This window comes from Pseudomonas sp. RIT-PI-o, assembly GCF_001297215.1.
GTDB lineage: Bacteria > Pseudomonadota > Gammaproteobacteria > Pseudomonadales > Pseudomonadaceae > Aquipseudomonas > Aquipseudomonas moraviensis_A.
In genome coordinates, this window is the sequence record NZ_LHPA01000020.1 from 1 (window position 1) to 57066 (window position 57066).

49 protein-coding genes and 1 pseudogene (1 of these 50 only partly in view) are annotated in these 57066 nt (G+C 61.8%); 32 read left to right on the forward strand and 18 right to left on the reverse strand.

Annotated elements, in window-relative coordinates; all coding sequences use genetic code 11:
* Nucleotides 1-437: 437 nt before the first annotated feature.
* Both AEQ63_RS08855 and AEQ63_RS08860 read right to left on the reverse strand, forming a co-directional pair.
* The gene (locus AEQ63_RS08855) at nucleotides 438-1931 is read right to left on the reverse strand and encodes a CoA-acylating methylmalonate-semialdehyde dehydrogenase (protein WP_064362889.1); all 1494 of its coding nucleotides are present in this window, start codon (nucleotides 1929-1931) and stop codon (nucleotides 438-440) included.
* 75 nt (nucleotides 1932-2006) lie between these two features.
* A complete protein-coding gene (locus AEQ63_RS08860) occupies nucleotides 2007-3356 on the reverse strand; it encodes an aspartate aminotransferase family protein (protein ID WP_064362892.1) in 1350 nt (449 codons plus the stop codon).
* Nucleotides 3357-3493: 137 nt separating this feature from the next.
* Between AEQ63_RS08860 and AEQ63_RS08865 the strand changes: the two genes are divergently transcribed.
* The 7 genes from AEQ63_RS08865 to AEQ63_RS08895 all read left to right on the forward strand — a co-directional run bounded on the left by AEQ63_RS08865 (nucleotide 3494) and on the right by AEQ63_RS08895 (nucleotide 11464).
* Nucleotides 3494-4414: a LysR family transcriptional regulator gene (locus AEQ63_RS08865; protein WP_042609778.1), complete on the forward strand. Its 921-nt coding sequence runs from the start codon at nucleotides 3494-3496 to the stop codon at nucleotides 4412-4414.
* Nucleotides 4415-4554: 140 nt separating this feature from the next.
* Nucleotides 4555-5943 (forward strand): uracil-xanthine permease family protein, encoded by a 1389-nt coding sequence (locus AEQ63_RS08870; protein ID WP_064362894.1) that lies wholly within the window; start codon nucleotides 4555-4557, stop codon nucleotides 5941-5943.
* Nucleotides 5944-6031: 88 nt separating this feature from the next.
* Nucleotides 6032-6682, forward strand: a complete 651-nt coding sequence (locus AEQ63_RS08875; RefSeq protein WP_064362896.1) for a TetR/AcrR family transcriptional regulator — start codon at nucleotides 6032-6034, stop codon at nucleotides 6680-6682.
* A 7-nt stretch (nucleotides 6683-6689) separates the two neighbouring features.
* Nucleotides 6690-7271 (forward strand): IMPACT family protein, encoded by a 582-nt coding sequence (locus AEQ63_RS08880; RefSeq protein WP_064362898.1) that lies wholly within the window; start codon nucleotides 6690-6692, stop codon nucleotides 7269-7271.
* A gap of 599 nt (nucleotides 7272-7870) precedes the next feature.
* Nucleotides 7871-9418, forward strand: coding sequence for an ABC transporter ATP-binding protein (locus tag AEQ63_RS08885; RefSeq protein WP_064362900.1), 1548 nt, complete (start codon nucleotides 7871-7873; stop codon nucleotides 9416-9418).
* Nucleotides 9419-9431: 13 nt separating this feature from the next.
* A complete protein-coding gene (locus tag AEQ63_RS08890; protein WP_064362902.1) occupies nucleotides 9432-10538 on the forward strand; it encodes an ABC transporter permease in 1107 nt (368 codons plus the stop codon).
* Nucleotides 10538-11464: an ABC transporter permease gene (locus tag AEQ63_RS08895; protein WP_064362906.1), complete on the forward strand. Its 927-nt coding sequence runs from the start codon at nucleotides 10538-10540 to the stop codon at nucleotides 11462-11464. The genes AEQ63_RS08890 and AEQ63_RS08895 overlap by 1 nt, the downstream gene beginning before the upstream one ends.
* Nucleotides 11465-11555: 91 nt before the next feature.
* Here AEQ63_RS08895 and AEQ63_RS08900 read toward each other — a convergent pair whose 3' ends face one another.
* The gene (locus AEQ63_RS08900) at nucleotides 11556-11975 is read right to left on the reverse strand and encodes a hypothetical protein (protein WP_064362908.1); all 420 of its coding nucleotides are present in this window, start codon (nucleotides 11973-11975) and stop codon (nucleotides 11556-11558) included.
* A gap of 83 nt (nucleotides 11976-12058) precedes the next feature.
* Between AEQ63_RS08900 and AEQ63_RS08905 the strand changes: the two genes are divergently transcribed.
* The 3 genes from AEQ63_RS08905 (at nucleotide 12059) to AEQ63_RS08915 (ending at nucleotide 14649) form a co-directional block, all read left to right on the forward strand.
* Nucleotides 12059-12415, forward strand: a complete 357-nt coding sequence (locus AEQ63_RS08905; protein ID WP_064362910.1) for a MerR family transcriptional regulator — start codon at nucleotides 12059-12061, stop codon at nucleotides 12413-12415.
* 19 nt (nucleotides 12416-12434) lie between these two features.
* Entirely contained in the window at nucleotides 12435-13121 is a 687-nt protein-coding gene (locus AEQ63_RS08910) for an SDR family oxidoreductase (RefSeq protein WP_016771812.1), read from the forward strand.
* 169 nt (nucleotides 13122-13290) lie between these two features.
* Nucleotides 13291-14649: an 8-oxoguanine deaminase gene (locus AEQ63_RS08915; RefSeq protein ID WP_064362912.1), complete on the forward strand. Its 1359-nt coding sequence runs from the start codon at nucleotides 13291-13293 to the stop codon at nucleotides 14647-14649.
* Between the two features lie 124 nt (nucleotides 14650-14773).
* Here AEQ63_RS08915 and AEQ63_RS08920 read toward each other — a convergent pair whose 3' ends face one another.
* Nucleotides 14774-15865, reverse strand: coding sequence for a calcium:proton antiporter (locus AEQ63_RS08920; RefSeq protein WP_042609771.1), 1092 nt, complete (start codon nucleotides 15863-15865; stop codon nucleotides 14774-14776).
* Between the two features lie 287 nt (nucleotides 15866-16152).
* Here AEQ63_RS08920 and AEQ63_RS08925 point away from each other — a divergent pair, with 287 nt between their 5' ends.
* From AEQ63_RS08925 to AEQ63_RS08935, 3 genes and pseudogenes are all read left to right on the forward strand, one after another.
* Nucleotides 16153-17226: a BMP family ABC transporter substrate-binding protein gene (locus tag AEQ63_RS08925; RefSeq protein ID WP_064362915.1), complete on the forward strand. Its 1074-nt coding sequence runs from the start codon at nucleotides 16153-16155 to the stop codon at nucleotides 17224-17226.
* Between the two features lie 142 nt (nucleotides 17227-17368).
* Nucleotides 17369-18333: pseudogene (locus AEQ63_RS08930) on the forward strand (2-oxoglutarate and iron-dependent oxygenase domain-containing protein).
* Nucleotides 18334-18413: 80 nt separating this feature from the next.
* Nucleotides 18414-19367 carry an adenosine deaminase gene (locus AEQ63_RS08935; protein WP_064362916.1) on the forward strand — a complete coding sequence of 318 codons (954 nt, stop codon included), beginning with the start codon at nucleotides 18414-18416 and terminating at the stop codon, nucleotides 19365-19367.
* Between the two features lie 119 nt (nucleotides 19368-19486).
* Here the strand turns inward: AEQ63_RS08935 and AEQ63_RS08940 are convergent, their stop codons facing one another.
* The 3 genes from AEQ63_RS08940 to AEQ63_RS08950 all read right to left on the reverse strand — a co-directional run bounded on the left by AEQ63_RS08940 (nucleotide 19487) and on the right by AEQ63_RS08950 (nucleotide 22978).
* Nucleotides 19487-20869, reverse strand: a complete 1383-nt coding sequence (locus tag AEQ63_RS08940) for an MFS transporter (protein WP_064362919.1) — start codon at nucleotides 20867-20869, stop codon at nucleotides 19487-19489.
* 127 nt (nucleotides 20870-20996) lie between these two features.
* A complete protein-coding gene (locus AEQ63_RS08945; RefSeq protein ID WP_064362921.1) occupies nucleotides 20997-21731 on the reverse strand; it encodes an ArsR/SmtB family transcription factor in 735 nt (244 codons plus the stop codon).
* A gap of 317 nt (nucleotides 21732-22048) precedes the next feature.
* On the reverse strand, nucleotides 22049-22978 hold the full coding sequence (locus AEQ63_RS08950; RefSeq protein WP_064362923.1) for a LysR family transcriptional regulator: 930 nt from the start codon (nucleotides 22976-22978) through the stop codon (nucleotides 22049-22051).
* A 137-nt stretch (nucleotides 22979-23115) separates the two neighbouring features.
* On the opposite strand from AEQ63_RS08950, the gene AEQ63_RS08955 reads away from it, so the two are divergent.
* On the forward strand, nucleotides 23116-24129 hold the full coding sequence (locus AEQ63_RS08955) for a zinc-binding alcohol dehydrogenase family protein (protein WP_064362924.1): 1014 nt from the start codon (nucleotides 23116-23118) through the stop codon (nucleotides 24127-24129).
* A 152-nt stretch (nucleotides 24130-24281) separates the two neighbouring features.
* Nucleotides 24282-24455 (forward strand): hypothetical protein, encoded by a 174-nt coding sequence (locus AEQ63_RS28755; protein ID WP_016771823.1) that lies wholly within the window; start codon nucleotides 24282-24284, stop codon nucleotides 24453-24455.
* 12 nt (nucleotides 24456-24467) lie between these two features.
* Here the strand turns inward: AEQ63_RS28755 and AEQ63_RS08960 are convergent, their stop codons facing one another.
* Nucleotides 24468-25664 (reverse strand): multidrug effflux MFS transporter, encoded by a 1197-nt coding sequence (locus AEQ63_RS08960; RefSeq protein WP_064362926.1) that lies wholly within the window; start codon nucleotides 25662-25664, stop codon nucleotides 24468-24470.
* Nucleotides 25665-25751: 87 nt separating this feature from the next.
* A complete protein-coding gene (locus AEQ63_RS08965) occupies nucleotides 25752-25949 on the reverse strand; it encodes a heavy-metal-associated domain-containing protein (protein WP_042609764.1) in 198 nt (65 codons plus the stop codon).
* A gap of 148 nt (nucleotides 25950-26097) precedes the next feature.
* Here AEQ63_RS08965 and AEQ63_RS08970 point away from each other — a divergent pair, with 148 nt between their 5' ends.
* The 3 genes from AEQ63_RS08970 (at nucleotide 26098) to cueR (ending at nucleotide 29459) form a co-directional block, all read left to right on the forward strand.
* Nucleotides 26098-26481, forward strand: coding sequence for a hypothetical protein (locus tag AEQ63_RS08970; RefSeq protein WP_064362928.1), 384 nt, complete (start codon nucleotides 26098-26100; stop codon nucleotides 26479-26481).
* A gap of 174 nt (nucleotides 26482-26655) precedes the next feature.
* Nucleotides 26656-29049, forward strand: coding sequence for a copper resistance metal-translocating P1-type ATPase CueA (gene cueA, locus AEQ63_RS08975; protein ID WP_064362930.1), 2394 nt, complete (start codon nucleotides 26656-26658; stop codon nucleotides 29047-29049).
* The gene (gene cueR, locus AEQ63_RS08980; protein ID WP_016771827.1) at nucleotides 29046-29459 is read left to right on the forward strand and encodes a Cu(I)-responsive transcriptional regulator; all 414 of its coding nucleotides are present in this window, start codon (nucleotides 29046-29048) and stop codon (nucleotides 29457-29459) included. The genes cueA and cueR overlap by 4 nt, the downstream gene beginning before the upstream one ends.
* On the opposite strand, the gene AEQ63_RS08985 is transcribed toward cueR, so the two are convergent.
* From AEQ63_RS08985 to AEQ63_RS08995, 3 genes are all read right to left on the reverse strand, one after another.
* Nucleotides 29413-30621, reverse strand: coding sequence for an MFS transporter (locus tag AEQ63_RS08985; RefSeq protein ID WP_064362932.1), 1209 nt, complete (start codon nucleotides 30619-30621; stop codon nucleotides 29413-29415). The genes cueR and AEQ63_RS08985 overlap by 47 nt on opposite strands.
* A 166-nt stretch (nucleotides 30622-30787) precedes the next feature.
* Nucleotides 30788-31684, reverse strand: coding sequence for a PA4780 family RIO1-like protein kinase (locus AEQ63_RS08990; RefSeq protein WP_016771829.1), 897 nt, complete (start codon nucleotides 31682-31684; stop codon nucleotides 30788-30790).
* 430 nt (nucleotides 31685-32114) lie between these two features.
* Complete coding sequence (locus AEQ63_RS08995; protein WP_064362934.1) at nucleotides 32115-33392, reverse strand: acetyl-CoA C-acetyltransferase; 1278 nt, start codon at nucleotides 33390-33392, stop codon at nucleotides 32115-32117.
* A 281-nt stretch (nucleotides 33393-33673) separates the two neighbouring features.
* Here AEQ63_RS08995 and AEQ63_RS09000 point away from each other — a divergent pair, with 281 nt between their 5' ends.
* The 4 genes from AEQ63_RS09000 (at nucleotide 33674) to AEQ63_RS09015 (ending at nucleotide 39576) form a co-directional block, all read left to right on the forward strand.
* The gene (locus AEQ63_RS09000) at nucleotides 33674-35026 is read left to right on the forward strand and encodes a 3-oxoacyl-ACP reductase (RefSeq protein ID WP_064362935.1); all 1353 of its coding nucleotides are present in this window, start codon (nucleotides 33674-33676) and stop codon (nucleotides 35024-35026) included.
* 2 nt (nucleotides 35027-35028) lie between these two features.
* Entirely contained in the window at nucleotides 35029-35883 is an 855-nt protein-coding gene (locus tag AEQ63_RS09005) for a MaoC family dehydratase (protein WP_064362938.1), read from the forward strand.
* A 304-nt stretch (nucleotides 35884-36187) separates the two neighbouring features.
* The gene (locus AEQ63_RS09010) at nucleotides 36188-37771 is read left to right on the forward strand and encodes a collagen-like triple helix repeat-containing protein (protein WP_064362939.1); all 1584 of its coding nucleotides are present in this window, start codon (nucleotides 36188-36190) and stop codon (nucleotides 37769-37771) included.
* A gap of 134 nt (nucleotides 37772-37905) precedes the next feature.
* The gene (locus AEQ63_RS09015; RefSeq protein ID WP_064362941.1) at nucleotides 37906-39576 is read left to right on the forward strand and encodes a ShlB/FhaC/HecB family hemolysin secretion/activation protein; all 1671 of its coding nucleotides are present in this window, start codon (nucleotides 37906-37908) and stop codon (nucleotides 39574-39576) included.
* Between the two features lie 961 nt (nucleotides 39577-40537).
* On the opposite strand, the gene AEQ63_RS09020 is transcribed toward AEQ63_RS09015, so the two are convergent.
* Both AEQ63_RS09020 and AEQ63_RS09025 read right to left on the reverse strand, forming a co-directional pair.
* Nucleotides 40538-40945, reverse strand: a complete 408-nt coding sequence (locus tag AEQ63_RS09020) for a response regulator (RefSeq protein ID WP_064362944.1) — start codon at nucleotides 40943-40945, stop codon at nucleotides 40538-40540.
* Between the two features lie 71 nt (nucleotides 40946-41016).
* Entirely contained in the window at nucleotides 41017-41223 is a 207-nt protein-coding gene (locus tag AEQ63_RS09025; RefSeq protein ID WP_042609780.1) for a Flp family type IVb pilin, read from the reverse strand.
* A 338-nt stretch (nucleotides 41224-41561) separates the two neighbouring features.
* Between AEQ63_RS09025 and cpaB the strand changes: the two genes are divergently transcribed.
* Genes cpaB through AEQ63_RS09065 form a run of 8 tightly spaced genes read left to right on the forward strand, consistent with a single transcriptional unit; the run spans nucleotide 41562 to nucleotide 49010 of the window.
* Nucleotides 41562-42503: a Flp pilus assembly protein CpaB gene (gene cpaB, locus AEQ63_RS09030; protein WP_064362945.1), complete on the forward strand. Its 942-nt coding sequence runs from the start codon at nucleotides 41562-41564 to the stop codon at nucleotides 42501-42503.
* Nucleotides 42504-42523: 20 nt separating this feature from the next.
* A complete protein-coding gene (locus AEQ63_RS09035; RefSeq protein ID WP_064362948.1) occupies nucleotides 42524-43741 on the forward strand; it encodes a type II and III secretion system protein family protein in 1218 nt (405 codons plus the stop codon).
* A complete protein-coding gene (locus tag AEQ63_RS09040; RefSeq protein ID WP_064362951.1) occupies nucleotides 43738-44928 on the forward strand; it encodes a pilus assembly protein in 1191 nt (396 codons plus the stop codon). The genes AEQ63_RS09035 and AEQ63_RS09040 overlap by 4 nt, the downstream gene beginning before the upstream one ends.
* A complete protein-coding gene (locus tag AEQ63_RS09045; RefSeq protein WP_064362952.1) occupies nucleotides 44925-46193 on the forward strand; it encodes a CpaF family protein in 1269 nt (422 codons plus the stop codon). Before AEQ63_RS09040 ends, AEQ63_RS09045 begins: the two co-directional genes overlap by 4 nt.
* A gap of 17 nt (nucleotides 46194-46210) precedes the next feature.
* Entirely contained in the window at nucleotides 46211-47095 is an 885-nt protein-coding gene (locus AEQ63_RS09050; protein ID WP_064362954.1) for a type II secretion system F family protein, read from the forward strand.
* 1 nt (nucleotide 47096) lies between these two features.
* Nucleotides 47097-47981 (forward strand): type II secretion system F family protein, encoded by an 885-nt coding sequence (locus AEQ63_RS09055; protein ID WP_064362956.1) that lies wholly within the window; start codon nucleotides 47097-47099, stop codon nucleotides 47979-47981.
* A gap of 23 nt (nucleotides 47982-48004) precedes the next feature.
* Nucleotides 48005-48727 (forward strand): tetratricopeptide repeat protein, encoded by a 723-nt coding sequence (locus AEQ63_RS09060; RefSeq protein WP_064362957.1) that lies wholly within the window; start codon nucleotides 48005-48007, stop codon nucleotides 48725-48727.
* Between the two features lie 10 nt (nucleotides 48728-48737).
* A complete protein-coding gene (locus tag AEQ63_RS09065; protein ID WP_064362959.1) occupies nucleotides 48738-49010 on the forward strand; it encodes a DUF3613 domain-containing protein in 273 nt (90 codons plus the stop codon).
* Between the two features lie 105 nt (nucleotides 49011-49115).
* Here the strand turns inward: AEQ63_RS09065 and AEQ63_RS09070 are convergent, their stop codons facing one another.
* The 3 genes from AEQ63_RS09070 to AEQ63_RS09080 all read right to left on the reverse strand — a co-directional run bounded on the left by AEQ63_RS09070 (nucleotide 49116) and on the right by AEQ63_RS09080 (nucleotide 51829).
* A complete protein-coding gene (locus AEQ63_RS09070; RefSeq protein ID WP_064362961.1) occupies nucleotides 49116-49478 on the reverse strand; it encodes a DUF6124 family protein in 363 nt (120 codons plus the stop codon).
* Nucleotides 49479-50472: 994 nt separating this feature from the next.
* Nucleotides 50473-51240 carry a response regulator transcription factor gene (locus tag AEQ63_RS09075; protein ID WP_064363405.1) on the reverse strand — a complete coding sequence of 256 codons (768 nt, stop codon included), beginning with the start codon at nucleotides 51238-51240 and terminating at the stop codon, nucleotides 50473-50475.
* Between the two features lie 118 nt (nucleotides 51241-51358).
* A complete protein-coding gene (locus tag AEQ63_RS09080; RefSeq protein ID WP_064362963.1) occupies nucleotides 51359-51829 on the reverse strand; it encodes an A24 family peptidase in 471 nt (156 codons plus the stop codon).
* A 75-nt stretch (nucleotides 51830-51904) separates the two neighbouring features.
* On the opposite strand from AEQ63_RS09080, the gene AEQ63_RS09085 reads away from it, so the two are divergent.
* On the forward strand, nucleotides 51905-52351 hold the full coding sequence (locus tag AEQ63_RS09085) for a TadE/TadG family type IV pilus assembly protein (RefSeq protein ID WP_042608889.1): 447 nt from the start codon (nucleotides 51905-51907) through the stop codon (nucleotides 52349-52351).
* Entirely contained in the window at nucleotides 52348-55110 is a 2763-nt protein-coding gene (locus AEQ63_RS09090; RefSeq protein WP_064362964.1) for a PAS domain-containing sensor histidine kinase, read from the forward strand. Before AEQ63_RS09085 ends, AEQ63_RS09090 begins: the two co-directional genes overlap by 4 nt.
* Here the strand turns inward: AEQ63_RS09090 and AEQ63_RS09095 are convergent.
* Nucleotides 55095-57066, reverse strand: the 3' portion of a protein-coding gene (locus tag AEQ63_RS09095; RefSeq protein WP_064362967.1) for a pilus assembly protein TadG-related protein. The gene runs 26 nt beyond the window's last position; only the last 1972 of its 1998 coding nucleotides appear in the window; its start codon lies beyond the right edge, outside the window; it ends in the stop codon at nucleotides 55095-55097. The genes AEQ63_RS09090 and AEQ63_RS09095 overlap by 16 nt on opposite strands.

A 57066-nucleotide genomic window follows, 5' to 3' on the forward strand; every position in this document is an offset into this window, starting at 1 on the left:
GCGCATTCTACAGCAGCCTCATTTGCTGTCAAGTGATTATTTTCAGAAGTTTTCGAAGAATTCTTCAACAACTTCAACCACTTGCGCTTCCGATCTCTCGTTAGCGGGAGGCGAATTCTACAGCGTTAATCGCTGCTGTCAACACCTCTTTTTCTCCGCTTTCGACCGAGAAGATCGAACCGTTAAAAGAGCCAAACATCACCACTCTCTCAACTCCTTCCAGGCTTCGATGATCTGAAGCGAGCTGCTGTCGAAAACTGCGTAACTCTTTGAATCTCAAGGAGTTTTCCGTTTCGACTGCGCCGGAAGTGGGGCGAATTATAGACTTCTGGAATCTGCCGTCAACACCTATTTTCATATTTCTGTCATATCAGTCAAAAAAGCACCGAAAACGCGAAGGCCGACCTGCGAGGTCGGCCTTCTGCACTTCCAGCTACTTATAAGCTAGGGAATGCAAACTGCGACGCCTCATGGCTCGCACGCTGTGGCCAGCGCTGGGTGATCGCCTTGCGACGGGTATAGAAGCGTACGCCATCCGGACCATACGCATGCAGGTCGCCAAACAGCGAACGCTTCCAGCCGCCGAAGCTGTGATACGCCACCGGCACCGGCAGCGGTACGTTGACGCCGACCATGCCGACTTCGATCTCGTCGCAGAACAGCCGCGCCGCTTCGCCGTCGCGGGTGAAGATGCAGGTGCCGTTGCCGTATTCGTGATCGTTGATCAGTTGCATCGCCTCTTCCAGGCTGTTCACCCGAACGACGCACAACACCGGTCCGAAGATTTCTTCTTTATAGATGCGCATCTCAGGGGTGACGTTATCGAACAGGCAGCCGCCGAGGAAGAAGCCTTCTTCATGACCGGCCACGCTCAGACCACGACCATCGACCACCAGGGTCGCGCCCGCCGCCACACCGTCGTCCACGTACCCGCTGACCTTGTCACGCGCCTGACCGGTAACCAACGGCCCCATGTCCAGGCCGCACGACGTACCGGCACCGATTTTCAGCGCCTTGATCTGTGGGACCAGTTTCGCCACCAGCGCGTCCGCGACCTGGTCGCCAACACACACGGCTACCGAAATCGCCATGCAGCGTTCGCCGCAGGAGCCGTAAGCCGCGCCCATCAGTGCGCTCACCGCGTTGTCCAGATCGGCGTCCGGCATCAGCACCGCATGGTTCTTCGCACCGCCCAGTGCCTGCACGCGCTTGCCGCGCTTGGTGCCTTCGGCGTAGATGTATTCGGCAATCGGTGTCGAACCGACGAAACTCAGCGCTTTGACTTCCGGCGCTTCGATCAGCGCGTCCACCGCAGTCTTGTCGCCATGGACCACGCTCATCACGCCTTTCGGCAATCCGGCTTCCAGCAGCAGCTGAGCAATCAGCAGCGTCGAGCTTGGATCGCGCTCGGATGGCTTGAGGATGAAGCAGTTGCCGCAGACGATCGCCAGCGGATACATCCACAGCGGCACCATGGCCGGGAAGTTGAACGGAGTGATGCCGGCAACAATCCCCAACGGCTGGAAGTCCGACCAGGCGTCGATGTTCGGGCCGACGTTGCGGCTGTACTCGCCCTTGAGGATTTCCGGGGCGGCGCAGGCGAACTCGACGTTCTCGATACCGCGCTTCAATTCACCGGCCGCATCTTCCAGGGTCTTGCCATGCTCTTCGCTGATCAGTTGCGAGATGCGTGCTTCGTTCTGCTCCAGCAGTTGCTTGAAACGGAATATCACTTGGGCGCGTTTGGCCGGTGGCGTGTTGCGCCAGGCGGGGAACGCAGCTTTGGCGGCATCGATGGCTTTCTGGATGGTGGCCTGGCTGGCCAATGGCAGTTTGTGGATCGCCTGGCCGGTCGACGGGTTGAAGACATCCACCGCGCGACCGGTTTCGGTCACCAGTTCGCCATTGATCAAATGCGGGATAACGCTCATCGAACACTCCTGAATTCTGGTCCACGGGCACCCGTAAAGGAGCGCCCGGTTGCGTAGGTATATATAGAAGGAAAATCAGTCGAGCTTGTTCAGCACTTCGCCGACCGCGTCGAACAGACGATCGAGGTCTTGCGGCTTGCTGTTGAAGGTTGGGCCGAACTGCAGGGTGTCGCCGCCGAAGCGTACGTAGAACCCGGCTTTCCACAAGGCCATGCCCGCTTCGAACGGACGCACGATGGCGTCACCGTCGCGCCCGGCAATCTGGATCGCGCCGGCCAGACCGTAGTTACGGATGTCGATGACGTTCTTCGAGCCTTTCAGGCCATGCAGCGCGTTTTCGAAATGCGGCGCGACTTCGGCGACGCTCTGCACGAGGTTTTCCTTCTGCAGCAGGTCGAGTGCCGCCAGGCCAGCGGCACACGCCACCGGGTGCGCCGAGTAGGTATAGCCGTGAGGGAATTCCACGGCGTATTCCGGCGTCGGCTGGTTCATGAAGGTCTGGTAGATCTCGGAGCTGGCAATCACCGCGCCCATCGGAATCGCGCCGTTGGTGACTTGCTTGGCGATGCACATCAGGTCTGGAGTCACGCCGAAGCTCTCGGCGCCGAACATCGAACCGGTGCGGCCGAAACCGGTGATCACTTCGTCGAACACCAGCAGGATGTTGTGCTGATCGCAGATCTCGCGCAGACGCTTGAGGTAACCCTGCGGCGGAACCAATACCCCGGCAGAGCCGGCCATCGGTTCAACGAACACCGCAGCGATGTTGGAAGCGTCGTGCAGTTCGATCAACTTGAGCAGCTCATCGGCCAAAGCAATACCGCCCTGCTCCGGCATGCCACGGGAAAACGCGTTGCTCGCCAGCAGTGTGTGCGGCAGGTGATCGACATCCATCATCGCCTGACCAAACAGTTTGCGGTTGCCGTTGACGCCACCGAGGCTGGTGCCGGCGATGTTCACGCCGTGGTAACCACGGGCGCGGCCGATCATTTTGGTCTTGGTCGCCTGGCCTTTCAGGCGCCAATAGGCACGGACCATTTTCACCGCAGTATCGGCGCACTCGGAACCAGAGTCGGTGAAGAACACGTGGTTCAGATTGCCCGGGGTCAGTTCGGTGATTTTTTCTGCCAGCTGGAACGACAATGGATGGCCGTACTGGAAGCCCGGCGAGTAGTCGAGGGTGCCCAGTTGTTTCGAAACGGCTTCCTGAATTTCCTTGCGGGTGTGCCCGGCGCCGCAGGTCCACAGACCGGACAAGGAGTCGTAGATCTTGCGGCCCTTGTCGTCGAACAGCCAGCTGCCTTCAGCGCCGACGATCAGACGCGGGTCGCGCTGAAAGTTGCGGTTGGCGGTGTACGGCATCCAGTGCGCGTCCAGCTTCAGTTGGCTGGCCAGTGGCGACGGCGCGTTTTCAGGCATGTTCATCGGGCAAAACCTCGCAGGGCATAAGCGTCAGGGAGAGGGAAAGCGTTGTTGCAGCTAAATTGCCACGGCGATAAAGTCGGTGAAATTCAACTCTTCTAACCTTCAGTTAGATCTTTGCTAAACAAAGAGAACAATAAATGAGCAGCCGCCGCCCCGATCCGCTGGCCCAGGTCAGTGATTTTGATATTCGCCTGCTGCGGATTTTTCGCAGCGTCGTGGAATGTGGCGGCTTCTCAGCAGCGGAAACCGTGCTCGGCATAGGACGCTCGGCGATCAGCCAGCAGATGAGCGATCTGGAACAGCGCCTTGGCCTGCGCCTGTGCCAGCGCGGGCGGGCCGGGTTTTCCCTCACCGAGGAAGGCCGCGAGGTGTATCAGTCGGCACTGCAGCTTTTAAGTGCGCTGGAAAGTTTCCGCACCGAGGTCAACGGCCTGCACCAACACCTGCGGGGTGAATTGATCATTGGCCTGACCGACAACCTCGTCACCCTGCCGCACATGCGCATCACCCACGCCCTCGCGCAACTGAAGGAGCGTGGGCCGGATGTGCAGATCCAGATTCGCATGATTGCGCCAAACGAAGTCGAACAAGGTGTGCTCGACGGACGTTTGCACGTCGGCGTGGTGCCGCAGGCCAGTGCGCTGTCGGGACTGGAATATCAGCCGTTGTACAGCGAGCGTTCGCTGCTGTATTGCGCGGTGGGGCATCCGCTGTTTTATGTCGACGATAAACAGCTCGAGGATCAACGTCTCGACAGCCAGGACGCGATTGCGCCGACCTTCCGGTTGCCAGCAGAAATTCAGGCGCATTATCAGGCGCTCAATTGCACCGCCAGTGCGTCGGATCGAGAGGGCATGGCGTTTCTGATTCTGACCGGGCGCTATATCGGTTATCTGCCGGATCACTACGCAAGCCTTTGGGTGCAGCAAGGGCGGTTGCGTGCGCTCAAGGCTGACACGCGTTTTTACGATTTGAGTCTGGCATCGGTCACGCGCAAGGGGCGGCGCCCTCATTTGGTGCTGGAAAGCTTTTTGGAGAGTCTGGCGGCTACGCGTTGATAGGGACCGCAACATTGGTGAAGTACAGCAAGATCAAGGGATCGCAGCCTTCGGCAGCTCCTACAGAGAGAATAAGTTGAGCAAGTGGACAGCTTTTTGCAGAGCAGGATCAAATCCGATCCTTGAAGAAGCCCACCGCCATGCAGCCAGATTCCGATTCGTCCAGTGAACTGATCTACGGCCTCAACGACCGTCCCAAACCACTCGCCGCGATCCTCGCCGCGTTGCAGCACGTGCTGGCCAGTTTCGTCGGCATCATCACCCCGCCGCTGGTCATCGGCTCGGCGCTCGGGCTGACGGCGCATCTGCCGTATCTGATCAGCATGGCGCTGATGGTTTCGGGTGTCGGCACCTTTATCCAGGCGCGGCGGCCATTCGGCATTGGCGCGGGGATGATCTGCCTGCAAGGCACCAGTTTCGCTTTTCTCGGCGCGGTGCTGTCCGCCGGGTTTCTGGTCAAGCAACGCGGCGGCAGCCCGGAAGATATTCTGGCGATGATTTTCGGCGTGTGCTTTTTCGGCGCGATCGTACAAATCGTGCTCAGCCGTTTCATCGGCCAGTTGCGCCGAGTGGTGACCCCCCTGGTGACCGGTATTGTGATCACGCTGATCGGCATCAGCCTGATCAAGGTCGGCATTACCGATCTGGGTGGCGGCTTCAATGCGCCGGACTTCGGCGCGCCGGGCAATCTCGCCCTGGGCGTATTTGTGCTGCTGACGATCATTCTGCTCAACCGCTCGAATACGCCGTGGGTAAGGCTGTCGGCGATCATCATCGGACTGGTGCTCGGCAGTCTAGCGGCTTGGTTGAGTGGGAAATTGCTGCCGCAGCCATTGCCTGACTTGCCGCTGGTGAGTTTTCCTACGCCGTTCAAGTTCGGATTCAACTTCGACTGGACAGCTTTCCTGCCGGTCGCGCTGATTTATCTGATCAGCACCCTCGAAACCGTCGGTGACCTCACCGCCAATTGCATGCTCGCCCGCCAGCCCATCAGCGGCCCTTCATATATAAGTCGCCTGCGTGGCGGCGTGCTCGGTGACGGTGTGAGCTGCATGATCGCTGCGACCTTCAGCGCGTTCCCCAACACGACCTTCGCCCAGAACAACGGTGTGATTCAGCTGACCGGCGTCGCCAGCCGCTACGTCGGCCTGTACATCGGCGCGATCCTGTTCTGCCTCGGCCTGTTCCCGATGATCGGCGCGGTGCTGCAACAGATACCGAAACCGGTGCTGGGCGGTGCGACGCTGGTGATGTTCGGCGCGGTGGCGGCGGCGGGCGTGCGCATTCTCGCGCAGTCACCGCTGGATCGGCGCAGCATGCTGATCATCGCCACTTCGTTCGGCGTTGGCCTCGGCATCGCTGCGCAACCGAACCTGCTGCACCTGCTGCCGAAACTGGTGCAGAACCTGTTCGACTCTGCGATCACCAGCGGCGGGCTGACGGCAATCTTCCTGTGTCTGCTGTTGCCGGAAGGCAAAACTGCGGCGGCCAAAAGCCCCGCGCCATTGAACAAGATCGAACAGGCGTAACTGTTTTTCCGCGCAAGGACTTGTCGGATGCCTGTGGGTGCGCTATCAACGCAACTGATTGCACCCACAGACAATCCCGGAAGTGCCTATGACCTTTGAAGTCCCAGCCCACGGCGGCAAACCCGCCAGCCGCATTCGTCAGAAGAACGAAGAGACCATTCTCAAAGCCGCCGAGGACGAGTTCGCCCGTCACGGGTTCAAAGGCACCAGCATGAACACCATCGCGCAGAATGCCGGATTGCCCAAGGCCAACCTGCATTACTACTTCACCAACAAACTCGGTTTGTATGTGGCGGTGCTGAGCAACATCATCGAGTTGTGGGACAGCACCTTCAACACCCTTACCGCCGAGGATGATCCGGCCGAAGCGCTGACCCGCTACATCCGCGCGAAGATGGAGTTCTCCCGGCGCCAGCCCCAGGCCTCGCGGATATTCGCCATGGAAGTGATCAGTGGCGGCGAATGCCTGAGTGAATATTTCAATCAGGATTACCGCGCCTGGTTTACCGGGCGCGCGGCGGTGTTTCAGGCGTGGATCGATGCAGGCAAAATGGACCCGGTCGATCCGGTGCACCTGATCTTCCTGCTGTGGGGCAGCACTCAGCACTATGCCGACTTCGCCACGCAGATTTGCCGCGTCACCGGGCGCCGCAAGTTGACCAAGCAGGACATGGAAGACGCCGGCAACAACCTGATCCGCATCATTCTCAAAGGCTGCGGCCTCACTCCTTCTCTATAAGACGTTTATGCCTTTCACCCTCAGCGGTCTTTGCGAGTACCGCGAAGAGATTCGCAAAAGCCGCTTCATCACCCTGGCGACGCCGATCGGCAGCCCCGCCGACGCGCAGGCATTTTTCGATCAGTACAGCGATTTGAACGCCACGCACAATTGCTGGGCGTGGAAACTCGGCGCGCAATACCGCAGCAATGACGACGGCGAACCGAGCGGCACGGCTGGGCGCCCTATCCTGGCGGCGATCGAAGCCCAGGACTGCGATCAGGTCGCAGTCCTGGTGATCCGCTGGTACGGCGGCATCCAATTGGGCACTGGCGGCCTGGCCCGAGCCTATGGCGGCGGCGCCAACAAGTGCCTGCAAGCGGCGGAAAAAGTCGAATTGATCAGCCGCGTGCCTCTGAGCTGCGCCTGCGGATTTGCCGAACTGGCACTGGTGAAGTTGCGCGTGGCGGATCTGGGTGGGTTGGTGGTGGAGGAAAACTTTACCGCCAATGGCGTTGAGTTGAAGTTGGCGGTGGGTGAGGCGCAGATTGAATTGCTGCAGAGCCAGTTGGCTGATCTGAGTCGTGGGCGGATTCTGTTGCAGCGCTAGATCCAGGATCAAAAGATCGCAGCCTTCGGCAGCTCCTACAGGGGTATCGCATTCCAACTGTAGGAGCTTCTGAAGGCTGCGATCTTTTAGGGCATTCCCCAATGAGCAAGTTGCCCACACCTGCTGTGCACCCGACTGTGGATAACCTGAGCACATACCGCTGTAACCCTTCTGTCATGCGGCTTTGCACGATTTGTTCACTTTTCGTTCAATTGATCCGACGAAACGGAAATCCAGCGTAAAAACAAACAGTTATCGTCGTTTATCACCATTAGAAGAAAGCAGTGCAGTGCTTATGCCCGGCCTCAACGCTTGCGCACAATTACTGTGGAGCACCCTGTGGATAAGCCGTTCATGACCGCCGCAGGCGCTGGATTTGCCTAGCCCCGGGGCAATTGCTCGTTTTTTAACCAACCTGACGCGAGCAAAACTGGAGCCTGATCAACGGCTTTGCGCTGAATTGGTGCCTCGGAGCATGTCAAAAAGAGCGCCGATGCGCTGTCATCGGTGACTGGGGGCGGATGCGCAAAGCGTTCCTGACTCAATGGCCAGGAAATTGCTTTATCCACAGGCACAACTCCAAGTCAGTCGAGCCTGCCATGTCCATCGCCCCTTCCCCACCGCGCCTGCAGCTGCGCCAGATCAGCAAACGCTATCCCGGTTGCCTGGCCAACGATGCCATCGACCTGAGCATCGCGCCGGGTGAAATCCATGCCCTGCTCGGGGAAAACGGCGCGGGCAAAAGTACGTTGATGAAGATCATTTACGGTGTCACCCAGTGTGATAGCGGTGAAATGCTCTGGCAGGGGCAGCGCGTGCAGATCCGCAATCCGGCGCAGGCGCGGCAGTTAGGCATCGGCATGGTGTTCCAGCATTTCTCGCTGTTCGAAACCCTCAGCGTCGCTCAGAACATTGCCTTGGCGATGGGCGCGGCGGCGGGCACGCCCAGGCAACTGGAACCGAAGATTCGCGAAGTATCACGGCGTTATGGCATGGCGCTGGAACCGGAGCGACTTGTCCACAGCCTGTCGATTGGCGAGCGGCAGCGGGTAGAAATCATTCGTTGCCTGATGCAGGACATCCGCCTGTTGATTCTCGATGAGCCGACCTCGGTGCTGACGCCGCAAGAGGCTGACGAATTGTTCATCACCCTGCGTCGCCTGGCTGCCGAGGGCTGCAGCATTCTGTTTATCAGCCACAAGCTCGGTGAAGTGCGCGCCTTGTGCCACAACGCCACGGTGCTGCGCGGCGGTCGGGTTGCCGGACATTGCCTGCCGGCCGAATGTTCGGATCAGCAACTGGCGCAACTGATGGTCGGCGAAGCGGCGGCGTTGATTGGCGAGTATCCGAAGGTCAGCGGTGGCGCGACTTTTCTACAGGTTGACGGGTTGAGTTGGCACAATCCGGATCCGTTTGGTTGCTCGCTGCACGACATCGACTTGCAAGTACGCAGCGGTGAAATCGTCGGCATCGCCGGGGTCGCTGGCAATGGACAGGACGAGTTGCTCGCCCTGCTCAGCGGCGAACAGCCCTTGCCTCGTGCGCAAGCGGCGACCATTCGCTTCGCTGAGCGCAACGTCGCTGACGTGCGCCCGGATGCGCGGCGCAAACTGGGCCTGGCCTTCGTCCCCGCCGACCGACTCGGCCACGGCGCGGTGCCGGAGTTGAGTCTGGCCGATAACGCCCTGCTCAGCGCTTTCCAGCAAGGCCTGGTCAGCCACGGGCTGGTTCAACGCGGCAAAGTCGAAGCCCTCGCGCAACAGATCATCCAGCGTTTCGGCGTTAAAACTCCAGGCACGCAAACCGCCGCGCGCAGCCTCTCCGGCGGCAACCTGCAGAAATTCATCCTTGGTCGGGAGATCCTTCAGCAGCCGAAATTACTGATCGCCGCGCACCCGACCTGGGGCGTCGATGTCGGCGCCGCCGCGACCATCCATCGCGCCTTGATCGCCCTGCGCGATGCCGGCGCGGCGATCCTGGTGATTTCCGAAGACCTCGATGAACTGTTCCAGATCAGCGATCGCCTCGGCGCGCTGTGCAGCGGGCGTCTGTCGGCGCTGCAAGACACCTGCGCGACACAACTGAGCGATGTCGGCGCGTGGATGGCTGGCCAGTTCGATCACTCACCTTGCGCCGCCTCGGTTTAACGGAGTTTCAACCATGCTGCTTTCTCTCGAACCCCGTGGTCAGCAATCACGCCTGATGCTGTGGTGCTCGCCGTTACTGGCGGCGGTGCTGACTCTCGGCTGCGGCTCGCTGTTGTTCATCGCGCTGGGCCACGATCCACTGCAAACCTTGCACACGCTGTTGATCGCACCGCTCAGCGATCTGTATGGCGTGTCCGAATTACTGGTCAAGGCGCTGCCGATTCTGCTTTGCGCACTGGGACTGGCCGTGGCCTATCAGGCGCGAATATGGAACATCGGCGCCGAAGGCCAGTTGCTCCTCGGCGCGCTGGCCGGCAGTGCGGTGGCGGTGAACATTATCGATGTGCAAAGTCGTTGGGCGCTGGCGCTGATTCTGCTGACCGGCATCTTTGCCGGTGCCGCATGGGCCGGGCTCACCGCGTGGCTGCGCACGCGCTTCAACGCCAACGAAATCCTCACCAGCATCATGCTCAACTACATCGCATTGAACCTGCTGCTGTTCTGCGTGCACGGGCCTTTGAAGGATCCGGCGGGCTTCAATTTCCCCGAGTCGGCGATGTTCGGCGACGCCAGTCGTTTGCCGCTGCTGCTGGAGGACGGGCGGGTTCATGCCGGGGTGTATTTCGCCCTGCTCGCGCTGGTCGCGGTGTGGGTGTTGCTGCAGAAAAGCTTTATCGGTTTCCAGATCAAAGTACTCGGTCTGGACAAGCGTGCGGCAGGCTTCGTCGGCTTTCGCGAGAAGCGCCTGATCTGGCTGGCGCTGTTGATCAGCGGCGGGCTGGCGGGGCTCGCCGGAGTCTGCGAAGTCACCGGGCCGATCGGCCAACTGGTGCCGCAGGTGTCGCCAGGTTATGGCTACGCGGCGATCACCGTGGCGTTTCTCGGGCGCCTCAATCCGCTCGGCATTCTGTGCTCGAGTCTGCTGATGGCACTGCTGTACATCGGCGGCGAGAGCGCGCAGATGTCGCTCAATCTGCCGCAGGCAATCACCCAGTTGTTCCAGGGCATGATGCTGTTTTTCCTGCTCGCCTGTGACGTGCTGATTCTCTATCGGCCACGCCTGAATCTGCGCTGGACCCGGCGCGCCTCGACCCCTGCCGTAACCGCCGGAGCGCTGTGATGGACATCGATCTGTTGAGCAATATTTTCTACGCCATGGTCCGCTGCGGCACGCCGCTGCTGCTGGTGGCACTGGGTGAATTGATCTGCGAGAAGAGCGGCGTCCTCAATCTGGGTCAGGAAGGCATGATGCTGTTTGGCGCGGTGATCGGATTCATCGTCGCGCTGAACAGCGGCAACCTGTGGCTCGGCGTGCTGTTGGCGATGTTGGCCGGAATGTTGTTGTCGTCACTGTTTGCTCTGGTCGCGCTGGTGTTCAACGCCAATCAGGTGGCGACCGGGTTGGCGTTGACGATTTTCGGTGTCGGACTTTCGACCTTTGTCGGCGCGGCCTGGGTCGGTAAACCGCTGGCGGGTTTCGAGCCTTTGGCGATTCCGTATTTGAGTGAGATTCCGCTGATCGGGCGGATGCTGTTTGCTCAGGACTTGCTGGTGTATCTGTCGTTCGCGCTGTTTGCGCTGGTGGCGTGGGTGATCATCAAAAGTCGTGTCGGGCTGATCATTCAAGCGGTCGGTGAGAACCCGGATGCAGCGAGTGCGATGGGCTTGCCGGTGCTGACCGTGCACACGTTGGCGGTGTTGTTTGGCGGAGCGATGGCCGGGCTGGCCGGGGCGTATCTGTCGCTGGCCTACACCCCGATGTGGGCAGAAAACATGACCGCCGGACGCGGCTGGATCGCCCTGGCGCTCGTGGTATTTGCCAGTTGGCGGGTCTGGCGTTTGTTGCTCGGGGCGTATCTGTTCGGCCTCGCCAGCATCCTGCACCTGGTGGCGCAGGGGTTGGGGCGGGCGATTCCTTCGAGCCTGCTGGCGATGCTGCCGTATGTGGCGACGATCGTGGTGCTGGTGCTGCTGTCCCGCGATGCCGTGCGGACGCGGTTGTATGCGCCGGTTTCGTTGGGGCAGCCTTGGCAGGCGGGGCATTAGGCATACACAGGAACTGTGGCGAGGGAGCTTGCTCCCGCTGGGGCGCGACGCGGCCCTCAACAGTGAGCCTGGACGATCTCGCACTCAGGCTTTACGGCTGCTGCGCAGCCGAGCGGGAGCAAGCTCCCTCGCCACATATGGGGAGTGCCTGAACCACACCCCACGCCAGTTCAAAGACAAGAAAAACCACAAGAATCGAACTGGCCCCATGCAACAGGGCATACCCCTGCCACGCCGCAAACAGAAACCGCGCCACCGCGTCATAGCGTCCATACAGCGCCTGCGGATCACGAATCCGCAGCACCGCCCAAACGCACACCACCGAGCCCAACAGATTCGCCATCAACATATGCAGCGGTTCGAATGCGGGCAGTTCGCCCGGCCAGTTCAGTGCCGTCAGCAATTGATGCACCAGCGCAAAACTCCACGGCGTGACAAACGCTGCCGTGACGATCAGGTCATACCAGGCGCTGCCGCGCACCACGTTGCGATATTGCGTTGCCGTCCACATCGTTCCAGCTCCAAAAATTCGGGGAGCACGCACGGTAAAGCCTGGGGTATGCTCCAGGGTCAATACCTCCTTTGAGATCCAGCATGCGCATCGGTGAATTAGCCCGGGCCAGCGCCGTCAGTCGTGACACCTTGCGCTTCTACGAGCACCGCGGGCTGATCGCGGCACAACGCAGCGCCAACGGCTATCGCGACTATCCGCCGGAGATGCTGCAACTGGTGCTCTATATCAAAACCGCGCAACGCCTTGGCTTTACCTTGGGCGAGATCGGCAACAGTGTCGCCGCCCTGTGGCACGCGCCCGACCCGGGAAATGCCGTGGCGCAATTGCTGCGCGACAAACTGCAATTGATTGAAACCCGCATGAGCGAACTCGACACCCTGCGCCAAGAGCTGAAACTCCGGCTCGGTCAGGCGTGTCCATTGAATCCTGAACGCTGACTTTCAAGGAAACCCCATCATGTCTCAGGCAAAAAACGCACTGATCATCGGCGCCTCTCGTGGCTTGGGCCTCGGGCTGGTGAAGACGTTGCTGGGCGACGGCTGGCAAGTAACCGCCACCGTGCGCAATCCGCAGAAGGCCGAGGCGCTGCAAGCGCTGGGTGATGTGCGCATCGAGAAGCTCGACATGGACGATCAGCAAGCGGTGATCGCCCTGAGCCAGAAACTCAAGGGCGAAACCTTCGATCTGTTGTTCGTCAACGCCGGGGTCAAAGGCCCGGACGTGCAGACCCCCGGCGGCGCGACCCTGGCCGAGGTCGGCCAGCTGTTTTTCACCAACGCAGTGGCGCCGATCAATCTGGCTCAGCGCTTCGTCGGGCAGATCCGCGACGGCAGCGGCGTGCTGGCGTTCATGAGTTCGGTGCTGGGCAGCGTGACCATGCCCGACGCGCCGGAACTGGCGCTGTACAAGGCCAGCAAGGCAGCTCTCAATTCGATGACCAACAGTTTCGTCACGCAACTGGGCGAGCAGAAACTCACCGTGCTGTCGCTGCACCCGGGATGGGTGAAGACCGACATGGGCGGCGAAGGCGCCGATCTCGATGTCGAGACCAGCACACGCGGGCTGATCGATCAGGTCAATGCGTTTACCGGCAAGGGCGGGCATCACTTCGTCAATTACAAGGGTGAAACCATTCCCTGGTAATCCTACAGGGGTTGTGTATTTTGGCGTGGTGTCCGGTCGGGTTGGGCTTGCCCGGCGCTGCGATTTGTTTGAAACTGCGCGCCTCGTCCTTCGCGGCGACCCTGGATCAGCAGACAGGGCAACACTGAGCTGGCAACCCTGAACCCAACTTTCAGAGGAGCCGGCCACAATGCCTGCGACCCGTACCTGGTTAAAAAATCCCCTCGCCATTTTCACCTCTAACGAACTCGACGCCCGTGGCGGCCTTGTCGTGCAAGACGGTGTCATCGTCGAAGTGCTCGCTGCCGGTCAGCAGCCGTCGGCGCCGTGCAATGAAGTGTTCGAGGCCCGCGAGCATGTGATCCTGCCGGGCCTGATCAACACTCACCATCATTTCTATCAAACCCTGACCCGCGCCTGGGCGCCGGTGGTCAATCAGCCGTTGTTTCCGTGGCTGAAAACCCTGTACCCGGTATGGGCGCGCCTGACGCCGGAAAAACTCGCCCTCGCAACCAAAGTGGCGCTGGCCGAATTGCTGCTCTCAGGCTGCACCACTGCTGCCGACCATCACTATCTGTTCCCGGACGGTCTGGAAAACGCCATCGACGTGCAGGTCGAAACGGTGCGCGAACTGGGCATGCGCGCCATGCTCACGCGCGGTTCGATGAGCCTCGGCGAGAAGGACGGCGGCCTGCCTCCGCAACAAACGGTGCAGGAAGGTCAGGTGATTCTCGACGACAGTCAGCGGCTGATTCACGAGTACCACGAGCGTGGCGACGGCGCGCAGATCCAGATCGCCCTGGCGCCGTGTTCGCCATTTTCGGTGACCCCGGAAATCATGTCGGCCAGCGCTGATCTGGCGAACAAGCTCGATGTGCGTCTGCACACCCACCTGGCAGAAACCCTCGATGAAGAAGACTTCTGCCTGCAGCGCTTCGGCCTGCGCACCGTTGATTATCTGGACAGCGTCGGCTGGCTCGGCCCGCGTACCTGGCTGGCCCACGGCATCCATTTCAACCCCGACGAAATCGCCCGCCTCGGCCAGGCCGGCACCGGTATCTGCCATTGCCCAAGCTCGAACATGCGCCTGGCTTCCGGCATTTGCCCGAGCATCGAGCTGACCGACGCCGGCGCGCTGTTTGGTCTCGGTGTGGACGGTTCGGCTTCCAACGATGCCTCGAACATGATCCTCGAAGCGCGTCAGGCTCTGTACATCCAGCGCCTGCGTTACGGCGCCGAAAAAATCACCCCGGAGCGCGTGCTGGGCTGGGCGACCAAAGGTTCGGCGAGCCTGCTCGGCCGTAGCGACATCGGCGAAATCGCCGTGGGCAAACAGGCGGATCTGGCGTTGTTCAAGCTCGATGAACTGCGCTTCTCCGGTAGCCATGATCCGATTTCAGCGTTGCTGCTGTGCGGTGCCGATCGGGCCGATCGAGTGATGATCGGGGGCAAGTGGCGTGTGGTCGATGGCCAGGTTGAAGGGCTGGACCTTAAAGGTCTGATTGCCGATCACAGCCAGGCGGCTCGCCAGTTGATCGCCGGGACCTGACTCACCGTCGTTCAAAACTGTGGGAGCGAGCCTGCTCGCGAAGAGGGAGTGTCAGACAACATGTTTGTTGGATGACACACCGCTTTCGCGAGCAGGCTCGCTCCCACATGGGTATCTGCCAGCCCTAAAGGCCTAGTAGCGACAGCATGATAAAGGTCGCAAACAGCACAAAGTGCGTCATGCCCTCGATGGCATTGGTCTCGCCGTCATTGAGGTTGATCGCGCTGACGATCAGGGTGATGAAGATCATCACTGTCTGCACCGGGGTCATCGCCATTTGAAACGGCTGGCCGGTGTACAGCGCCATCGCTTCCATGACCGGCACGGTGAGGATTACCGTCGACAGTGACGCACCCATCGCGATGTTGACCACCGACTGCATACGGTTCGCCAGTGCGGCACGCAATGCGGTCAGAATCTCCGGCGCTGCCGAAATCGCCGCCACCAGAATCGCCGTGATCACCGGCGGCGCGCCCGTGCCTTCCAGACCCAGATCAAGCGTCTTCGACATGACCTCGGCCAGCGCGCCGATGATCACCACTCCCGACACCAGAATGCCGATTGACAACGCCAGGCTGACCGGTTTCGGCTCCTGCTCGACCGGCTCCTTGCGGCGGCGTTTGTCCGGGTAGCTGTAGCTGAAAAAGTAACTGTGCGGGCCGACCTGCATGCGCAGAAACAGCGCGTAAAGCACCACCATCGCGCCGATGGTGAACGCCGAATAAATCTTCCAGTTGGCCTGGGGAATGAACTCCGGCACCACCATCGACACGCCCATCGCAGTGAGGATCATCACACTGTAACTGCGCGCCGAATCGTCGTTGTAGGACTGCTCGCCGTGTTTGATCCCGCCCATCAATGCGGCAAGGCCGAGGATGCCGTTGATGTCGAGCATCACCGCCGAATAAATCGTGTCGCGCACCAGCGTCGCCGAGGCTTCGTTGCTCATCATGATCGCCAGGATCACCACTTCGACCAGCACCGCCGAGAGCGTGAGGATCATCGTGCCGTAAGGATCGCCAACCTTTTCCGCGAGCAGTTCGGCGTGATGAGCGACGCGCATCGAAGCGGCGACGATGAAGGCGATCAGCAGCAGACCGCCGACCAGCGCGACGATCTGGCCGCTGTGCAGCAGCCAGTGTTCCAGTGGATAAGCGACGCAGGCGGCAAGGACTGCCAGCAGCAGGAAGCTTTCTTGTTTGAGGATCGAGAGCATGACGGGCCTTTTGCCGAAAAGAGCTGATGAAGCTACTGACTGCCAGGCGGCGCTAACGTTTCGTTACATCTTCGCGCACCAACCCATGGCGGTGCTTCGTCAGGTGCACCTTTATTGGCCTTGAGGGCCCTATCGCGAGCAGGCTCACTCCTACAGTTGAAATGCATTCCCCTGTAGGAGTGAGCCTGCTCGCGATAGCCATCACGCGGTTCTCGAAAGTTTGTTGTCCTGTTGGTCAGCAATTTGCATTGGCCCTGAGCACACACAACAAAACGGGGTTCGGGTTCATGCCAATACGTCCGCTGCACAAACTGCTGTACGCCGCCATCGGTCTGGGAATCAGCCTGAGCGCCAGCGCTGCCGATCCGCTGAAGGTCGGTTTCATCTACATCGGCCCGATCGGTGACCACGGCTGGACGTATCAGCACGAACAGGGGCGCAAGGCGCTGGCGGAGAAATTCGGCACGCAGATCACCACCAACTACGTGGAAAACGTCGCCGAAGGCGCCGACGCCGAGCGGGTGATCCGCAACATGGCCAAGGACAAATACGATCTGATCTTCACCACGTCATTTGGCTACATGAACCCGACGGTGAAAGTCGCCAAGCAGTTTCCCAAGGTGACGTTCGAACACGCCACCGGCTACAAGCAGGACAAGAATCTCGGCACCTATCTCGCGCGCACTTACGAGGGCCGTTACGTCAGCGGATTCCTCGCGGCGAAGATGACCAAGACCAGGAAGATCGGCTACGTCGCCTCGTTCCCGATTCCGGAAGTGATCCGCGACATCAACGCCATTCAGCTGGCGTTGAACAAGTACAACCCTGGCACCGAAATCAAAGTGGTCTGGGTCAACTCGTGGTTCGATCCGGGCAAGGAAGCCGATGCCGCCAACGCGCTGATCGACCAGGGCGTCGACGTGGTGTTCCAGCACACCGACAGCCCGGCGCCGATCCAGGCTGCCGAGCGACGCGGCGTGTATGCCGTGGGTTACGCCTCGGACATGGCCCACTTCGGACCGAAAGCGGTGCTGACCTCAATCGTCAACGACTGGGCGCCGCACTACATTCAGGCCACGCAAGGGGTGATCGATCACACCTGGAAATCCCAGGATTACTGGGGCGGGTTGAAGGAAGGCACGGTGGAACTGCCGATCAGCGACCTGGTGCCGGCGCCGGTGAAAGCCGAGGCCGAGCAGTTGATTGCCGACATCAAGAGCGGCGCATTGCAGCCGTTCACCGGGCCGATCAAGGATCAGGCCGGCGCCGAAAAAATCCCCGCAGGCGTGAGTGCCACCAACGCGGAACTGGCGTCGATGAATTACTACGTTGAAGGCATGAAGGCCGAGATGCCGAAATAATCCCAGCCCCACCACCATCCCCTGTAGGAGTGAGCCTGCTCGCGATAGCGGTGTTTCATTCAGCAAAAGTGTTGCCTGGTACACCGCTATCGCGAGCAGGCTCACTCCTACATTTGATCTTCTGTGTCCTCAAGGATTGTGTATGGATCAGCTCCCCATCATCGACATCAGCCCGCTCTACAGCACCGATGAAAACGCCTGGCCCGTCGTGGCCGAACAGATCGACCACGCCTGTCGCGAGTGGGGCTTTTTCTATATCAAGGGCCATCCGATTTCCCCACAGCGCATCGACGCCCTGCTCGATCACGCCCAGCGTTTCTTCGCCCTGCCCGCTGCGGAAAAACTCCAGATCGATATCACCCAGACCCGCCACCATCGCGGGTACGGTGCGATTGCCACCGAGCAACTGGACCCGGACAAACCCAGCGATCTCAAAGAAACCTTCGACATGGGCCTGCACCTGCCGGCGGAGCATCCCGAGGTGGTCGCGGAAAAACCCTTGCGCGGGCCCAATCGCCATCCCGCGCAGCCCGGCTGGGCAGCGCTGATGGAGCAGCATTACCTCGACATGCAGGCGTTGGCGCAAACCCTGCTGCGGGCGATGACCATTGCGCTGGGCATCGAACGCGTTTTCTTCGATGCGCGCTTCGTCGAGCCGGTCGGCGTGTTGCGCAGACCCATGACCCGCCACGTCACACCGCCAGTTCCGCCGAGCAGCAAGGCGCCGGCGCCCATACCGATTACGGCTGCATCACCCTGCTTTATCAGGACAGCGCCGGCGGTTTGCAGGTGAAGAACGTCAACGGTAAATGGATCGACGCGCCACCGATTGACGGCACGTTCGTGGTCAACCTCGGCGACATGATGGCGCGCTGGAGCAACGACCGTTATCGCTCGACCCCGCACCGGGTGATCAGCCCGCTGGGCGTGGATCGCTATTCGATGCCGTTCTTCGCCGAACCGCACCCGGACACGCGCATTGAATGCCTGCCCGGTTGTCAGGACGCGCAGCATCCGGCGAAATATCCGACGACCACCTGTGCTGAATTCCTGCTATCGCGCTTCGCCGATACCTACGCCTATCGCCGCGAGCAAGAGGCTGTCTGATCGATCACCTGGTCAGGTTTTGCCAATTGTTGCGGCCAGCCTCTGTAGAATGCCGGCATTGCACCTGATGAGAAAAGACTATGTACGACTGGCTCAACGCCCTGCCCAAAGCCGAACTGCACCTGCATCTGGAAGGTTCGCTGGAGCCTGAACTGCTGTTCGCCCTGGCCGAGCGCAACAAGATCGCCCTGCCGTGGAGCGACGTGGAAACCCTGCGCAAGGCTTACGCCTTCAACAATCTGCAGGAGTTTCTCGACCTGTATTACCAGGGCGCCGATGTGCTGCGCACCTCGCAGGATTTCTATGACCTGACCTGGGCCTACCTGCTGCGCTGCAAGGCGCAGAACGTGATTCATACCGAACCGTTCTTCGATCCGCAGACCCACACCGATCGGGGTATCCCGTTTGAGGTGGTGCTCAATGGCATCGCCGCTGCCCTCAAGGATGGCGAGACGCAACTGGGCATCAGCAGCGGTCTGATCCTGAGTTTCCTGCGCCATCTCAGCGAAGACGAAGCACAGAAAACCCTCGATCAGGCGCTGCCGTTCCGTGATGCGTTTGTCGCAGTCGGTCTCGACAGTTCCGAGATGGGTCACCCGCCGAGCAAATTCAAGCGCGTCTTTGATCGCGCCCGCGACGAAGGCTTCCTCACCGTTGCCCACGCCGGCGAAGAAGGCCCGCCGGAGTACATCTGGGAAGCCATCGATCTGCTGAAAATCCAGCGCATCGACCATGGCGTACGCGCCATCGAAGACGAGCGCCTGATGCAGCGGATCATTGACGAGCAGATCCCGCTGACGGTGTGCCCGCTGTCGAACACAAAGCTCTGCGTATTCGATCACATGTCGCAGCACAACATCCTCGAGATGCTCGAGCGCGGCGTGAAGGTCACGGTGAACTCCGACGATCCGGCGTATTTCGGCGGGTACGTGACCGAGAATTTCCACGCGTTGCACGAACATCTGGGCATGACCCAGGATCAGGCCAGGCGCCTGGCGCAGAACAGCCTGGATGCGCGGTTGGTAAAACCGTAAGCAACACCGCAAAACCAATGTGGGAGTGAGCCTGCTCGCGATAGCGGAGTGTCAGTTGGAAAATCCATATCTGACACTCCGCTATCGCGAGCAGGCTCACTCCTACAATTTGACTGTTTTCAGCCGGTAATTTCTGCTTCGGTGAGCTCCTCAAGGGTCTTGCCCCGCGTCTCCATCCCGAACAGCCACACCACCCCCGCCGCTATCGCAAAGCACGCCGCGCCCAGCGCGAACACTCCGCCCTGCCCGGTAATCGGGAATACCAGTCCGGTCACCAGTGGCCCGAGCAACGAACCGACGCGGCCGATCGCCGAGGCGAATCCCGAGCCGGTCGCCCGTGCCGACGTCGGGTACAGCTCCGGCGTGTAGGTATAGAGCACCGCCCACATGCCGAACAGAAAGAACTGCATCAACAGCCCGGTGCCGATCAGCAACGCCACGTTGCCGCCGAACACCGCGCTCTGCCCATACAGAAACGCCATCACCCCGCCGCCAAGCAAGGTGACGATGCACACCGGTTTGCGCCCCCAACGCTCAACCAGCCACGCCGCCATGAGGAACCCGGGAATCCCGCCCAGCGAGATCAGCACCGTGTAGTAGACCGACTGCGTCACGGCGAAACCCGACTGCTGCAACAGTGCGCTGAGCCATGAAGTCAGCCCGTAGAAACCCAGCAATGCAAAGAACCACAGGCTCCAGATCATCGTCGTGCGCTGGCGATATTGCGGCGACCAGATCTGCTTGAGTGCCGAGAAGAAATTGCCCGGTGGCGTCACCGTGCGCGGCAGACGAACCGGTTCCGGCAACGCTGCACCGCCCATGGAAGCACGCACCCGCGCTTCGATGCCGTCCAGCACCTTGTCCGCGTCGGCGTCGCGGCCGGCCTGTTCCAGCCAGCGCGGTGACTCGGGAATGAAAAAGCGGATCGCCAGAACGAACACCGCCGGCACTGCCAGCACCAGAAAGATATCGCGCCAGCCAATCAGCGGCAGCAGGAAGTACGAGAGCACGCCAGCCGCGACAAACCCCAGCGGCCAGAAGCCGTCCATCAGGGCGATGTAGCGCCCGCGCCGCTGCGCCGGAATCAGCTCAGACAGCATCGATTGCGCGATGGGAAACTCCATGCCCATGCCGATTCCCAGCAGGATGCGGAATAGCGTCAGCGTCTCCACTGTCTGCGCTGTTGAACACAGGTAACTGGCCACGCCCCACAGCACGATGCTCCACTGAAACACCGGTTTGCGGCCGAAGCGGTCGGCGAGCATCCCCGACAACGACGCCCCCAGCACCATGCCGAAAAAGCTCGAACTGGCCAGCAGCCCCGCCTGTGCACTGCTCAGGCCGAACTCGGCTTTGATCGAGCCGAGCAGGAAGGTCATCATCGCCAGATCCATGGAATCGAAGAAAAATGCCAAGGCGATGATGATGAAAATGACGCGGTGATAACCACTGACCGGCAGCCGTTCCAGGCGCTCAGCCGCGCTAAAGCGTTGTGTATTCATGTTGCGCTCCCCCATCCGGAAAATCCCCGGATCGAGTGTGCGTGATGGTCATTCGGAGGCCGTACTGGATACGACCTGTTCACAGCCGTAGACGACGTTGCGCATCAGCTCATTGCAGGGCAATGCTCTAGAACGCTGTTTCCAGCTCGGTTTCCTTGGCAAAGCGATGGATTTCGCGCTGGCCGGTGGCGGTCAACTGCAAGGCGCGGGAATCGTTGGGCAAGGTCAGCCAGCCAGACTGCATGAACAACTGCAACAGCGCCGCGCCGAGTGAGCCACCCATGTGCGGACGGCGCTCGCTCCAGTCCGGGCAGGCACAGGCCACCTGCACGTTGCGGTGCGCCAGGGCCTGAATGAACACGCCGCGCTGGGCCAGTCGGGTCGAGCCCTTGTGCGTCACTACCACCCGCTGCTCAAGCTGTTCGATCCAGCCGGCATCGAGCAGGCGCTGATACAGGTCGGCTGCCAGGGTGCCGCCCAGATGATCGTCGCAGAACCGCGCGCGCAACAGCGAAGACGGCGCCGCCTGCGGCCTGACCATGGTCGAGGTGCATTTCAGCGCAGCGGGGATTTGCCGTGGCGCGCTGGCAATGGTGGCGCTGGCCAATGCCTCGATCGCCGCACCGACTTCCGGAGCCGCCAGGCGAAAGAAGCGTTTGCGCCCACGCATTTCGACGTTCAACAGACCACCCGCGGACAGTCGCCCCAGATGCGCACTGGCCGACGACGGCGAGAGCCCGGCCAGCAGCGCCAGCTCTTCGGCTTGCCGCGCCGAGCCATCCATCAACGCCCACATCATCGCGCTGCGCTTGGGGTCGGCCAGCAATGTCGCGATCTGGCTGATGCACGGTGCATGTTCCATATGTTCACTCCCTGTTGAATCGTATCGTCTACCGCTCGGAGACATCTTGGCCGCTAACGGATGATCGGCCAACACGCGAAAATCGCCCTGGATCGGGGGCAAGGGATGCCACCGACACCAGCTGCTCCGGCACACAACCTGGCAGCAGAAGTTGCAACCGTCACCAAAAGCCGGCAACGCGTTACGGGGTCTGCGCGCCGGGTGTCAGTGCAGGCATGAGGCGGGCGCTAGTATAAGCGGGTTACGCCAGACGTCCTGCGCCCGGGCCTGCGCAGGTGGCGATTGTTCCTGACAGAAATTTCTCTATTTGCCTGCGACTAATGATCAACTTTGTGGAAAGCGGGAAATTGACTACTCAATTCGGCGCATCGACTGGCGAGCATCTCCCTCAGCAGGTTCACCGGCTTACTCAATTGTGCGCGATGGGCGCACAACAGATTCAGCGGTGCGCGCTCACACAGCAGTTCCGGCATCAGGACCTTGAGGCGCCCGGCGAGCACATCGTTACCCACGTCGAGCCAGGACTTATAGGCAACCCCGGCACCGGCCAGCGCCCATAACCGCACCACGTCGGCATCATCGCTGAAGCGATCGCCGCTGACGGTCAGGCTGACGTCGCGCCTGCCATCGTGAAAACTCCAGTGGTCGTGAACGCGGCTGCCGAGCATGTACAACAGGCAGTTGTGCTGGGCCAGTTGCTCGAGCTGGCGCGGTTCGCCGTGTCGGGCCACATAGTCGGGCGATGCGCACAACACCCGGCGATTGTGTGGCGCGATGGGCAAGGCAATCAGGCTGGAATCTTCCGGCTCGCCATAGCGCAAGGCGATGTCCACCGGTTGCCGGAACAGATCGGCGATGCGGTCACCCAGCAGCAGGCGCACCGTCAGTTTCGGGTGTTCCCGCTGAAACGCGTCGAGCCACGGCAGCAGCAGATTGCGACCGAAGTCCGAGGGCGCCGAAAGCTGCAGGATCCCGCTGACCTGATCCTGCCCGCTGGCCAGCAGGCGGCGGCCTTCGTCGAGATTGCTCAGGGCGGCGCGGGCGTACTCAAGGAAGCCTTCACCTTCGGCGGTCAGACGCAGGCTGCGGGTCGAACGCGCCAGCAGGCGTGCGCCCAGTTGCTGCTCGATGCGCTTCAACGCCGCACTGGCCACCGCCGCCGACATGTCCATCCCCCGCGCCGCCGCCGACAGGCTGCCCAGATCCGCCGCGCGGACAAACAACTGCAAGTCATCAAAACGCAGCATGCACAGCCTCGATTATCAAAAAAATATTGAAAGAGCCTGCTCTTTTAGCCGCTTTTATCGCGCAGAGAAATAGCCAATGATGGCCTCCATCGAATTCATCCCGATTTTCTTCTTCTATCACCTGTACGGAGCCATCCATGAAAGCCATCGCCTATTACGCGTCCCTGCCGATCAGCGACACCAAGTCCCTGCAGGACATTGAACTGCCAGAGCCGGTCGCCGGCCCGCGCGACCTGTTGGTGGAGGTCAAAGCCATCTCGGTCAACCCGGTCGACACCAAAGTGCGGCAGAACGCGGCGCCGGAAAACGGCGCGGCGAAAGTGCTGGGCTGGGACGTTGCCGGTGTGGTCAAGGCGGTCGGCAGCGACGTCACCCTGTTCAAGGCCGGTGACAAGGTCTTCTACGCAGGTTCGATTGCCCGGGCCGGTGGCAACAGCGAACTGCACGTGGTCGATGAACGCATCGTCGGCCACATGCCCAAATCCTTGGGTTTTGCCGAAGCCGCCGCGCTGCCGCTGACCGCGATCACTGCTTGGGAATTGCTCTTCGAGCGCCTGCAGATCAGCGAAGGCAACACCGATCAAGGCCAGAGCCTGCTGATCGTCGGTGCGGCGGGGGGCGGTGGCTCGATCCTTACCCAACTGGCCAGGCAGTTGACCGGCCTGAAAGTCATCGGCACCGCTTCCCGTCCACAAACCCGTGAGTGGGTCAGTGAACTCGGTGCCGATCTGGTCATCGATCACAGTCAGCCCCTGAGCGAAGAGTTGAAACGCGCCGGCATCGACAGCGTGACCCATGTCGCCAGCCTGACCCAGACCGATCAGCATCTCGCGCAACTGGTCGAAGCCCTCGCGCCGCAAGGCAAACTGGCGCTGATCGACGATCCGAAGTCGCTCGACATCAGCCTGCTCAAGCGCAAGAGCCTGTCGCTGCACTGGGAGTTCATGTACACCCGATCGCTGTTCGAAACGCCAGACATGATCGAGCAGCACAAGCTGCTCAACCGCGTCGCCGAGCTGATTGACGCCGGGACTTTGAAAACCACACTGGGCGAGCACTTCGGCGTGATCAACGCTGCCAACCTGCGGCGCGCCCATGAGCTGCTGGAAAGCGGCAAGGCCAAGGGGAAAATTGTTTTAGAAGGTTTCTAAACAATAAAAGCCCCGCAGTCGCTCGTGATGCCAGAGCGGTTGCGGGGCTTTTTGCCGCCAGTCAGTTGCCTGACCCTTGTCACAATTGCGCGGATATAGGGGTCTACAATCGAAGCCTCTGCGATACATCTTTTACGCAAGGGAGGTCAGCAATGAAGATCCTGATAAAAGAAGTGGCGAAGTCTCAGTGGCAGGTACGTCTGGACCAGCATGTCGTGACCTTTCGCAGTGAAGCCGAAGCTTTGGCCTTCACGCGCACCCTCGAAGCGCGGCTCTGCGCGCCCCACCGGATCCCCGAACCCAGCCAGCAGCGCGCCGCTGGCTGAGTTTTCAAGCCTCTAGGCTTGGGCTTGCGCCAGCGCCCGGGCATTCTGCAGACGCCGGGTGAGCAGCGCGACGCTCACCACCAGCAAACCACACAGGCTGATGACCATGGCCATCGGCACGGCGCTGCCATCGTGCAACACACCCACTAATGCAGCTGCCCCGGCGGCGATGCTGAATTGCAGGCAACCGAGCATCGCCGAAGCGCTGCCAGCACGGGCGCCCTGACCGTTCATCGCGCAGGCCGAAGCGTTGGGAATGATGCAACCGAGGCTGGCGATGCAGATGAACAGCGGAATCAGCAGCGGCCACAGGGCATCAGGACGCATTGCGCTGACCGCCAGCAAGGTCAGCCCGGCGAGGAAGTACACCCACACGGCGCGCACCAGCAAAAACGCCGGGCCACGTTTGGCCAGCAGCCGCGCATTGACCTGCGCCACCAGAATGAAGCCTGCCGCGTTGGTGCCGAACAGCCACCCGAAATGCTCGGCCGGTACGCCGTAGAGCTTGATGAACACAAATGGTGAGCCGGCGATGTAGGCGAACATCCCGGCGATGGCGATGCCACCGGTCAAGGCATGGCCGAGGTAGACCGAATCCTTGACCAGTCGCGCGTACTGGCGCAATGCGCCGGACAGCGGCTGGCGCGGCACGTGGGCCGGCATGCTTTCCGGCAGCCCCAACGCCACCGCCAGGCCCGCCGCCGCACTGAACCCGGTGAGCACCAGAAAGATCGACTGCCAACCCGTGGTGTTGACCAGCAGACCGCCAAGCATCGGCGCCAGAATCGGCGCCAGGCCCATCACCAGCATCAGTTGGGAAAAGACCTTCGCCGAGCCCACTGCGTCGCACTTGTCGGCAACCACCGCACGGGAAATCACCATGCCTGCGCAACCGCCCAATGCCTGGACGAAACGCGCGCCGATCAGCCATTCCAGACTCGGCGCGTAGGCGCAGGCCAATGACGCCAGGGTGAACAGGGCGACGCCGCTGAGCAGTGGAAGCCGCCGGCCGAAACGATCGGAAATCGGCCCGTACGCCAGTTGGCCGAGTGACAGGCCGAGGAAGTACGCCGCCAGCGTCAGCTGGACATGCTGCTCATCGGTGCCGAACGCCAGGGCCATCGCCGGAAACGCGGGTAAATAGAAGTCGATCGCCAAAGGACCGAAGGCGCTCAAGGCGCCGAGTATCAAAATGGTACGGAAATTCATCAGGCATCCAGGTGGGCAAGTCGCAGCCCGACAGTCTAGCCGTGCCCGGACGCCTTGAACATTCCGATAGCTCGCTAACGATCAATTTCAGACGAGCTTCACCTCATAACCTTCTTCGCGAATCGCTTCGATGACCTGATCGGCATTCAGCGCGCTTTCGACGCCGACTTCTTTGGCTGCCAAGTCGACCCGCACGCTGGCCGCCGGATCCATGGCCTGCACCGCTTGGGTGATGGCTTTGACGCAATGACCGCAGGACATGCCTTGAACGTTGAACACTTGCATGGGAAGACTCCTTTGAGTGAGGTTGCCGGCAGTTTCAAGCTTGCCACGATGGCAAGGTCAAGTTCTGCGAAAAACTGCCGGGCTGGCAATCGGCGCCGCGCTCGGCCAAGCTGCGTGCATCAATGACTGAAATTCAGGAGATTCAGCCATGCGCTGGTCAGCTTTGAGCCTGTTTGGCTTGCTCAGCCTTTTCACCGCCGTCCCGCAGGTGCAAGCCGCCGGCGAGGATTACGCGGTACTGATCATTTCCCGCGAGCGCCTCGAAGTCGCGACCTCGTGCGAGATCGGCGTGTACATCCAGGACCAGCTCTCGGCGCGACTGTTTCAGGAGCAGAGCACTTCGTTCAACCTGCCGCCGGGCAAGGTTTCGCTGCGCTTGAAGCTGCTGCCGGGGCAGGCACCGGGTTGCAATCCCGGCATGCTGGCGCCGGGTTCGCAGGAGGTCGTGCTGCATGCCGGGGATGTGCTGAAGTTCCGCCTGGCGATGAATGCTGAAGGCGTGTACCTGAAGCCGGCGGGCCTGGGTTACTGAGCCAATACCCGACCTGTGGGAGCGAGCCTGCTCGCGAAAGCGCCGGCTCAGTCAACATGATTGCTGAATGATGCACCGCATTCGCGAGCACGCTCGCTCCCACAAGAATGGTGCTTGACCTTGCCCGCATGGCAAGGTTGATCCTGTAGGCATCCACTACAGGGAGCGCGACCGATGTCCGAATCCACCACTTTCGATCTGCCGATTGCCGGCATGACCTGCGCCAGTTGCGCCGGGCGTGTCGAGCGGGCTCTGCGCAAAGTCAGCGGCGCCAGCGCCGTCAGCGTCAACCTCGCCACCGAGCAGGCTCGAGTGCAGGCGCCCGGCGACAGCCTGCCGGCGCTGATGCAAGCCGTGGAGCGCGCCGGTTACAGCGTGCCCCGGCAAACCCTTGAGCTAAGCATCGACGGCATGACCTGCGCGTCCTGCGTCGGTCGCGTTGAGCGAGCCCTGAGCAAAGTCCCCGGCGTGAACAGTGTCAGCGTCAATCTGGCCAACGAACGTGCGCATATCGAACTGCTCGGTCAGGTCGATGCGCAGCCCCTGCTCGATGCGGTGAGCAGGGCCGGTTATTCGGCCAGCGTCTGGCAAGCCGAAGGGCCGCGATCCGACGACCAGCAAAAACGCCTGCACCGCGAGCGCTGGGCACTGATCTGTGCGATCGCCCTCGCGCTGCCGCTGGTGTTGCCGATGTTGCTGCAGCCGTTCGGCATTCACTGGATGCTTCCGGCCTGGGCGCAATTCGCCCTCGCCACACCCGTGCAATTCGTCTTCGGCGCACGCTTTTATGTCGCGGCGTGGAAAGCCGTGCGCGCCGGTGCCGGCAATATGGATCTGCTCGTCGCCCTCGGTACCAGCGCCGGTTATGGGCTGAGCGTGTATGAATGGGCGACGGCCGCCGGACGCATGCCGCATCTGTACTTCGAAGCCTCGGCCGTGGTCATCGCCTTGGTGCTGCTCGGCAAATACCTCGAGAGCCGCGCCAAACGCCAGACCGCCAGCGCCATTCGCGCTCTTGAAGCACTGCGGCCGGAGCGGGCGATTCAAGTGGTCAATGGCCGTGAGCAGGACGTTGCCATCAGCGCCCTGCGCCTCGACGATCTGGTGCTGGTCAAACCCGGCGAACGCTTCCCGGTGGATGGCGAAGTCGTCGACGGCCAGAGCCACGCCGACGAAGCGCTGATCAGCGGCGAAAGCCTGCCGGTGCCGAAGCAGCCGGGCGACAAGGTCACTGGCGGCGCGATCAATGGCGAGGGTCGTTTGCTGGTGCGCACCCAGGCGCTTGGCGCGGAAACCGTGCTGGCGCGGATCATTCGTCTGGTCGAAGACGCACAAGCGGCGAAAGCGCCGATCCAGAAACTGGTGGACAAGGTCAGCCGGATTTTCGTGCCGACCGTGTTGCTGATCGCCCTGGCCACGGTGATCGGCTGGTGGCTGTATGGCGCGCCGCTGGAAACCGCATTGATCAATGCCGTCGCCGTGCTGGTGATCGCCTGCCCGTGCGCCCTCGGCCTTGCCACCCCGACGGCGATCATGGCCGGCACCGGCGTCGCCGCGCGCCACGGCATTCTGATCAAGGACGCCGAAGCGCTGGAGCGCGCCCATGAAGTCAGCACTGTGGTGTTCGACAAGACCGGCACGCTGACCTCGGGGACACCGCAGATCGCCCACTTCAATGCGATCGATGGAGACGAAAACAACCTGCTGAGACTGGCCGGCGCGTTGCAGCGCGGCAGCGAGCACCCCTTGGCCAAAGCGGTGCTGGATGCCGCCGCCGAACGCGGCTTGAACGTGCCCGATGTCAGCGACAGCCAGTCGCTGACCGGACGCGGCATTGCCGGCACGCTGGATGGCCGGCGCTTGGCGCTGGGTAATCGGCGGATGCTCGATGAAAGCGCTTTGAGTGCCGGTGAATTGAGCGCATCCGCCGAGGCTTGGGAAAGTGAAGGCCGCACATTGTCGTGGTTGATCGAGCAAAGTCCTGAACCACGCGTCCTCGGTCTGTTCGCCTTCGGTGACACGCTGAAACCCGGCGCCCTGCAAGCGGTGCAACAACTCGCCGCCCGAGATATCCACAGCCATCTGCTGACCGGCGACAACCGTGGTAGCGCACGGGTGGTGGCCGAAGCGCTGGGCATCCGCAATGTTCACGCCGAAGTGCTGCCGGCGGACAAGGCCGCGACCGTCGCCGAGCTGAAGAAAACCGGTGTGGTCGCCATGGTCGGCGACGGCATCAACGACGCCCCGGCGCTCGCCGCCGCAGAAATCGGCATCGCCATGGGCGGCGGCACCGACGTCGCCATGCATGCGGCCGGCATCACCCTGATGCGCGGCGACCCGCGACTGGTGCCCGCGGCACTGGAGATCAGCCGCAAGACCTACGCGAAGATTCGTCAGAACCTGTTCTGGGCCTTTGTCTACAACCTGATCGGCATTCCGCTGGCGGTGTTCGGCTTCCTCAATCCGGTGCTGGCGGGTGCGGCGATGGCGCTGTCCAGCGTCAGTGTGGTGAGCAATGCGCTACTGTTGAAAACCTGGAAACCCAAGGATCTGGAGGAACACCGATGAACATCGGCCAAGCGGCCCGGCAGAGTGGCCTGAGTGCAAAAATGATTCGCTATTACGAGTCGATCGGCCTGCTCAAAGCGGCCAATCGCACCGACAGCGGTTACCGCGTATACGGCAGCGATGACCTGCACACGCTGGCGTTCATCAAGCGCTCGCGGGATCTGGGCTTTTCCCTGGAGGAAGTCGGCAAGCTGCTGACCCTCTGGCAGGATCGCCAGCGCGCGAGCGCCGATGTGAAGGCACTGGCGCGCCAGCACATCGACGAGCTGAACCAGAAGATCCGCGAGCTCGGCGAGTTGCGCGACACCCTGCAGGATCTGGTCGAGCACTGCAGCGGTGATCACCGCCCGGATTGCCCGATCCTCAAGGAACTGGCGTCGGGCTGCTGCGCGCAACCCGCTCGCGCCTGATCCGCAACAGCGTCACCACGCACAGGGTGCCGAGGGGAATGCCGTGGAACAGCATGACCACGGCCCCCGGCGTCCACCACCCATAGAACGGTGCGGCAACCAGCATGCCGATGCCGAAACCGGTCATCTGCAGCAAGGTCAGCACACTGAAAATCGGCAGGCGCAAAGCCGCAGGTTCCCGTTGCAGCCGTGACAGCAGGCTCACTTCGGAAACGCCATCGCCCAGTCCCGCCGGCAAGGCGAACAGCAGCAGTCCCAAGAGACTGTGTTGCTGGAACATCAGAATGAAGCCGCAGGACATCAGCGCCACGCCGCAGAAAAACCTGCGTTCGAGATGGCGATTCTCCGAGCCCTTCAGACGACTGGCGATGCGCGCGCCGAGCAGTTTGCCGCTGGCCCATACCGCAAGCGCCAGGCCCAACGTCGTGCTGGCCGCGTCCGGGGTGAGCAGTTTCGCAATGATCGGGAAGCCAACGTTATGCGCAGCACTGCCCAAGGTGTCGGCCATGGCCACCGCGAGCATCGCCGCGACCACCGGCGCCGAGCGCAAGCCCTGCCGAAGCGCAAACCATTCGCCGTGTTCCGGCTGTTCGCTGATATCTGCCTTCTCGAAATGCAGTGGCACGATCAGCAGCGCCGCGAGCACATAGGTCAGCGCATTGAGGGCGAAGACCGTTTCAAAACCGAAAGCGGCCACCAGCAACCCCGACACCAGACTGCCGCCGACCATGGCTGCTGAGGACGCCGAGGTGATCCAGGCGTTGGCCTTGAGCAGGTGCGCCGGGTCGATCAAGCGCGGCAACTGGCTGTTGAGGCCGATGGCGAACATTGAATTGCCCAGGCCAAGGCCGAAGGCGATGACTGGCAACAGCCATGCCTGCTGATTCGCCGGTGTGACCAACAGCAGCCCCAGCAGTGCAGCGCGCAACAGATCGAAAGCAATCAGCGGCGCGCGACCCTGCCAGCGCCGGTAGAAGCGTGTGCCAAGCAGACTGGCAAAAATCCCGCCACCGACGCGGCTGGCGAGGAAGATGCCGACACTCATGGCGCTGTTGCTCAGCAGATAAACGTAAGTGGCCAGCGCGACCATGTTGAGGAAGGCGCCGAAATCGGAGATCAGCCGGGCGGTTACGATCAGGTGGGTGTTGCGCGGGGTACTCACATACGGTCCTTGTAGGAGCTGCCGAAGGCTGCGATCTTTTGATCTTGTCCTTGAAGCAAAGGCAAAAGATCGCAGCCTTCGGCAGCTCCTACAAGGGCACGCTCGCGTTTGCGGAAAGTGCGCGGGCACAAAAAACCCGGCCGAAGCCGGGTTTCTCATCAAGCGATCACTGCATCCACGGCGGTGGAGGCGGTTCTTCAGGTTTGCCTTTCGGTGCGTCGTCTGCCGCGCGAATGGCCTGCTTGCGTTCCTCGTCGAGGCGCGCCGCTTCGATCTCTCGCAGCACCCCGCCGACATCCGCCAGGTCTTCCGGATCGTCGAATTCGCCGGTCAGCACACTGTTCGGGTGCAAGGTGCCGGCTTCGTACAACGCCCACATTTCCTTGGCGTACTTGGTCTTCTTCAACTCCGGCGCGAAACGCCCGAAGTACGAAGCCATGTTGCCAACGTCGCGCTCAAGCATGCTGAACGCATGGTTGTTGCCCGCAGCGTCGACTGCCTGAGGCAGGTCAATAATGACCGGACCGGTCGGGGTCAGCAGCACGTTGAACTCGGAGAGGTCACCGTGCACCAGACCGGTACACAACATCAGCACGATCTGCGAAATCAGGAAGGCGTGATACTCGCGCGCCTGATCCGGCTCCAGCACCACATCGTTCAGCCGCGGCGCAGCATCGCCGAATTCATCCGCCACCAACTCCATCAACAGCACGCCGTCGAGGAAGTCATAGGGCTTCGGCACCCGCACACCCGCACCGGCCAGACGGAACAGCGCCGCCACTTCGGCGTTCTGCCAGGCGTCCTCGGTCTCTTTGCGACCGAACTTGGACCCCTTCGCCATGGCCCGCGCCTGGCGACTGTTGCGAACCTTGCGGCCTTCCTGATACTCGGCCGCCTGGCGGAAACTGCGTTTATTCGCCTCCTTGTAGACCTTGGCGCAACGCAACTGATTGCCGCAGCGCACTACATAAACAGCTGCCTCTTTGCCACTCATCAGTGGACGCAGCACTTCGTCGACCAGACCGTCCTCGATCAGGGGTTCAATGCGTTTTGGAGTCTTCATCAGCTTTTATTGTGGGTCCTTTATTACCAAACACGCGAATGTCACTCGTTATACGGCAATCCTCGTCCGACGGGGAGGGGGTGCCGACCTGTGAACCTTGAGGATGCACACACTGTGCCGGATCGAACGTAGCGACCGGGGCGAATCATAGCCGAGACCGTGGCATTGATTGGTATCGGCCGGCAAGGGCATTTGCGACAGAATCTGACATGAATGGTGTGACCTGATGGCCCTCACCCCAGCCCTCTCCCAGAGAAAGAGGGGGCCGACCGAGATGTCTCCCGTAATACATCGACCTGAGAGACCGCAGCGATTATGGCTTTAATCGCAACTTTGGATTCGGTGAAGGACGCTCAGGTCGGCGTCGATTTCAAGCATCTCCCACTCGGTCCCCTCTCCCTTTGGGAGAGGGTTAGGGTGAGGGGCTTTTTCAGCGTTCGATAATCGCAGTGACACCCTGCCCGCCCGCCGCGCAGATCGAGATCAACCCCCGCCCCTTGCCGGCCGCATCCAGCAGCTTGGCCAGGTTCGCCACAATCCGCCCGCCGGTCGCGGCAAACGGATGCCCCGCCGCCAAGGAGCTGCCCTTGACGTTGAGCCGACTGCGATCGATCGAACCCAACGGCGCATCGAGTCCCAGGCGGGTTTTGCAATATTCGGGATCTTCCCAGGCCTTGAGCGTGCACAACACCTGCGCGGCGAACGCTTCGTGAATCTCGTAGTAATCGAAATCCTGCAAGGTCAGGCCGTTGCGCGCCAGCAAGCGTGGCACGGCATACACCGGCGCCATCAGCAGGCCCTCGGCACCGTTGACGAAATCCACAGCCGCCGCTTCGCCGTCGCGCAGATAAGCAAGGATCGGCAAGCCGCGCTCGTTGGCCCATTCTTCACTCCCGAGCAACACCACCGAAGCACCATCGGTGAGCGGCGTGGAGTTGCCCGCAGTCAGCGTGCCCTTGGCGCTTTTCTCGAACGCCGGCTTCAGCGTGGCGAGTTTTTCCAGGGTCAAGTCCGGGCGCAGATTGTTGTCGCGGGTCAGGCCGAGGAACGGCGTCATCAGATCGTTGTGCCAGCCTTCGCTGTAGGAAGCGGCGAGTTTGTGATGACTTTCGAGGGCCAGTTGATCCTGTTCTTCGCGGGGGATATTCCACGTCTGCGCCATCAATTCACAGTGCTCGCCCATCGACAGGCCAGTGCGCGGCTCGCCGTTGCGCGGGAATTCGGGGATCAGATGCCGGGGGCGCAATTGCAGCAGGGTTTTCAGTTTGTCAGCGGTGCTCTTCGCGCGGTTGGCCTGCAGAAGAATCCTGCGCAGGCCTTCGCTGACACTGATCGGCGCATCGGAGGTGGTGTCGACGCCGCCGGCAATGCCGCAGTCGATCTGGCCGAGGGCGATCTTGTTGGCCACCAGCAGCGCCGCCTCCAGACCCGTGCCGCAGGCTTGCTGAATGTCATAGGCCGGCGTCGCAGGAGACAGGCGCGAACCGAGCACGCACTCGCGGGTCAGGTTCATATCCCGTGACAATTTAAGCACCGCGCCCGTTACCACCTCGCCGATGCGCTGGCCGTGCAGGTTGTAGCGCTCGATCAGGCCTTCCAGCGCGGCCGTCAGCATCGCCTGATTGCTGGCCGTGGCATACGGCCCGTTGGAGCGGGCGAAGGGGATGCGGTTACCGCCGATGATCGCGACGCGGCGCAGCTGAGTCATAAAAGCTCCTGTCAGACTTGCGAATTCACATAGATCCTTTGTAGGAGTGAGCCTGCTCGCGATAGCGGTGTATCAGGCTAATGACACGTTTCTGACCCACCGCTATCGCGAGCAGGCTCACTCCTACAAGGGGCCGGTGTTGTTTCTGGATTTGTGTCTGGCTACAAAACCACCGCGGCCAAACTACTCTGCTAAACCAGCGTAGGCCTTATTGCGTCGATCGAACGATTGATTGCCGTGGACAGTCCACACTTTGAACCCCAACTTCTGGAGAGCGTTCCATGTCTGACCGCTATATCGACTTCGCCAACTCATCCTTCGGCCATCGTCTGGTCGGGGCCTTGGGCCTGCCGTCGCCGGTGCGGCTGGAACGCTGGCAAGCGGGGCGTCTGCGGCCGATCGAGGGTGCGCTGTTGATCGGTGGCGGGCCACTGGCCGAACGGATCAGTGTGTTTGCCAATCGCCTGACCGATGCAATCTACAGCTACGGCACCGAGTCCGCGCTGGCCACCGCGTGGATTCCCGGCCACGGGCCGAAGCTCAAAGCGGTGGTGTTCGACGCCAGCGATCTGCAGCACACCGACCAGCTCAAGCAACTGCGCGAATTCTTCCAGCCATTGATGAAGAACCTCGACCATAGCGCGCATCTGGTGATCCTTGGTCGCGCGCCGGAATCCCTGAGTGATCCGTTCGCCTCCAGCGCGCAACGAGCACTCGAAGGCTTCTCGCGCTCGCTGGCCAAAGAGCTGCGCGGCGGTGGCACATTGCAGCTGATCTACGTTGGCGAGGGTGCCGAAGATCAACTGGAAGGCCCGCTGCGATTCTTCCTCTCGCCGAAAAGTGCGTTCGTATCGGGCCAAGTGATTCGCCTGACCGCGTGCGCCACGCCGGTGACCGACTGGACCCGACCGCTGGCCGGGCGCAAGGCGTTGGTCACGGGTGCTGCACGCGGGATCGGCGCGTCGATTGCCGAAACCCTCGCCCGCGATGGCGCCGAGGTGATTCTGCTCGATGTGCCGCCGGCCAAGACCGACCTCGAAGCCCTCGCCGCCCGCCTCGGCGGCCGCGCGATCACTCTCGATATCTGCGCCGATGATGCCGCCACCCAATTGATCGAACACCTGCCCGACGGGCTCGACATCCTCGTGCACAACGCCGGTATCACCCGCGACAAGACCCTGGCCAACATGACCCCGGAATTCTGGGACGCGGTGCTGGCCGTCAACCTCAATGCGCCGCAAGTGCTGACCAAGGCCCTGCTCGACAGCGGCACCCTGCGCGACAACGCACGGGTGGTCCTGCTCGCCTCGATCAGCGGCATCGCCGGCAATCGCGGGCAGACCAACTACGCGGCAAGCAAGGCTGGCCTGATCGGTCTGGCCCAGGCCTGGGCGCCGACACTGCTGGAACGCGGGATCAGCATCAACGCCGTCGCCCCCGGTTTTATCGAGACGCAAATGACTGCGCACATTCCGTTCGGCCTGCGCGAGGCCGGGCGGCGCATGAGTTCGCTGGGCCAGGGCGGCTTGCCGCAAGACGTTGCCGAGGCTGTGGCGTGGCTGGCGCAACCGGGCACGGGCGCGTTCACCGGCCAAGCGCTGCGGGTGTGTGGCCAAAGTGTGCTGGGGGCTTGAGCATGAACATCGAATGGCAAACGCTGGATCGTGAACCGAGTCTTCCGGGGCTTTATTCGCGCGCGGCGACACGGCGCAAAATCACCGGCACGCAACTGCCCGACAGCGGTCTGCGCTGCTGGGTCGATATCGACGGCAAGCGGCTGGCGGCTTATCGCAAGGTCTGCGGTTTCGTCGATGATGGCCTGCTGCCGCCGACCTATCCACATATCCTCGCCTTCGCCTTGCAGATGCAATTGCTCACGGCAAAGGACTTTCCGTTCCCGCTGCTCGGGCTGATTCACCTGAGCAACCGCATTCGCGTGTTGCGCCCGATGGGGGCTATCAGTCGCGCGCAAGTCAGCGTGCGCGTGCACAACCTGCAGCCGCATGCCAAGGGCGCGACGTTCGATCTGCTCACCACCCTGGACGATCAGCTCGGTCCGCTGTGGGAAGCCGAGAGCCGGATGCTCTGTCGCGGCGTGAAACTCGAGGGCGAGGCGCAGGCACATGACTGGGAGCCGTCGCAGGATTTGCTCGAGGTGACGCGCTGGACGGCGCCGGCGGATATCGGTCGCCAATATGCGAAAGTCTCCGGCGACTACAACCCGATTCACCTGAGTGCAGCGAGCGCCAAGCTGTTCGGTTTTCCCACGGCGATCGCGCACGGTTTGTGGAACAAGGCACGCACGCTGGCGGCGCTCTCTGATCACCTGCCCAAAGCCAACCTGGAAATCGCCGTGCACTTTCGCAAACCGGTGCGCCTGCCCAGTGAAGTGACGTTGCTGGCGAGCGCAGCGGGTTCCAGCGGCGAATTGCGCCTGGTCGGTGCCGGCGACCTGGAACATATGGTCGGCCAATGGCAACCGATCGCCTGATCTGACGGGGGCGGAAAAACCCGTTAATTGTGTATATATCACTTAAGTTTTTCCGCGCCCTGCCCGCCGCTTTGCAAAAAGCCAAGCCTTGAATTTCAAGGCGTTTTTTTGCGTGTTTATCACCTGCGTATTAGTCCTTCGGGATTGCGCCGGGCCTTGTATATAAAGGGGTTAATACCAACTTGAGAATGGTGCAAAACCTGCGATCGACTGAGATTACCAGCACGGACGAGGCATCGCCGACGACAGATCAGCGGGCCATCGAAGGCAACGTAACGTTGTGACAGGTGCAGGAATCTCAATCATGAAAACTCAAGTGATGTGGTCCAAATCGGCAATCGCGCTGGCACTGATTCTTTCTGTAGGACTCGTCGGCTGCAGCAGCGGCGGTGGCGGTCATCGCAGCAGCTCCGGCAGCTCGACTGCAGATGGTACGGCGGGTACCGATGGCAGCGGCGGCGCAGGTGGTGGAACCGGCGGCGATACTGCTAGCACAGGCGGGACCGGTGGTACTGGCGACGGAACAGCGGGCACGGGTGGTACCGGTGGCACTGGCGGAACCGGCGGCGGCACCGATCCAACCAATCCGACCAACCCGACAGACCCCACTGATCCCACCACCCCGACCAATCCGGCCGCGCCTTCGCTGGTGACCACCACACTGGTGCAGGATGTCGGCAAAACCGTCAGCGGTGTCGGCGATGGCGTGGGCCAGGTGGGTGATGCTTTGAGCAACGTTCCGCTGGCCGGCGGCATTGTGCAGAGCGTCGCCAATACCGCTGGCAATGTCGTCAGCACCTTGGGCGATGGCGTGAGCAATGGCATCGGCAAACTGGCCACCGATCCGAAGGGATTGACCACCACCGTGGCCTCGGTTGGCGGTGTGGTCTCGGATGTCGGTGATGGCGTATCTGATCTCAGCGCCAAACTGAACACAGCGACCAGCCGCGTTCCCGTGGTCGGTGGCGTCGTGACCAAAGTAGTGCCGCTGGTCGATGGCATAGGTGAAAAAGTCACCATGCTCGGCGACACCCTCAACACCACCCTCAGCAACGGCCCGACCAGCCAGTTGACCAACAAGGTCGGCAGCGGCCTGGTGCCGGTGATCGCCATGGTCGAAAGCACCACCGATAAACTTGGCGATGCCACCGCCCTGGGTGATCCGCTCAAAGGTGTGATCTCGAAGGTGGGCGGCACGGTGAACAGCCTTGGCGGCAAAGTCACCGACGCCGGCAACGGCAGTGCCCTGACCAACACCCTCGGCGGCGCCTTGAGCAACGCCGGCACGGCGGTCGGCAAAGCGGGCGGTCTGGTGTCCAATGGCACGGGTTCAGGTACCGGTGGCGTCGGTGGTGGTCTGGGCGGCACCGGCCTGCTGCAAACCGTCGGTGGCGCAGTGGTCAATGTTGGCACCGGTCTGAATGCCGGCAGCACCAGCGGCGTGGTCAGTGCCGGTGGCGTTACCGCGGGTGGCCTGGGCAACGCAGTTGCTTCGCTCAACACCGTACTCGGTGGCTCGGGCACACCGATCACCGCTCCCACTTCGCCGCTGGCAAGCGTTGGCGCCGCAGTGGGAGCAGGTCTCAACCCTGTGACCAGCGCGGTCACCACTGTCACTCAACAGGTCGGCGCTGCCACCGGTCTCGGCACTCCGGTTGCCGGTATCACCGGGCAGGTGGGCGCAGCGGTGGCCAGCCTCGGCGGTGCGATCGCCGCGACCAACACCCCGGTGACCACGGCAGTCGGTGGGCTGGTAACCAACGGCGGCGGCACCGTGGCGGCCGTCGGTGGGCTGGTCAACAACGGCACTGCCACTCGCGGGACAACCGGCGGTCTGGGCGGGGGGCTCGGCGGGCTGACCGGCGCGCTTGGGGGCAACAAACGCTAAATTGCACCTGGCCGATTCGACGGCCTTACCTACAGCGCCTACGCTTGGTTGAGGGCGGAAGATTCCCACGAGTCTTCCGCCTTTTTTCTAAGGAAAAACCTGCCCTGTGCTGTGTTCTGACCATGGAGTGTCCTATGCGCGTACTGGCATCCCTGCTGTGCCTGAGCCTCAGTTCCGCTGCCCTCGCCGACACCTTGCCCAGTTTTCTCAACAGCAACGAAACCACGCGCAACCTGCCCGCCCCCAATCTTCCTGCCGACGCCTATCGCCCGAGCGCGGCACCGCTGCAAGTGCCGGATCCCGGCGCGACCGCCGCACAACCACTGCTGATGGAAACCAGGATCAACCTGAAGACCGTGCAGATCGAAGGCGGCACGATCTATCCACTCAACGAACTGGCCGAAGTCTACAAACCATTGATCGGCCGTGAGGCCAGCCTTGCCGAACTGATTGAAGCGACGCGCAACATCACCCGTCGCTACCAGCAGGACGGCTACCTGTTGTCCTACGCGTTTCTGCCGCAACAGGACTTCGATGAGGGCGTGGCGCGGGTGGTGCTGGTTGAAGGCTACGTGCGCGATATCCAGATGCAGGGCGACATCGGGCGGGTCAAAGGCCTGCTCGACAGACTCGCCGCGAAAATCCAGGCTGAACGCCCGCTGACGCGCAAGACCTTCGAGCGCTACACCACGCTGATGAGCCGCATTCCCGGCGTAACGATTCAAGCGCAAGTGCCGCCACCGGGCACCACCGATGGCGCCACCACCCTGGTCGCCCAGGCCAGCCGCAAACCGTTCACCAGCACCCTGAGCACCACCGAAGACAACCGCAACGGCCCGCAGGCGTTGCTCGGTGTCAGCAGCAACTCGCAGACGTCGATGGGCGAACAGTTGAGCCTCAGCGGCCTGTTCCCACCGGGCGATGACAAAGAGCATTACTACCGTCTCGACTACAGCCAGTTCCTCGACGCCGAAGGCACGCAACTCAACCTCTCGGCTTCGCGCTACCGCGCCGACCCGGACACCGAAGTGCTGGTCGGCGGCGGTGGGCGCCTGAGTACCCACCGCGAGAATGATCGCTACTCGATCGGCTTCAGCATGCCCCTGATCGCCTCCGCCAACGAACTGCTGACCGCCGGCTCGCGCCTGTATGCCGTGGACGACAAGACGCGTTACGACGGCGTCAACTTCCCCTTCAGCACCGAGCTGCGCACCGACGTCCGCGCCCTCGCCTTCGAAGGTGACTGGCGCAAGGCCGACGCCCGCCAACTGCGCATCCTCAGCGCCGGCGTCTACCAGGGTTTCGACAGCCTCGGTGCAAACACCAACTACGACGACATCGATCTGGATTTCTTCCGCGTGAGACTGTCCGGCGTGCAGAGCGACAAGTTTCTCGACAACTGGCAAGGCGTGCTCTCGGCAGCGCTGTACTGGAGCGACGACACCCTGCCCGACAGCGAGCGCGCGGTGTTCGGCGGACAGAATTTCGGCCGTGGCTACCCCGACGACCAGGCCTCGGGCGACAAGGGCTGGGGCGTGGCATACGAGGTCAACTACAGCTTCAACCGCGACGGCAACTGGGTGCGCATCCTGCAACCCTACGTGGTCCTCGACCGCTCGCGCAGCTGGTTCAACCAACTACCGGTGCAGGCCAACAACCTGTCATCCACCGCCGTCGGGCTGAGATTTGGCGATGCCAAGTACTACAACATCGCCCTGGAAGTGGCGAAGGCCATGTCCGATGAAGCGCTGGACACGTTCAATCGCAAGCCGCGGTACAGCATCAGTTTCAGTTATCAGCTGTAAGAGCCGAGCGGTGTGTCAGTCAGGATTTTTTCAGCTGACACACCGCTTTCGCGAGCAGGCTCGCTCCTACAGTTTTGATCGTGGGCGTTCAGTGAGAAACAGGTCGGCTGGCAGGCCGCCTTCGCGAGCAGGCTCGCTCCTACAGTTTTGATCGTGGGTATTCAGTGAGAAACAGGTCGGCTGGCAGGCCGCCTTCGCGAGCAGGCTCGCTCCCACAGTTTGATCGTGGGTATTCAGTGATAAACAGGTCGGCTGGCAGGCCGCCTTCGCTGGCAAGCCAGCTCTCACAGTTTGACCGTGGGCGTTCAGTGAGAAACAGGTCGGCTGGCAGGCCGCCTTCGCGAGCAGGCTCGCTCCTACAGTTTTGACCGTGGGCGTTCAGTGAGAAACAGGCCGGCTGGCAGGGCGCCTTCGCGAGCAGGCTCGCTCCCACAGTTTTGATCGTGGGTATTCAGTGAGAAACAGGTCGGCTGTCAGGCCGCCTTCGCTGGCAAGCCAGTTCCCACAGTTTGACCGTGGGCGTTCAGTGAGAAACAGGTCGGCTGGCAGGCCGCCATCGCGAGCAGGCTCACTCCTACAAAAGCCAAAACAAAGCAGCGAAGCCGCCCCACTCAACAATGAGCGCAAGCTCGAGTGCTTTTGATCTTGATCCACCGGCGACGTCGGAAGGCTGAGTGGAGGGATTGATCCGGGCGTGGGAGCGCAGCGACCGTCTGGCGCAGCCAGACACAGCGGAAGGAGGTGCAGCGAAGCAAACCGGAGCCGCTGCGCCCGGATCAGTCCCGGAGCGAAGGAACCCGAGCCTGCGAGGGCCGAACGTAGGAGCAAGCCTTTTGGGTTACCTTTTTGGCGTTTGAAAAAGGTGACCCGCCGTAAGGGCGGAACCGTAATCAGCAACACCCGCAGCAACGGATATTCACCCAAACCCCCACCAACACGGTCGGCCCAAAGGCCGCCGAGTTCACCCAGCCTCAACCCGAGGCTTGGGAAACAGATTATCGAGAGTCTCCAACAACCGAACGTGATAAATCGGCTTGCGAAACAGATCCAGCACCTGCAACCGCAACATATCGCTGACATCCTCCATATCCGCATGCCCCGACATCACAATCACCGGCAAATGCTCCCGCGACGTATGCTCACGCAGCCGCCTGATCAACGACATGCCCGACTCTTCCGGCATGCGCAGATCAGTAATCACCAAGGCAATATCCGGATGCCGGGTCAGATGTTGCAACGCCAGCCTCACCGACGTCGCGGTATGACAGGTAAAGCCCTCCCCCTCCAGCAACTCCGCCAACTCCAGCAACGCGTCCTCTTCATCGTCAACCAGAAGCAACTGTTGGCGGGACGGCGAAGGCGCGTTCATAGGCAATACCTGAATGCTGAAAGGTAAATCCAGTGTAGTGCGATATCAGCCAGGTGCAGTGTTCAAAAGCCTCAAGGTGTTGGCCGAGTAACAGCCGTACCATCGAGCGACGTCAGAACATTGTTGAAAATCGCCAGCACCCTGTCTCCAAGCGGGCTAACGAATGCAACCACCACCACCGCCACCATCGCCACCACGATTGCATACTCAATCGCCGAAGCGCCCTCTTCGCTGCTGGCAAACGCCCGAGCCTTGGCCATCAGATAATCGAAAGTCATACGAAACATAGCTCCACTCCTTCGCGCCCCTGGCGCCCACATCACGACCGCGGCATGGTTCCACCGTGCCACTTGAGCATTGTCAACAAACCCCCGCCCAACAACTGTAAGAACGCATTAATCACAAAGCATTAATCCCAACGTGTCGCCGCCGTTTCCCACTGTCAATTGGCCAAAACTCATACTTTGGTGGGTTATTTGCCTGTCACTAATGGCGCTTTTGCTTGGATCAGCTAGCTTGGAAATAGCGAAATAGTTGCATGTTCATAGCTGCCAGATCAGTACGCCTCTCAAGAGCAATTGCAGTTGGCTTGTGCAGCAGGAAAAGGAGAGCCGTCATGAACAGTCGCGTCACCATGGGCCTTGCCGCGTTGTTGTTGCTAGGTGCGGTTGTTGTCGGTTACTGGGGGCTGGTGCTCAGTCGTCAGCCGGCCCCGGTCGCGGAGGCACCCGTCGTACCCGCGGTCAGCGTTGAACAGACTGTCGCGATTGCCGAAGACCAGACCCGCCAACCGGTGGTGGTGCTGGTCCACGATGTACCGCCGTTCACACCGTTGACCGCCGCCGATGTGGCCGTGGAAAAACTGCGCAGTGCACCGGCCGGCAGCCTGACCAGCATTGAACAAGCCGTGGGTCGCACACCTTGGCGGCACCTCAGCGCCGGCACCTGGCTCAACGACGAAAGCTTTCAGGCCGGTGGCGCGCTGGCGCGGATGATTCGCCGCGACGAGCGCGCGCTGACCGTGGCCGTCGACGAAGTGATCGGTGGCGCCGGGCAATTGCTGCCGGGGGATTACGTCGATGTGCTGCTGTACTTGCGCGAAGACGCGAGCAATCTGCAGCAGTCAGCGCAGATCGCCGTTCCGGCCTTGCGCGTGCTCGGGATCGGCGAACAGTACGGCCTGACCAACGACGGCCAACCGGCATCGCCCAGCCTCAGCGCCGAAGAAAAAATCAAACAGGACCAGCGCCGCATCGCCGCGCGCACCGTGGTGCTGGCGGTGCCGGAACAATTGCTCAGCCGTCTGATGCTCGCGACCCAGGTCGGCACGTTGCGTCTCGCGGTGCGCAGCAGCGAAGAACAACGGTTGGCCAGATATTGGGCCGGTGAAACGCAATCGCCCGCGCACCTGGATCGCGCCAACAGCCAGCTTTTCCAGTTCACTCAACTCGCTTTGGGCAACGCCCAACGAGCGCCCTCAGCCGCCAGTGTCGGCGCGGCCCCCAGGCCCGCGGTGGAGATCATTCGCGGCAACCAGATCAGCCAACAAACCCCATGACTGCGCAAGGATTCACGTGCATGCAGAGTCGACTCAGACCGACATTGAAACCGGCGCTCCGGGCCTTGCTGTTGTTGGGATTGTCGATGGACACCGCTCTCGCGGCGGTCGGCAATTGTTCGGCACTGCCGCGTCTGCCCTCGGTGATCGAGATCGGTGAAGGCTTCCAGCAGGACATGCAGTCACCCGTGGCGATCACCCGCCTGGCGGTCGGCGATCCGAAAATTGCCGACGTGCATGCCAACGGCGGTTCGTCCTTTTTGCTCACTGGCGTCGGCCCCGGCGCAACCAGCCTGATGGTCTGGACTGCCTGCTCGACGCAGCCACAGCAAGCCATGGTTTTCGTCCAGGGCGCAGCGACCACGGCGCTGACCAGCAGCGTGCCGTCCGACGATCCGACCCTGCCGTCGCAGGTGCAGACCGACATTCGTTTCGTCGAAGTCAGCCGCACCAAACTCAAGGAAGCCACCGCCTCGCTGATCGGCACCCGCGGCAATTTCCTGTTCGGCTCACCCGGCACACTGCCGCCGATTGACGGCGTGCCGCAGCCGCGCCTGCCGGTGGACAACTCGCTGTTCAATTTTTCCTGGGTCGGCGGCAAGACCATGGCGATCATCAACGCGCTGGAAACCAGCGGCTTCGCCTACACCCTGGCACGGCCAAGCCTGGTGGCGCTGAACGGGCAGAGCGCGAGTTTCCTTGCCGGTGGCGAAATTCCGATCCCGGTCCCCAGTTCCGGCAGCGACAGTGTGTCGATCGAGTACAAGGAATTCGGCATCCGCCTGACCCTGACGCCGACCATCATCGGCCGCGACCGCATCGCCTTGAAAGTCGCCCCAGAGGTCAGCGAACTGGATTTTGCCAACGCGGTGAACATCGCCGGCACCACCGTTCCGGCGCTGACCATTCGCCGCACTGACACCAGCGTGTCGCTGGGCGATGGCGAAAGTTTTGTCATCAGCGGTTTGATCAGCACCACCAACAGTTCACAGGTGAACAAGTTTCCGGGCCTTGGCGACATCCCCATATTGGGCGCATTTTTCAAGGGTTCGCAGATCAAACGCGAAGAGCGCGAATTGCTGATGATCGTCACCCCGCATCTGGTCCAGCCATTGGCGGCGGACGCGCGACTGCCGTCGTTGCCGGGGGAGAAACTGCGCAACTACGACCCGAATTTCTACCGCATGTTTTTCCTTGAGAACGGTAACTTCGACAAGCGCAGCGGGTTGTCGCAATGAACCAGAACCTCAGTCAGACCTTCCTCGCCATCACCCGCAACAGCACCGATCTGGAATGGCTGCAAAGCGCCCTCGCCCCGCTCGGCCAAGTGGTCAGCGCCGGTGCCGGCAGCCTCGATGAACTGCTCGCACTGGTCGATGTAACGTTCGCCAATCTGGTTTTCGTCGGCCTCGATCGCGAGCATGTCGTGGCGCAAAGTGCGCTGATCGAAGGTGCGCTGGAGGCCAAGCCAATGCTGGCGATCGTTGCCCTCGGCGACGGCATGGACAATCAGCTCGTACTCAATGCGATGCGCGCCGGTGCGCGGGATTTTGTCGCCTATGGCTCACGCTCCAGCGAAGTCGCCGGACTGGTACGGCGCCTGAGCAAACGCCTGCCGGCCGTCGCGCCCAACACCCAGCTCGGCGGGCTAACGGTGATGTACGGCGTGCAGAGCAGTTCCGACGGTGCCTTGCTCGCCAATCACATGGCCATGGTGGTGCAGAAGAGCGGCCAGCAAACCCTGTTGCTCGACCTCGGCCTGCCCCGTGGCGACAGCCTCGCGTTGTTGGGCCTGGAGAGCTCGTTTCACTTCGGCGATGCCCTGCGCCACCTGCGCCGTCTCGACGCCACGCTGATCGACAGTGCCTTCACCAGCGCCGACCACGGCCTGCGCATTCTCGCCTACGCCAATACTGACGAACCGCTGGAAACCACCAGTGCCGCCGAGCTGTACATGCTGCTCAGCGCCCTGCGTCAGCACTTCCAGCACATTGTCGTGAACCTCACCGGACAGGCCGACAGTGAAGCGTTGCGTACCTTTGTCAGCCATTGCGACAAGCTGCTCTGGTACACCGACCAGAACGTGCTCAATTGCCGACGCAACCTTGCCGTGCTCAACCAGTGGCGCGAGAAAGGCATGAAGCTCGAGCACGGGCGCTTGCTGATCGATCGCTACCTGAACAACGTTGCGCCGGAGGCCGAGACCCTGGGCAAGACCTTCAATCTGCAAGTCATCGCCGTGCTGGCCTTCAGCCCCGACGTGCGCCTGAACGCGAAAAACCAGGGCGTCAGCCTGTTCGAACTGGCGCCACGGGAAAAACTCACCCAGAGCCTGCGCACGCTCGGCGAACGCCTGGCGAAGCGTTCCGAAGGCCTGAGCAAACCGAAAGTCACCTGGTTCGACCGTCTGCGAGGCAGCTCATGAGCGCAGAAAAACTCTTTGGCGCGACGCCGCGCGGAGCGATCGGCAACAGCGATCACGAAGGCCTGAAACTGGTCCTGCACCGCTACATCATCGATGCCATCGAGGAGTCGGGGCAAAACCTGCTGGAAGGTTCGCGCCAGCAACTGGCGCAGTTCGTCACCGACAAGGTCGCCGAATACATCGCCCGTTTGCATCTGGCAATCTCGCGCTACGAGATGGAGCGTCTCGGCGAAGAAATCGTCGACGAGCTCACCGGTTTCGGCCCGCTGGAAGTCCTGCTGCGCGACCCGTCGGTGACGGAAATCCTGGTCAACGGCCCGCACCGGGTGTTCATCGAGCGCGACGGCGTCTTGCATCAGAGCGATCTGCGTTTTATCGATGCGCATCACGTCGAGCGGGTCATGCAGCGCATCCTTGCGCCACTCGGCCGACGCCTCGACGAGTCCTCGCCGATGGTCGATGCGCGCCTGCCCGATGGCAGCCGGGTCAACGCGATCATCCCGCCGATCGCCCTCGACGGCCCGTGCCTGTCGATCCGCAAGTTTCGCAAGGACATGCTCAAGAGCACCGATCTGATGGCGATGCAGACCATCGATCTGGCGATCTTCGAATTTCTGCAGAACGCCGTGGGCAAGCGCTGCAACATCCTCATCAGCGGCGGCACCGGCACCGGCAAGACCACGCTGCTGAACATCCTCAGCCAACTGATCAACCCCCACGAACGGCTGGTGACCATCGAAGACGTCGCCGAGCTGCAACTCGGCCATCCGCACGTGGTGCGCCTGGAAACCCGCCCGCCCAATGCCGAGGGCCACGGCGAGGTCAAGGCCAGCGACCTGATTCGCAACGCCCTGCGCATGCGTCCCGACCGGATCATTCTCGGCGAGATCCGGGGCGTCGAGGTGGTCGACGTGCTCACCGCCATGAACACCGGCCACGACGGCTCGATGAGCACCGTGCACGCCAACAATGCCCAGGACGCGCTGCTGCGACTGGAGACGCTGGTCGGGCTGACCGGACGCTCGATTGCCGAACGCACCCTGCGTCAGATGATCTGCGCCGCCCTCGACGTGATCATTCAGCTGACACGCATGCCCGATGGTCGACGCTGCGTCAGCGAAGTGGTGGAAGTGGTCGGTATTCGCGAGGACGTCTACGTCACCAACACCCTGTTCCGCCTCGACCGCCGCACCGGTTTCGGCTTTGTTCGCGAAGCGGTCAACCCGGCCGGCGACAAGCTGTGCCACGACGCTCACCCGGGCTGACGGCGAGGAGCACGCAGATGCTGGCACCGATCATTCTTATCGTCATTTGCCTGATGCTGCTCGGGCTGTCGATTTATCTGTTCCTGCAAGGCCTGCGCAAAACCGCGACAGAAAAAGTCCTCAACCGGCTCGCCGCCGGGCAACCGCAAAAGGCCGTGGAGCAGACGAAATGGGTGGGATTGGAACGCATGTTTCTGCGTGCCGGACTGGGTCGGCCGAGCGAGCGTTTCGGCCTGTGGCTGAGCCTGTGGGCGGCGGCCGTGGGTTTGGGATTTCTGCTCGCCAGCTGGGTCGGACTGGTGCTGATGCTGATCGCGCCGCCCGTGGCGTTGCGGCTGTACATCGCCATTCGCTACCGACGCCGAATCCGCCGGATGATCGAACAACTGCCGCAATTGCTTGACCATACGGTGCGCAGCCTGAAGTCAGGGCGCACCCTCAGCGATGCGGTGCTGGGCGGTATCGAAGCCAGCGAGGATCCGCTGAAAACCGCCATGGGCCGAGTGCAGCGTAACGTGCAACTGGGGGTGAATCTGCCTGATGCAGTGAGCGATTTTGCCGAACTCTACGAGCAGGACGAACTGCGCATGTTCGCCCTCGGCCTGAAGGTCAATCATCGCTACGGCGGCAACGCCAGTGAGCTGCTGGAGAACCTGATCAAACTGATCCGCGAGCGTGACCAGGGCGCTCGGCAGTTGCGCGCCCTGACCGGGGAAACGCGCATGACCGCTTGGGTGCTGGGTTTGCTGCCGTTGATTCTGGTGAGCTACTTCATGCTGACCAACCCCGGCTACATGCTTGGCATGTGGCACGACGAAAGCGGCCAGACCATGTTGCTCACTGCCGCCGCGTTGCAGGTGCTGGGCAGTCTGGCGCTGTGGCGCATGTTGCGGAGCGTTTGAGATGGTCTGGCTCGCGGCTTTGTTGTTGCTGCTCGGTTCGCTGTTATTGGTGGGCAATCACCTGCTCACCGAGCGCCGCCGCGTGCGTCAGGTGCATCAGCGCTTGCAGGGCCAGTTGGTGCGGGAGAACCGCTTCGGCCACTGGCTGCGTGCGCTGGGCAACAGCCGTTTCGGCCGGGGCTCGGTGAGCATCGACAGCGAAACCCAGACCCTGCTCGGCCGCCTCGGCTGGCGCCGCGCCAACGAACGCGCGCTCTTCGCCGCCTGCCAGATCGGCACGCCGCTGCTCGCCCTGGGGCTGGCGATCTTTCTGCAGGAAGTGTTCTTCCCACAGACCAGCCACCGCTGGATGGCGCCGATGTTCGCCGCTGGCGGCGGCTATCTGCTGCCCAAACGCCTGCTCGCCTACGCCGCCGCCCGCCGGCAGAAGACCATCGCCGTGGAAGTCTCCACGTTCATTCCCCTGCTGCGCATCCTCTTCGAATCCGGCATGGCGGTGGAACAAGCCCTGCGCGTGCTCAGCATCGAAGCGCAAAAACTGCTGCCGGAACTGACCAGCGAACTGCGCCTGATCCTCAACCGCGTCGACTCCGGTCTGGAGCTGGGTCAGGAGCTGAACAAGACCGCGGTGATGCTCGCGGTGGACGAATTCACCGACACCTGCGTGATCCTCCAGCAACTGATCCACCAGGGCGGCGGCGCGATGAAATCACTGCTGGCGCTCAAGCAATTACTGGATGACCGCCGCCTGACCCGGCTGCAGGAATACATCTCGAAAATGTCGGCGAAGATGTCGGTGGTGATGATGCTGTTTCTGTTTCCGGCCCTGCTGATCGTCCTGGCCGGCCCGGGCTTCACCGCCATTGCCCGCGCCTTCGCAAACTGACCTTGGCTCATGGAGAGCGTTTGATGAAAGTACTGATAGTCATGGCAAGCCTGTTGCTGCTCAGCGGTTGCGCCACGGACGGCCAGGCGCCGTGGACCTCGCTGCTGTCGCCGTCCAGCTGCAGCAAACTCACGTCGGAGCAGGAACTGTCGCTGAACCTCGCCGATGACCTGGCCAGCGACGGCAAGCTCCACGCCAGCCTGGCCAACCTGCAAAGCCTGCCGGACAACCTCAGCGAAGTGCGCCTGCGCAAAGCCAAAGTCTATCGCCTGCTCGGCCGCAGCGAAGCCGAGCCGCTCTACCGCAGCCTGCTCGGCGGCTGCCTCACCGCCCAGGCCGAACACGGCCTCGGCCAGGTCTACGCCGCCCGTGGCGACAATGGCCAGGCCCAGGCCCACCTGCAACGCGCCGCACGCCTGGCACCCACCGACGAGAAAATCCGCAACGACCTCGGCGTCGTCTACCTCAACCAACTGCGCCTCAACGAAGCGAAATTCGAATTCCTCACCGCCATCGAATTGAGCCAGAACAATCAACTGGCGACGCTGAACATGGTCACCCTGCTGCTCTACCAGAACGACTGGCCACAAGCCGCCGAAATCGTCAGCCGCTCGAAACTGACCCCGGAGCAATTTTCCGAAGCGCAGCAACGGGCGGAAAAACTCAAAGCGCCAACCCACGCCAAAGCCACACCCGGCGACCGCGTCGCCGCCTTCATCGACCCGCTACCGCCGACGCTCAAGTAAGGAGACGGCCATGAACATCCGCAAAGGCCTGTGCTACCTGCCCCTGCTCACCCTGCCCCTCAGCGCGCACGCCATCGACGCAGGCCCCGCTTCAGCGCAGCAGCAGGAAACCGAAGGCTGGCTGGTCCTGCAAAGCCGCAACAAAGCTGCCTCACCCAAACCCCAAAGCGCCACCGCCACCGAACGCGAATTGGCGATGCAGCGCTGGCTGAAGAAATACCAGTACGAGATTCCGGATTTTTACGATCCGGATGCGGGCGGGAAGATTGAGAGCAAGAATTAGTTTGGTGGTGACCTTGAGGGCCCCTTCGCGAGCAGGCTCGCTCCCACAGTCGACCGTGTGCTTGCTGTGGGAGCGAGCCTGCTCGCGAAGAACGATAACGCGGTTTCAGGTCTGCGGATCAACCCGATCCAGCGCTCGATTCACCGCCAGCTCGGCCAGCATGACAATCTGCTGAATCGCCAACGCCGTGCTGCGCTGAAAACCACTCAACTCACCAGCGAAATTGCTCGCCATAGCACTCGCCGACGCCAGCGACTCACAGGCATGCGCCAACAGGCTTTCGGTATCGACATTGGGCACCACCATGAACAGCGTGCTGGGCGGGTGTGGTTTTGCGGGTTCGGGACAGAGGTAGAAATCGAGCGCGCGTTTTATCGCTTCGCGGTTTTTCACAAGATCGTCGGCGCGCAGGGCGTCTTCGAGTGGCGTGGTGGGGGACGGGGGTGGGTCTGGGATCAGTTTGTCCATTGAAACGGCTCTCCAAAATCTGCGGTGCGACCCAATGCCATTCTCACGGGGCAAAAGGTGGCAACTGTATGCGGGGTGAGAATACCGGTTATGGACACCCGGCCAGACCGAAGTCTGCCCGCACACAGCCGCCATGACGCATTGCAGACAGCGGACAAGCTGGCGGCGATTATGCGTGCACAGATACTGGATGACCATAAGTAGCAGGGTTCTCACACCCGATCGCCGAAGGTTCGACGACAGGCAGAGACTAGTGGCCTGACGTCCGACGGACAACCTGAAAACCTTGTGGGAAGGTTCTGGTTATCTCGCGTCAGATTTAAACGACTTCAAGTTATCGGCGGACCCACTGGCCTCATTGCGAGCAGGCTCGCTCCCACAGAACAGCAAAAGCAAAGCAAAAGCAAAAGCAAAATCAAAAGATCGCAGCCTTCGGCAGCTCCTACAGTTAGATCGCGTAAGACTCAAAAACAGGTCGGCTGTCAGGCCGCCTTCGCGAGCAGGCTCACTCCTACAGAACAGCAACAGCAACAGCAAAATCAAAAGATCGCAGCCTTCGGCAGCTCCTACAGTTGGATCGCGTAAGACTCAAAAACAGGTCGGCTGTCAGGCCGCCTTCGCGAGCAGGCTCGCTCCCACAGAAAGCAAAAGCAGCGCAGCTGCCCGCGGCGAAGCCGCACCACTCAACAATGAGCGCAAGCTCGAGTAGATTTTGATCTTGGAGCCCGTCGGCAGGCTGAGTGGAGGGATTGATCCGGGCGTGGGAGCGCAGCGACCGTCTGGCGCAGCCAGACACAGCGGAAGGAGGTGCAGCGAAGCAAACCGGAGCCGCTGCGCCAGGATCGATCCCGCAGCGAAGGAACCCCGAGCCCCAGCGAGGGGCCGAACGTCAGGGCGAAGACCTTTTGGTTACTTTTGGGGCGTTTGCCAAAAGTGACCCGCTGTAAGAGCGGAACCATAAGAAGCCGTTACCGCAGCAACGGATATTCACCGATTAATGAGCCGTAACGCGCTGCCGCCCCGCCGAACTGCCAGGCGAAAGCGCCAAAGCCAACTGCGTCCGATTATGCATATGCGTCAAACGCAACACCTGCGACACATACAGCTTCACCGTGTTCTCGGTGATCCCCAACTCACAGGCAATCTGATAATTGGTCTGCCCCTTGCCCACCAACCGCGCCACATCCAACTGCCGCGGCGACAACTGACTGAACACCGCCGGCATCTCGCCAGACTCAGGCTCACCCTCACTCACCACCGGCGCGGGCGAGCGCCGCACCTTGTCCAGATCCTGATAAAGGTCATCAATCGACTCGGACAAAAACTGCAACTTCTGATTCAGATGCCCCAGATGCAGATTCTTCTGCCGCTCCTGCAAAGCCAGCTCCTGACGCTGTACGCCTTCGAGCAACTCGGCCAGTTCAATCGGCTTCTGATAGTAATCGGCAATCCCCGCGCGCAGCGCCTTGATCACATCCTGCTTGTCGGCGCGCCCGGTGAGCATGATCGCCTCGAATACCCGATGCTTGCCGGCCAGGCGCTGCAACGCCTGGATCAACTCGATGCCATCCATGTCCGGCATGTGCAAATCGCTCAGCACCAGACCGATGTCCGGGTCCGCCCTGAACAGCTCGATGGCTTCAAGACTCGAATCGCACGGCACGCAACGGTAGCCACTGCTCTCAAGAAACTCACACAGTTCTTCGACGATCAGCGGCTGATCATCGACCACGAGGATTTTTACCGCATTAGGCTTGTTCACGAACCACTCCATTGCTCGGGCCAACGCTGACGATTCCTGCACTTTGGTGGCGTATTCGCCTGAATTGAAAGTAGACCCACTTTCCGACTATGTACATAGGACTAGTGGCACCCCGCAATCAGGTGATCCAGTACAACGAAAACACTACGCCTACCCACACGAACGGCGCAAATGGCAGCTTTTTTGACTTGTCAGGGGCCAGATGGCGCAAAAGCTCCGTAAGCCCTTGACCCATAAGAGGCCAGACTTTTGGCGCGAGCAGCAGCCACAACACGCTGGCCACGCCCGCGCCAATAAACGCGCCGAGAACAAAGATGCCGTTCGTCGCAAGACCCAGGGCTGTCATTAATTTCACATCGCCGGCGCCCATGCGGCCCAGGAAATAACCGGGCAATGTCAGCAGCAAAGCGATCAGACACGCCCAGCCGCCCTGCCCCGCATCGGCGCCCAGCCAGGTGCTGCCGGTCGCCAGCAACCAGACCAGCGCCAGCGCGCCCACACCCAACGTCAGTACGTTGGAAATTCGCCGTTGCCGGACATCCTGCGCGGCGCAGAGGGCCAGCCAGATCAGAACCAGAGAAATCTGCATCCGCTAAAAGCCGTCCGTTTTGGCTGAATGATTCTATGCTGATACTACGCAGTGACTGTCAGGGTAGACGCACGCATGAAAAACGGCTTCCGCAGGTCGCAAAAAGGTGCGGTGGCGATCGAATTCGCCTTGGTGTTCATCATCTTTTTCGCGGTGTTTTATGGGTTGGTCAGCTACGGCTTGCCCTTCGTGATGATGCAATCGTTCAACCAGGCCACCGCCGAAGCCGTACGCCGCAGTGTCGCGGTGGACCCGACCACGCCGAACTATTCGACGGTGGTGGTCAACACCGCCAATGCCGCGCTGACCCAACAACTGCAATGGCTGCCCTCGGCCCTGAATCTGGTGGTCGGGGTCGACACCAGCTCAGCGTACGACACGGGTACCGGCACCCTGACCGTCAGCGTCAATTACCCGGTGAGCAAGCTCAATCAGATCATGCCGTTTCTGGTACTGCCGGGCATTGGCACGGTGCCCAATCTGCCCACGCACCTGACCGCCCGCTCGAGCCTGCAATTTTGACTGCCGGCGATAAGCTCTTCGGGCGTTTGCTCAAGCGTGCGCCCAGCGCTGTCCTTGAGCTGCCGGACCGCCTCGGCGCACCGCCCACCGGGCTGCATCTGTATTTGAATGGCGACGGCGAGGTGTTGCAGATCGCCGGCCCGCTGCGGCATTTGCTCGCCCAGCACAAACTCAACGACCAACCGTTGCCGCTCAGCGCTTATCTGCTGCCGCATAGCCTGCTGACCATCGAAGGTCAGCCGCGGGACTGGCACGGGCAATTGCTCGATCTCGACTTTCCCGGCCTGAATGATCAGCCGCTGCACTTGCGCGGCTGGGTGCAACCATTGGGTGACGGCTGGCTGCTGCAACTGCTCGACATCGCCGACCTGCTGCTCGAACGTCAGCAATCGCGCGACCGCGACGCCTGCCAGACCCTCGCCGCGCAGGTCAGCGATCATCTGCGCACCTGCAGCCTCACGCGTCTGCCGACGGCGCTCGGCGAACAATTGCAGGCGATCGCTCAGCGCTGGCACATCCCCTGTCTGGCGGTGGCTTTACTCGATGAACAGGCCCACGGCTGGCAGATTCATCAACAGTTTCGTGGCCACGACGCTCCACAATTGTGGGAGGACGGCCAGTCATTGGGCACGCCGCTGGACAGCCTCAACGGCAGCGCGCCGCAACGCCTCGCGGGCCAGCAGGGCCGTTATGAGCACTCGCGATTGCAGGCCACCTTCGGCAACGCCAACGGTTTCGCCGTGCCCTACAGCAATGATCAAGGCGTGGTCGCGTGGCTGCTTTGCGGGTTTTACACGGTCGACAACGTGGCACCATGGCTGACCGATCGCGACTGGCTGTCCCTGGCCGGCGCACTGGCCGGGCCGTTGCTCAGCCGCTTGCGCGAGCAGCGCCATGTGCAATCGATGGAGCGTCTCGATTCCCTGCAACACCTGCTCGGTACCGGCTGGTGGGAAATCAGTGCCGACGGGCAGATTGCACTGGCGCCGTCACTGGCCTCGGCACTGGGCCTCAGCGACCGCACGCTGGCGGTGGAAGACTGGCTGCGGCTGTTCCATCCCGCCGACCGCGACGAGTTGCGCAGCCGTTTGCACGCCCTGCAATTGCAAGGAGAAGCGCTGACCCTGAGCGTGCGCCTGCACCGCGCGGATGTCGGCGCAACCGCGACGTGGTACCGGATTCAGGGTCAGGTCAGCGGCACGGGTGAGCATCGGCGTCTGGTCGGGTTCATGCTCGATATCAGCGATATCCAGAATCAACAACAGCGCGCCGCTGCCGCCCATGCGCGGCTGGACAATCTGATCGCCAGCTCGCCAGCGGTGATCTATGTGCAGCGTTATGAAGAAGGCGCGCTGATCCCGGCGTTTTTCAGCGCCAGCCTGCAACCCTTGCTCGGCTGGACACTGGAAGACTGCGACGCGGCAGCGCTGGTCGAGCGCGTGCATCCCGATGACCGCGAACTGTATTTCCAGCGCAACCGCCAGTTGCTGCGCGAAGGCTCGGTGCGTGCGCGTTATCGCCTGCGTGACAGCCGTGGCGACTATCACTGGCTGCTCGATGAAGCAAAATTGCTGCGCAACGATCTCGGTCTGCCGGTCGAGGCAGTGGGCCTGTGGCTGGATGTCACCGACGCGACGCTTGCCGCCGAGCAGGTCCGCCAGAGCGAAGAGCGCTACCGGATTCTGGTCGAGGACTCGCCGGCAATGATCTGCCGTTATCGCCCTGACCTGACGCTGACTTTTGGCAACCGACCGTTGGCGACTTATCTGGAATGCACCCCGGAACAACTGCCCGGGGTAGATCTGGGCGGCTGGATGTCCGAGGAACAGCGCGGCGCTTTTGTGCAGCGCCTGAGCCAACTGACCCCGGAACAACCGGTGAGCACCGCGGAAATCAGCCTGCAATTGCCCGGACGCGAACACGCCTGGTGGGTCTGGTCGGATCGTGGCGTGTTCGACGAGCACGGCCAGTTGATTGAAGTGCAAGCCGTGGGCCGCGACAACACCGAGGTGCGCCGCTCGCAACAGCAACTTACGCAAAGCGCGAAGATGGCCACCCTCGGCGAAATGGCCACCGGCCTCGCCCACGAGATCAATCAGCCGCTGAACGTGATGCGCATGGCCATCGTCAACGTGCTCAAGCGCCTCGGCAACGGTGATGTTCAGGTCGATTACCTGACCGACAAACTCAACCGCATTGACGCCCAGGTGCAACGCGCGGCGAAAGTGGTCGACCACATGCGCGTCTTCGGTCGGCGCTCGGAAATCGAGCAGCAATTGTTTAATCCGGCGCAAGCGATCGAGGGCACGCTGTCACTGCTGGCCGAGGGCATGCGCGGTAAAGGTGTCGACCTGCGCATCAGCGAGACCGGTTTCGAGGCGCAGGTGCGCGGCTACGTCGATCAGCTGGAACAGGTGCTGATCAACCTGATGGTCAACGCCCGCGACGCGCTGCTCGGCAAACGCGACAGCGACTCAGCGTTCAAGCCATGGATTTCGATCTACGCCGAACGTGACGAAGAAAGCGTGCGCTTGTGGGTCGAGGATAACGGCGGCGGCATCGATCCGCGTTTGCTGGAGCGGATCTTCGAGCCGTTTTTCACCACCAAACCGATCGGCGTCGGCACAGGCCTGGGCTTGTCGGTGAGCTACGGCATCATCGCCAACATGGGCGGCCAACTGAGCGTGCGCAACTCGGCAGAAGGCGCGCGGTTCTGCATCGAACTGCCGATCGCCACGGACGATCAGATCACCAGATAGGCTTTGCCGGTCTGCCCGCAGGTCATGTTGGCGCCTACCTCGGTGTTCATCAGATTGATACCCAGGCCTTTGATCAGATTGTTCAGCAACGGGTCGAGCAAGGGGCTGATCAACCCGGTGACCACCGGCAACAAGCGGTTGGTGACATCGCTGATCAATGAGGCGACGCCCGTGACAATGGCGCCCAGCGGATTGCTGCCGACGGGTTTGTAGACGATCAGGTTGATCCCGGACAGGGTGTTCGCCAGGCTGCCGACGATGTTGCTGGTCGGCGCGGCGGGCAGCAGACTCGGCGGCAGTTTGAGATTGGCGGGCGTGGCGAAGGGCGTGGTACTGGAGAACAGCAGGTTCTGCGTGGTTTGCGCGACGCTGGCGTCGAGTTTGAGGGCGATGCCGCCAGCGCCGTACTGGACGTGGGAGGCGGCATCGCAACTGCCGATGCCGAGAATCCTGTGGCAGGTGATGATGCCGAGATCGACCAGCGGCAACGGCGCCACCGTTGGTTCGGCGACTGAAGAGAACGCTGCGACGGGATCGATCTTGCCGAGCTTGAGATCGGCCAGAGAGGTCGTGGTGGTGGCGGTCAGGCTTTTGCTGCCGGTGTCGCCGGTCGGGCAACGGTAATCGCTGACATAGCTTTTCGCACCGCCGGCATCCAGGGCGATATCGATTTGCGGCGAGGGCAGCAGTTTTGGATCGAGCTGTTGGCAACCGGCGCCCAACAGGCAGAGCACTGAGTTGAGCGTGTCCACCAGGTTCAGGCTCAGCAAGGCATTGAGTGTCGGCGTCAACGTACCGACCAGGCCGAGGACTGCATTGGTCAACCCGGTCACGCCGTTCAGCACCGGCAAATTCACCGACAACAGCGTGCGAACCTGCGCAGTGCGCACATAAATCCGCTCCGGTCCCAGCGGGTCGGCCTTGGCCCGCGCCGGGTCGCCAATCGCCGAGAACTGCGGCGGCTCGATCACCTTCACCCGCACCGTGACACCGGCCAGCCCCGGCACATTGACCGGCAAGGTCGCCGCCACCGCGCTCTTGCTGTTGGCCAGTTGCACCACGCCCTGCACCAGTTGCAGCAACTGCAGATTGGCATCCAGTCCCGCCGCCGTGGTGCCGGTCTGCAGTTGCAGGATCTCGCCGAGTCTGACCGGCGCCGCGTTGATCGCGGCGACCTGCAACTGCCCCAGCGCGGTGACCACTTGCGCGGTCGCGCCGTTGAGTTGCACCACCGTCGCCGCTGCCTGAATCAACTGTGTCACGGTCGCTTGGGTGTTGAGCAACTGCGCGTAGTTGCCGGCACCGACGTTGAGGTTGATCGCCAGTTGATCGAGGTATTTGAGCAGATTGATGTCGGTGTGCAGCAGACCGTCCCAGCCCACTGCCGTGAGGTTGACGTTGCCGCCGAGCAGCCCGGAAAACAGCGGATTGAGGATGTTCGACTGCGCCGTGTCGATGCTGGCGAGGGTGCTGCGAATATTCAGTTGGGCGATGGTCGGCTGGGGTTTGGCGGCCACTGCCGACGCGTTGAGCGTGGTGTTGAGGCTGACCGGCGTGGCGCTGAACAGCGCCTGTACACCGCCGGCAAAACTGCTGGTGACTGTGCGGCTGGCGACGACTTTGACTGCGGTGGATTGCGTAGCATCCACGGTGAAACTGCGCACACCGCTGGCAGCGGTGGCCAGGGTGCCGCAGGTGGTGGCGAGGGTGTTATTCGCATCGACGAGGTAGCCATTGCGCAGCGCACTTTGCCCGGCGTAACTGGCGGCCGTCAGCCCGGGCAGGCAATCACCGTTGCGACTGACCGCTTCGAGGGCGGCGGTATCCACCACCCGCTGCAGTTTGCGCTGTTCCATGTACAGGCGACCGCTGTCGACCACCAGCAACATCATCACCAGCGCCAGACTCAGGGTGGCGGCCGCCATCAAACCGATCGCCCCGCGTTGCCGGGCCGGG

What these genes read in the sequence shown, in the direction of transcription:
- AEQ63_RS09065 (WP_064362959.1), top strand. Translation starts at nt 48,738, where the DNA reads ATGAACATCCGCAAAGGCCTGTGCTACCTGCCCCTGCTCACCCTGCCC.
- AEQ63_RS08860 (WP_064362892.1), bottom strand. Translation starts at nt 3,356, where the DNA reads ATGAACATGCCTGAAAACGCGCCGTCGCCACTGGCCAGCCAACTGAAG.
- cueA (WP_064362930.1), top strand. Translation starts at nt 26,656, where the DNA reads ATGTCCGAATCCACCACTTTCGATCTGCCGATTGCCGGCATGACCTGC.
- AEQ63_RS09045 (WP_064362952.1), top strand. Translation starts at nt 44,925, where the DNA reads ATGAGCGCAGAAAAACTCTTTGGCGCGACGCCGCGCGGAGCGATCGGC.
- AEQ63_RS08885 (WP_064362900.1), top strand. Translation starts at nt 7,871, where the DNA reads ATGTCCATCGCCCCTTCCCCACCGCGCCTGCAGCTGCGCCAGATCAGC.
- AEQ63_RS08880 (WP_064362898.1), top strand. Translation starts at nt 6,690, where the DNA reads ATGCCTTTCACCCTCAGCGGTCTTTGCGAGTACCGCGAAGAGATTCGC.
- AEQ63_RS09050 (WP_064362954.1), top strand. Translation starts at nt 46,211, where the DNA reads ATGCTGGCACCGATCATTCTTATCGTCATTTGCCTGATGCTGCTCGGG.
- AEQ63_RS09060 (WP_064362957.1), top strand. Translation starts at nt 48,005, where the DNA reads ATGAAAGTACTGATAGTCATGGCAAGCCTGTTGCTGCTCAGCGGTTGC.
- AEQ63_RS08920 (WP_042609771.1), bottom strand. Translation starts at nt 15,865, where the DNA reads ATGCTCTCGATCCTCAAACAAGAAAGCTTCCTGCTGCTGGCAGTCCTT.
- AEQ63_RS08990 (WP_016771829.1), bottom strand. Translation starts at nt 31,684, where the DNA reads ATGAAGACTCCAAAACGCATTGAACCCCTGATCGAGGACGGTCTGGTC.
- AEQ63_RS08905 (WP_064362910.1), top strand. Translation starts at nt 12,059, where the DNA reads ATGCGCATCGGTGAATTAGCCCGGGCCAGCGCCGTCAGTCGTGACACC.
- AEQ63_RS08875 (WP_064362896.1), top strand. Translation starts at nt 6,032, where the DNA reads ATGACCTTTGAAGTCCCAGCCCACGGCGGCAAACCCGCCAGCCGCATT.
- AEQ63_RS08945 (WP_064362921.1), bottom strand. Translation starts at nt 21,731, where the DNA reads ATGGAACATGCACCGTGCATCAGCCAGATCGCGACATTGCTGGCCGAC.
- AEQ63_RS08890 (WP_064362902.1), top strand. Translation starts at nt 9,432, where the DNA reads ATGCTGCTTTCTCTCGAACCCCGTGGTCAGCAATCACGCCTGATGCTG.
- AEQ63_RS08900 (WP_064362908.1), bottom strand. Translation starts at nt 11,975, where the DNA reads ATGTGGACGGCAACGCAATATCGCAACGTGGTGCGCGGCAGCGCCTGG.
- AEQ63_RS08940 (WP_064362919.1), bottom strand. Translation starts at nt 20,869, where the DNA reads ATGAATACACAACGCTTTAGCGCGGCTGAGCGCCTGGAACGGCTGCCG.
- AEQ63_RS09005 (WP_064362938.1), top strand. Translation starts at nt 35,029, where the DNA reads ATGAACATCGAATGGCAAACGCTGGATCGTGAACCGAGTCTTCCGGGG.
- AEQ63_RS09000 (WP_064362935.1), top strand. Translation starts at nt 33,674, where the DNA reads ATGTCTGACCGCTATATCGACTTCGCCAACTCATCCTTCGGCCATCGT.
- AEQ63_RS08910 (WP_016771812.1), top strand. Translation starts at nt 12,435, where the DNA reads ATGTCTCAGGCAAAAAACGCACTGATCATCGGCGCCTCTCGTGGCTTG.
- AEQ63_RS08925 (WP_064362915.1), top strand. Translation starts at nt 16,153, where the DNA reads ATGCCAATACGTCCGCTGCACAAACTGCTGTACGCCGCCATCGGTCTG.
- AEQ63_RS09070 (WP_064362961.1), bottom strand. Translation starts at nt 49,478, where the DNA reads ATGGACAAACTGATCCCAGACCCACCCCCGTCCCCCACCACGCCACTC.
- AEQ63_RS09035 (WP_064362948.1), top strand. Translation starts at nt 42,524, where the DNA reads ATGCAGAGTCGACTCAGACCGACATTGAAACCGGCGCTCCGGGCCTTG.
- AEQ63_RS08970 (WP_064362928.1), top strand. Translation starts at nt 26,098, where the DNA reads ATGCGCTGGTCAGCTTTGAGCCTGTTTGGCTTGCTCAGCCTTTTCACC.
- AEQ63_RS09025 (WP_042609780.1), bottom strand. Translation starts at nt 41,223, where the DNA reads ATGACTTTCGATTATCTGATGGCCAAGGCTCGGGCGTTTGCCAGCAGC.
- AEQ63_RS09010 (WP_064362939.1), top strand. Translation starts at nt 36,188, where the DNA reads ATGAAAACTCAAGTGATGTGGTCCAAATCGGCAATCGCGCTGGCACTG.
- AEQ63_RS08965 (WP_042609764.1), bottom strand. Translation starts at nt 25,949, where the DNA reads ATGCAAGTGTTCAACGTTCAAGGCATGTCCTGCGGTCATTGCGTCAAA.
- AEQ63_RS09020 (WP_064362944.1), bottom strand. Translation starts at nt 40,945, where the DNA reads ATGAACGCGCCTTCGCCGTCCCGCCAACAGTTGCTTCTGGTTGACGAT.
- AEQ63_RS28755 (WP_016771823.1), top strand. Translation starts at nt 24,282, where the DNA reads ATGAAGATCCTGATAAAAGAAGTGGCGAAGTCTCAGTGGCAGGTACGT.
- AEQ63_RS08870 (WP_064362894.1), top strand. Translation starts at nt 4,555, where the DNA reads ATGCAGCCAGATTCCGATTCGTCCAGTGAACTGATCTACGGCCTCAAC.
- AEQ63_RS08955 (WP_064362924.1), top strand. Translation starts at nt 23,116, where the DNA reads ATGAAAGCCATCGCCTATTACGCGTCCCTGCCGATCAGCGACACCAAG.
- AEQ63_RS08995 (WP_064362934.1), bottom strand. Translation starts at nt 33,392, where the DNA reads ATGACTCAGCTGCGCCGCGTCGCGATCATCGGCGGTAACCGCATCCCC.
- cpaB (WP_064362945.1), top strand. Translation starts at nt 41,562, where the DNA reads ATGAACAGTCGCGTCACCATGGGCCTTGCCGCGTTGTTGTTGCTAGGT.
- AEQ63_RS08915 (WP_064362912.1), top strand. Translation starts at nt 13,291, where the DNA reads ATGCCTGCGACCCGTACCTGGTTAAAAAATCCCCTCGCCATTTTCACC.
- AEQ63_RS09055 (WP_064362956.1), top strand. Translation starts at nt 47,097, where the DNA reads ATGGTCTGGCTCGCGGCTTTGTTGTTGCTGCTCGGTTCGCTGTTATTG.
- AEQ63_RS08960 (WP_064362926.1), bottom strand. Translation starts at nt 25,664, where the DNA reads ATGAATTTCCGTACCATTTTGATACTCGGCGCCTTGAGCGCCTTCGGT.
- AEQ63_RS08895 (WP_064362906.1), top strand. Translation starts at nt 10,538, where the DNA reads ATGGACATCGATCTGTTGAGCAATATTTTCTACGCCATGGTCCGCTGC.
- AEQ63_RS09080 (WP_064362963.1), bottom strand. Translation starts at nt 51,829, where the DNA reads ATGCAGATTTCTCTGGTTCTGATCTGGCTGGCCCTCTGCGCCGCGCAG.
- AEQ63_RS09015 (WP_064362941.1), top strand. Translation starts at nt 37,906, where the DNA reads ATGCGCGTACTGGCATCCCTGCTGTGCCTGAGCCTCAGTTCCGCTGCC.
- cueR (WP_016771827.1), top strand. Translation starts at nt 29,046, where the DNA reads ATGAACATCGGCCAAGCGGCCCGGCAGAGTGGCCTGAGTGCAAAAATG.
- AEQ63_RS08950 (WP_064362923.1), bottom strand. Translation starts at nt 22,978, where the DNA reads ATGCTGCGTTTTGATGACTTGCAGTTGTTTGTCCGCGCGGCGGATCTG.
- AEQ63_RS09085 (WP_042608889.1), top strand. Translation starts at nt 51,905, where the DNA reads ATGAAAAACGGCTTCCGCAGGTCGCAAAAAGGTGCGGTGGCGATCGAA.
- AEQ63_RS08855 (WP_064362889.1), bottom strand. Translation starts at nt 1,931, where the DNA reads ATGAGCGTTATCCCGCATTTGATCAATGGCGAACTGGTGACCGAAACC.
- AEQ63_RS08865 (WP_042609778.1), top strand. Translation starts at nt 3,494, where the DNA reads ATGAGCAGCCGCCGCCCCGATCCGCTGGCCCAGGTCAGTGATTTTGAT.
- AEQ63_RS08935 (WP_064362916.1), top strand. Translation starts at nt 18,414, where the DNA reads ATGTACGACTGGCTCAACGCCCTGCCCAAAGCCGAACTGCACCTGCAT.
- AEQ63_RS09040 (WP_064362951.1), top strand. Translation starts at nt 43,738, where the DNA reads ATGAACCAGAACCTCAGTCAGACCTTCCTCGCCATCACCCGCAACAGC.